Consider the following 55,785-nt stretch of genomic DNA (forward strand, 5'->3'; position numbering starts at 1 on the left):
TGTCAGGATTGTCGCGGTCGTACGCTTTCCAATTGCACAATCGGTGCCGAACACCGCGATGCGGATCGCCTGGACGTCTCCAATACTGCCATCTAACAGGCGCAGGTCGGGATTTGGCCGCGGCTTGCGAATGTCGCGTATCGTGACATCGTGAATTTTGGCAAATCCGGCGAGCTCCTTGTCATCGCTAAGAAATTCATGCAGCCCACTGACGATGTTCATTCCGAGCGTTATCGCATCCACAACAACTTCGCGATCCTCAAGGGACATTCTGCCGCTGGCCGGCGCCATTCCGTAAATAAAAGTGTCGGGGATCGTAGCTTCATTAGCGACGGCGGCATCAAGATCATCGAAGATGGGAACCTGATTTGCGATATTATCAAGCACTTTGCCACTGTCACAACCGCCATACGTGCTGTCGATCACCGAAAGAACGCGATAGGCCTGTGAATGTCGAACGAGACCATTAGCCGTCTTGCCATCGATCTTTGCGAAATTTCCTTCGCAATACACAATTGCAGTCGGTGTATCTGTCACGAGTGTCTTGCGGTGAAGCTCTGGAAAAACTGCTTGTTCAGGCGCCAGCTTTTGCGCATCGCTGGCAATGAACTGCTTGGCATCCGACGCAATGGGTGCGGGTTTCATATTTGTTCCTTTTTAGAGCGTGAAACGCGCGTCCTTGGTAAGGACGGGCAAAAATTGTGAAGTTTGGGAAAGTGGGCTTTCTGTCTGAATTCTCACTGGTTCAGAACACACAGCCCTTCTGATCGATGATAGTTTTTGTGGCATTGCCACCCATTGCCGGATCGGTCGATATGGGCATTTGCCGGTAGCTCGATTGCATTGCAGCGATCACCGGACGCCTCGTAGCCACGTTCGCATTTCCATCCAACTCCATGGATCGCGTCATCGTAGAAAGCATTTTCAGGCACAAAGACGGCATCGCACCGTCCGTCGCGCTCAAAATACCCACGCTCGCACGCCCAGGGACGCCCGCTGGTTGATGCGTTCAGAAAAGCGTTTTCCGGCACTGCTACTGCCACGCATGCTTCTCCGTCGATTTCGTAGCCACGGTTGCAACGCCATGCAGATCCATAAGTGCTGTTCGTCAGGTAAGCATTATCCGGCACGACAATTTTCTGGCAGCTATCGTCTACTCTTATGTACCCTCGCAGGCATCGCCACCTCTCACCTGATGGATCGAGATATCCACCCTCAGGCACAATCACTTCAGTGCATGAGGTGCCGCCAACTTCAACAAAGCCATGCATACATGCCCACCCTGAACCATAGGTTCTGTTTGTGGGGTAGGCATTTCCCGGCACGACAATGGCCACGCATTCTTCGCCTTCCAACCGATAGGACAAATCGCATTCCCAACCGTCGCCATACTTTTTGGGATGCGCGTTATCCGGCATCGAATTTGTTCCGGCCGATGCGGGACTTGATGAGATAAAGGAGCCCGCCAAGCAGCTGAAAACGGCAACAATCAACGCAATCATGAAGTGAGAGCAAAAACAGTGCTGATTTTTTCGTTTTGTCCTAGTGCAAACGGCGTCGTCCGAGAGTTGAGTTGTTGAATTACGATCCATCAAGGTTCAGCCCCTCGATGCAGGCCTGTGCTAGATCTTTATTAGGAGTTTGAGATCCCGGCACCGTTGCCCAGCCAGCCGCCATGACGGCATCCTTCTGCTTGAAAGAAGAAGCCTCTTTGATCGTCGTTATTTTTTCGGCGCGTTGGGCGTCAGTTCTCGCCATGTCGACGCAGACCGGAACCAATGCAGCGATTACATTGTCGCGGGACATGGCGTTGGCCATCTTGTCCGCGTTACTGCCGGTCATCCATCCACCCCAAGAAAATCCAACGACGCCGACAAAAATCCCTCCGATCAGGGCACCGTAGATTCCGGGTTTAAGCCATTCGGGCGTGTTCATAATCTATTCCTCCTGCGGGGAAAGCGCCGCATCGCTGTCATTGTTAGATGTGGCCAAGGTCTGGTCGTGCTTGAGCGCCAGTTCAAAATCCTCTGGGTCAATTGGGCGCATTTCCGTGCGGCCTGGCTTGCTGCCTTTGCCCTGAACTGTCAGGTAGGTTCCGGTTCTGCGATATGCTTCGAAACTCAGGCCCTGTAGTAGTTCTTCTTCAACAACTACTTCATACTCGCCTGCAGGAAGTTCATCCGGGTAGCCGGACAAAGAGAACGGATTTGAAAACGTCACCAAAGAACTGGACGATCTCGTGCTCACCTTGGTCCTCCATATAGTTTGTTGGATCTTCCCCGCGCAGTCTGCCGCGGTACACGCTCGTAAGCGCCGCGGTAGTACTGGCGTTGTAATTTAGAATAATGTGCAAATGGCAGACGCGCGCTGATCGATGTTAGTCTGCGGCCAATGACCTGAGATTTTATTGGAATCTCAAATGCATTTGGTGCCCGAGGATCAGGTACTGCCAAAAATTGACTAACCTGCGTCAGTGCAACGATGTTTGGATTCCGGCAACGTGATGTGTGTTGGCGGGATATTTGCTGGCGTGTTCTTAACGAGTATTTGAGAAGCGCAGGAAATCCAGTACCGCAATCGGACTGTATTTATCTTGCGCTTCTTTTTCAGTGAAATCCCAAATCTGCCGAAGCGACTTCCGTCTTCAACCAGGCAACTATCATCAAAATCCCGGCATCTCTGAAGGGGTGAACCTATTGCTTCAACAGTGGCCCGGCCTGATCCAGATAAGTGGAGTCAAAACCGGCCAACGTCACCAGTCCGTCATAATCATCAAATGCCACTTGCCCGGATTGAAAAGTAACCAGCCCCTTCTCCCGCAGTTGCCGTAGGACACGATTAACATGCACGGCACTCAGTCCCAGCGCATCGGCAAGGTGGTATTGTGTCAGGGGGCAAGTGTATCCCGTCTTGTTTGCCATCCCGACCTGAGTCAGCCTAACACCAAGTTCCAAAAGAAAATGCGCCATGCGCTCACCCGCATCTCGCCGTCCTATGTTGACCAGGTGCTCAACCACCATCGCTTCATCTCGAGATACCGCCCAAAGAATTGCTGTCGCCAGCCGGGGAGTTTGCGCAAATGCTTCCAGGAGATCATCCACTACTACTTCAATGGCTTGGATTTCCATGATTGGTTCTATGCTGTGATCCGAGGTGTGCAGCAGAACGCTTCGCAAGCCCAGAAAGTCACCCGGTATTTGGAAATCGACGATCTGACGCGACCCGTCAGTCTGGGTTTTGTAGGAACAAACCCAGCCCGATGCCAGAATGTAGGCCGCCTGCTCTGATTGCCCTTGATGCACAAGGTCACGTCCGGCTTCAAAGGTTCTGCGACGCTTGTGCATGCGTGCCAATACCGCAAGTTCAACCTCAGTCAGAGCGACGAAGTTTGAAAGCTTTCGGGTGAGTGGACTATTTTTGATAGTGCGCAAGTGTTCTTCCTTCATCGATGAGCAGTCCGCGAAACTATCCGACGCCAAGACTGCTTTCGATCAGTTAAGTATACAGCAATCTATGCCAGTATGATGCAATTCATCGTGGCGCTTCCTTGCTTGAACGCCTGTTAAAAGAGGACGTCTACCATGGCTGACCGGCAAGACCACTCAGGAATGGCCGCACTCTCAATCTGCGAAGCGCTTTTGCTTGCAATTAAAGATCGTGAGCTCCTGCCCGAACATGAGATTGTGGGAGTTCTGCGTGACGCAGCTGCTGCCCACGAAACTGCGGTCGGCAATAACGATGAAAAGGACATGCACCAGGCCGCCGCAGTTCTGATAAACAAGATCATTGCTTCCGGCTATCGCGTTCGGCAGTAACGTTAATTTCCTGTCAGAAAAACAAGATTACGCTCGTCAAAAAAGCATAACAACAAATAGAAGCACTATTGGTGCCTCGTTCCTGATCAATTCAAACACGAAGCAGGAACCAAAGTTCCAATCTCTGCAATATCTCGACTTTATGAAAAATTCCACGACCGCGACATACTCCCTCTTCCTCGCCACCTGCATGAGCCATAACGAGAATTTGCTTACTGGCTGAAGGCCCGCATGGCCTGTCCTGCTGCACTGCCAGCGACAACGCAAACGTTGGCTTTGTTCGGCGTCTAAGCTGCTGATCCTATGTGCCGCGAAACTAGAGTTTGATAGTATCGCATCATCATAGCTTTGAATGACCGGTCTGGAGACAACAGCTGCAACGCAGCGATGAATGTGCTGCGACAGCAAATCAATGCTGCGTCAGCAATTGCCGCAATCGCACAAGTCCGGTTTGTCCGCAGTGCGGTTACTCACCACAATTCGACGAACGACCGCACCGAGCCCAAAGTGGACTTTCGTCTTAAGAAGCTCCTGCACCTGAACCAATTTTTGGTCGGGTCGCGGTTTCTATAGGGGTTTCGCCGAAGAATTGGTGGTAGGCAACTGATGTCCGGCCTAGGTGACTAAAACCTGCCTCGCCGATGAGCTTCGAAACGACACCTTTCTCATAGGTGCTTTCCTTCAGAAGCGACCTTAGTCGATGCAGTTGGACGATCGATTGGAACTTGCTTGGGCCAACACCAAGCTGTTTTTCAAAGGCCAGAAAGAGTGAACGCCTGGATACCCCGAGTTCGCGACACAGTTCTTGAACCGTTAGTTTTGTGCCAGCCGGGTTTTTTGAAAAAAACTCTTCTGCCGCCAAAACGATCTTCCACTGACTATGGCTCGCTTTTTCTGCGGGCATTTGTGGTTCGGCACAGTAAAGAAATTCACCTGCCAAGTTTTCGAGGTTCTCGAGAACGTCATTCAACATCCAAGCATCTTCCGCATCCACGGTAGTTTGTTTGTGGCAAAGACACATTTCAATGCGCTGAACAAAAGCATTCAGACGGCCAGATCTAGTAATGCGGATGGGTGTTTCAAATGTTGCCCATCCACGCTTCTCGACCTGTAGCCACGGAACTTCCAGCAGGTATATCTGAGTGCCAGCTTCGGCCACGTAGTCATACTCTGTTGGCTTTTGCCCTTGCCAGAACACAAGAAACGGATCCTCATATAGAGTTCCCTGAAATCGAACCGGTTCGCCGTTGGGCAAGACTAAACCGAGGAAGACTGTGTCGCCGTGTTGAACTTCTTGGAAACGAATACGCGAAAAATATTCCTCGCAAAAAAGGCTAAAACCATTGTGTTGGGCCACGCGCCAATTCAGCTTCGGACCCTGTGGAGAGAGAGCGAGCGCTTCGAGTTGGACGCCAGTGTAATCAGGCAGGTGATCCACTGAACGTATTTTCTTGGACAGTAACATAGCGCCTCAGTTAACCCTTACTGCGACCGGCTCTGGCAGCAGCACATTGAAATTCAATTATTCATAATAGTTTGCACGATTCGGATAGCCAGTCACAAACTCAGGTTACACTATCGATCTCGAACACAGAAAACCTGTCAATGTCCTCGGAGTGCCTTATGAAGAAGCCAACACTTTCCATTGCTGCGCTATTGGTATCATCAACGTCTCTCTATGCGCAGGCCGCCGATCTGGTCTTTACCAACGCTTCCGTCCTTACCATGAACGACGATGTGCCGACCGCGCAGGCCGTTGCGGTCACGGGTAACCAGATAAGCTATGTTGGCGATGTCGCGGGGGCAGAGGCGCTGGTTGGCGAAAACACCGAAGTTTTGGACTTGGGCGGGGATACCCTGCTGCCGGGCTTTGTGTCAGGCCACGATCACATCGTTGCATCGGGCTGGACGTCGCGCGGTGTAAGTTTGTTTGGAATTGAAACGCTTGAGGAGGCCTTGGCGGCCATCAAGGAATATGCCGATGCAAACCCCGACGAAGAGTTGATCCTCGGCTATGGGTTCAATCAGGTAGCTTATGGCGGGTGGCCCACAAAAGAAGATCTGGATTCGGTGGTTTCTGACCGTCCGGCCTTTATCCTCGACTTCACAATTCATGACGTTTGGATGAACTCCAAAGCGTTTGAAGCGGGTCAAGTCAGTCCTGACGAAGAGGATCAGGTGCCGGGCGTTATGTTCTGGCAGCGTGACGCGGAAGGCAACCAGACCGGAATCGGAATTGAGTTCCAGTGGGCTGCGGCATTTCGAAATGCAGGCGCTTGGGACCCGGCAGGTGAAATTCCTGATATCCAGAAAAACCTCTACGATCAGGCGGTCAAAACCGGAATCACAGCAGTGCACGTGCCTTTGATGGCTATGCCGACAGTTACCGATCTGTCGCTTGTGAAAGATGATGAGAAACTCGCACTGGCCCATCTGCACGAACTGGAAAAGAACGGTGAGTTGACGATCCGCACTTTTGTTGCGACGGGGTTCAAGGACCCGACCGCCACTGCTGACGAAATCGTGGAACACACACTCGAATTACGCGAGCAGTACGACAGCGACATGCTGCGCATCTGGGGCATCAAAATCCATCCAGAAGGGAACTGGAGTTCAAAGACTGCCTGGATGCTGGACGACTACGCGGACGGGTCCGCGACGCGCGGTGCGGCTGCCATTGAAGGCCCAATGATAACTTCGGTCTACCTGCAGGCCAATCAGAACGGACTTCCGGTGGGCACTCACGTCGATGGGTCACAAACAGTGCGCAACACGGTTAACGCGATCATGACGGCGCGAGGCGCGGGGTACGATGTTCCGAATAACCTTTTGCACCACTATTTCTGGGTATCTGATCAGGACCACGAGACTGTTATCGAAAACGAGATCATGGTGAACACGACCCCGCTTTTCCATGTCGATTGGGAAGCTCAGGACGTAAACGCTTTGGACCTGTTGGGGCGCGCAAAGGTCGAAGCGATTTTTGCCCGCTATTCGTCGCTGATGGCATTGGGGCACAACGTTTCGATTTCTTCGGATGTGCCATCCGCGCCGATTGATCTGATCGGTCCGCTCCTGAACGTTGAAATTGCGATGACTTTGCAGGACCCACTAAATCCGGACAGCAAACCGTTCCCATTGTCGCGCAAACCGGCCTCATTGGAAGAGTCGCTGAAAGCGGTCACGATCTATCCTGCCGCGCAGCAGGCAATGGAGGACAAGATAGGGTCCATCGAAGTGGGCAAATATGCCGACCTTGTTGTTCTCGATCAGGACATTACTGCAGTCGAACCGCGCGAAATCTCGAACATCAAGGTGTTGGGCACGCTAATGGATGGGCGGTTCACGCATCGGGACGGCATTTGACGGCTGGGGCGTACAACGCCCTTGGCCGTCTCGTGCAAACTCCGGATAGGAGGCCAAAATTGAAACAACTGGTTCGTTGTACAGCTTTTTGGGTGGCTGCAAGTTTTTCAATGGTGACTCATGCTCACGCGGAAGAGGTCGCATTCATTGCCATACTGAGCGTTCCGGCTGAAAACGCACAGGATTTCGATGCTTTGGCCAGAGACATGGTTGAGGCATCTGCCACCGATGACGGGCTTTTAGTTTACGAGTTCGCCCGAGTTGGCGAGACGGTGTACGGCTACGAACGTTATGTGGATGCCGCTGCCCATGCCCGGCACGAAGCGTTGATCGAGCCCTTCATTCCACAGTTGGTTGAGTTGGCGAAGTTCGAAAAGATTGTCACCCTTTCGCAGCTTACGAATGACCATCAGGAACTGTTCCGAAGCATTGGGGCAGAGATTGGCCAACCAATTGCAGCTGCAGCGCAAGGGCCATCCAAATGAATGCGCGATGGCAAAGTAGGTTCAGAAAAAGTCTACAGAAAAATCTAAGCGGTACTCGGGAGCAAATGATGAAATGCCGACTTTGCACTTGTGCTGTCTTCTTCGCTGGGCTGATGAGTGTTCAAGCCAATGAAGCCCAAGCCTGCGATGCCGCTTGTCAGGCTGCGCGAAAGGCCGCGAACCCGCTTGCGGACACAAAAGCGCTGATCACCGACAACACGATCGCCTTCAGAACCGGGACGAATGACGACGACAGCTACAATTTTCAGCTACAGCCCGTCTATTCAGTTCCATTGACGGACGCCACCTTAGTGCTTCGGGGAATTGTGCCGATTCAAGGTGTCCAGCCCGGAGCCGTGTTGCCGCCTGGAATTGTCGACCCCTCGGAAGAAGACGATTTGACCTGGGGTATCGGCGATTCAACTGTGCAGGCATTCTATTCTCCTACGCCGGGAGAAAGCGGAATCGCACTGGGCTACGGCCTGCAAGTTTCCCTGCCAACGCACACGAATGACGCCTTGCAAGGCGCAGGTTGGGGTGCTGGCCCTGCCTTTGTCATGTTTGGGCAAACAGGTGATCTGTCGTGGGGTGGCGTCATTGCCCATATGTGGGGCGAGAACGATTTCAACGTGACCATCCTGCAACCTATTTTGAACTATGGTTTGGGAGAGGGCTGGTACATCGGGTACAATAACGTCGTTTCGTACAATTGGAACTCCGCCAGCAATGACGAAGCTTGGGCGATTCCACTGGGTTTGACCGCTGGTAAGACCTCGATCATCAATGAGGCAAAAGGCACCGCTATGGATGTCAGTGTGGGATACTACACTCTAGAGCGCAGACCTGACGGCGGACCGGACAGACAACTAAAACTGGGTTTGTCGTTCTTTTTTTGATTGGCGGTTTAGAAGCATGATCCAGGAGACTGCTTTCAGCGAATGGGGACAACAAAAACACGAGAGAGAACGATCCTTTGCATATTGGACCCCGGCCGAAAACTGGAATCCGTCGCAACTATGAGGAACAAGTGGACCACTGAAATGACAACCAACCTGATCGCTCTAGTAATTTTAGTTCTTGCGTTCGCACACATTCAAGCTGCTCAGGCGGAGATTGCCCAAAGCCCACAAAAACCTGCTGCCCAATCTTCTCCTTCAGGGGCAAAGCGTTTTGACATGTCTGAGCGCTTACTTGATTTGGCCATTGCCTCACGCTCCTCATCGCTAGACGAGTCTATTCAGGAACATGTTGCAATTAGCTGGCGCGATTTGAAGCCGGCCCTAAAGTCTCTGGAAACCCCATTTGAAAAGCTGCCATATCCGTTGTTGAACGCTATGCGAACGCAAGTTCGTTGGCGAACATCCAGTACCAGCGAGCGCTCTAATCCTGATCTAATTAAAGAATACAAGGCGGCCAATGGTGTTCTGTCCGCCCATGATGTCGACGTAGAAAGGCTCATGCAAGAGCGCCGAAAAATCATTGCGCAAAACAACTCAATCGGGCGCGGCCCAAATTTAGAAATTCTGGGGACCACAATCAGGCTGCCGGGGTACATAGTGCCACTGACAATCGATGGGGCAGTTGTAACCGAATTCCTGTTTGTTCCGGTTGCAGGTTCTTGCGTTCATACACCTTCGCCGCCACCGAACCAGATCATTCATGTAGTTTACCCTAAGGGCATCGAGTTCAAATCGATTTTCGATGCATATTGGATCGAAGGCGAACTGCTAGCTGAACGCCGAGTCAGCGACGTTACATTCTACGACGGCGCTACAAACGTGGAATCCATTTATGAACTCAACGCGCATATTGTTGAAGCATTCACCTAGTGATTTCGAAGAAGCTCATCCGCCAAAAAGCCGAGAGTTAATGTCGCGCTTCATTCGTTTCGCCTATTTGGATGGCAATACACTCAGGACGCGCTAGACGGCGTAACAAAGGCTCACATCAGCGCAGAGTGCAGCCAATTCGTTCAGAGTTAAGAACGGCGGCTTTGTCCGCAAAAGGGTCATTCTCGGTGCAGTGCATTAATGACGACTCTGCGGACAAACTTGCCGTTCGTTTCCTGAGCCACGAGGCCCGCTTTGGAATGAATACGGCCCCTCGGCAGCGTCTAGCGAAACAACGCTCCATATACCACTCTTTCCGGTCTCAAGAACGGCACTTCCCCTGGCTATTCAGTCTCTTACCGGCAACCATATCAGTTTCGATATGTTGGCTATATTGGCAGACCTATGGAGCCTCACAATGGTGGCGGAACTGAGCCTCCCGGAACAGATTTCCAGTTCGTTGAGTGCAATCCTAGCCAGGACCGGGATAAAACCACTTACACCTGTTTCCGCAGTTTATCTGTCTTTGAATATTGGTTGAGTTGTCTTGGACGGTTTGCGATTGGTGCCAAATTAGTATTCGAAACCAAGGGTGGGCCAACCTCCGCGTGTTGGAAACGCTAATGCGGCGCTGGGTCGTGCGGAAATTGGCAGATTAGGACGTTGCTTGAAGATCTGTATTTCGGCAGTGAAGCTCAAAGCGCTCAAATGAACCCTGTCGCTTCTTCGGACATATCCCACAGTTTTGTCATGACTGTCTTTTCATTAGCGTAGGAATGCATCATGCCTGCGCAAGTGCCCCAACGAAGTCCAATATTCCGGTAGGACCATATAGCGCTCGCGCTCGTGATCTATTTTGTCGTCGGCTTCATTCTGATCGATACGTCTCAGGTTTCGTTAGAGCTTATTCACGCAATCACGACCGCGCTGGATGATGCGTTCCGGCTGTTCTGGTCATTATACTGGCCGTCATGAAACAACCTCCAATCTCGTCGCTGTTTGCTGGACTGTTGCGGGCGGCTCCATGGCCATTTTTTTCAGGCGGCCGGACTGCTTGAAGCGTTCACTTTCGGCAAGAACGGCTATTTTATCAATGCCGGGTTTCCTGAGATTGATCTCCTTTTGAACCGCAGCGGCATTCAGTCGATGATGTGGACAATCTCATTGGTGCTGTTGGCCCTGGGTTTCGGCAGAGCGCTTGAACGCGTGAGTTGCCTTAAAGCCATCATCAAAGTGGTCCTTTCAAAGGAAAAGACCTTCGCCGGTGTTCCGACCTCGGCGGTCCTGAGATCCGTTGCCACCAATACCGTTACGGGTGATCCATATTTGTCAATCGCACTGCCGGGGCGAATGTATGCGCCGGTCTGTCGCGCCATGGGCTGTTCCCCGTTGAACTTGTAACGTGGCCTTGAGGAAGGTGGACATTGGTTTCTCCGCTGATCCCTTTGAATGCGGGCGGTGCGTTCGTTAGCGCGGCGCTTGGCTTGGGTATCGCAGACAGCAATTTAGTAAACCTGCTGTATATTCCGCTCGCATTTGCTTGCTTGCTGGCCGTCGCCAGTCATTGGTATCATTTACGCCATGACGGGCTCTTCTGACCCAGAGCGAGCAACGATGGGATACGGTCCTGGGAGGAAAGCGGTGAACCTGTTGCGCAGATGAGCACCTGACCGTCCTGCACCAAAACTCAATGCGTATTGGTGCCTTCCATCCGTCCTGATCCAAGCTGGGAGCAGCGAAAATGAACCCAAGAAACTTTGTCCCAAAGGGCGCCGCCAGCTATCGTATAGAGTATGATGGGTCGGCCAGAGAAATCTATTTCCTGCTGCTGCCAAAGCTGACCATGCTGGCCTTTAGCGCTGCGGTGGAACCCCTGAGGATCGCCAATCAGGTTACAAACAAGGAACTGTATAGGTGGTTTCTGATCACGGAGGACGGAAGACCGGTTTCTTGTTCGAACGGGATAGAGATTACGCCGGACTCTGCGTTGCACAATTTACCGAGATCCTCGCGACTGCTTGTTTGTTCAGGAATTGAACCGGCGGAAAGTACGAACCCGAAAGTCCTGTCGTGGATCAGGCGTCAGAGAACCTTTGGGTGTAATTTGGGTGGTATTTGCACAGGAGCTTTTGCCCTTGCAAAGGCCGGAGTTCTCACAGGCAGACGGTTCACATTGCATTGGGAGAACCATCCTGCATTTGTCGAACATTTTAATGATTTGGAACCGTCGGCAAACCTGTACGAGATCGACGATGAGCTTATGACATGTGGTGGTGGCAATGCCGCTACCGACATGATGCTGGACATGATCGAATCCGATTTTGGAAACGAACTGGCGGTCATCGTGTCAGACATGTGCATCCACTTTCGGTCCAACAATAGTAAAACGCTTCAGAAATCAGCCTTCTCGGTGGCATTGGGCAGTCGCAACCAGCACCTGATCAACGCCATGCAGATCATGCAGGCAAACCTGGAAGATCCGTTGGATGTCTCTGAAATAGCCGAAGCCGTGCAGATATCTCGTCGCCAGCTTGAGCGTCTTTTCCAAAAATATGTCGAAACTTCACCTGTTCAGTTTTACATCGAACTGCGCGTTTCGCGGGCTTACGCATTGCTCAGCGAAACTGAGATGACGGTTGCCGAAATCGCGGCCGCGACAGGTTTTGGCAGCGCGACACAGCTTACGGTGCGGTTCAAAAAACGCTACGGCGAGGCGCCAACGTCATTCAGAAGGGGGTGGTCGCACAGGCGTGCATGATTGGCGTCTGGCCGGGGTTTGAATTCTTGGCTTCTGGATTTTGACACAGATTCGGTACGGCCAGCCAGGGTCCGCTTTGGGTCCGCGCATTGAAACAACGGACGCATAGCCTTGGTTTACAGTGTTTAAAGTCGATCAGTGAGGCATTGTTGAACAGCCCCGGCCTCAGCTTGGTTCACCGGCCAGCTCCTGGGCGAAGGGCTGGACATCCCCGATATGTGCTTTGACCCAATCTGGATCGTAATACGTATCCAGATACCGATCTCCGCTGTCGCACAGCAGGGTGACGATCGAGCCGTTCCGGCCGGCGTCCATCATCTCGTTTGCAATCTGCAACGCACCCCAAAGGTTGGTTCCCGTCGACGCGCCGGCGCGTCGTCCGATCCGCTTTTCCAGCCAGAGCATCGTGGCGACACTTGCTGCGTCCGGCACTTTGATCATGCGGTCGATGATATCTGATTGAAATGAGCGCTCGACTTTGGGTCGACCAATGCCCTCGATCCGGCTGGAGGTTTCAGACGTCAGGCTTCGGTCTCCCGTCAGGTAGCTGTCGTAGAACACAGAGTTCTCCGGATCGACGACGGTCAGGGCGGTATCATACCCTTTATAGCGAATGAAACGACCAAGCGTGGCCGACGTCCCGCCGGTGCCCGCGCTCATCACCAGCATCGCAGGCACTGGATGAGGTTCACATTCCATCTGACGGTAGATGCTTTCCGCTATGTTGTTGTTGCCGCGCCAATCGGTGGCCCGTTCTGCATAAGTGAACTGATCCATGAAGTAGCCGCCAATGGAGTTGGCAAGTTCAACCGATGCGCCGTGCATTTCCGGTGCAGAGTCTACGAAATGCGTTTGGCCCCCAAAAAACTCGATCATTCTGATCTTGCTATGCGCGGTGCTTCTCGGGATTACAGCGATGAAGGGAACGCCGATCATGCGCGCGAAGTAGGCCTCGGACACCGCCGTGCTGCCGGATGACGCCTCGACGATCGTTGTGCCTTCTTTGATTTTGCCGTTGCACAAGGCGTAGAGGAACAGGGATCGGGCCAGCCGATGTTTGAGACTGCCCGTCGGATGTGTGCTTTCGTCCTTCAGGTAGATATCCACGCCTTCCAGATGCGGAACCGGCAGTTTGAACAGGTGTGTATCCGCCGACCTGTGTGCATCTGCATTGATCTTTGCGATAGCGTCCGCGACCCAACTGTTCATTTCACCCTCATGTCCGCAGTTTTATCCTGTCCAATTATGCGTCTGCCCATTTGCAGATGGCAAATGGGCAGGATCCGACGCGTCATGTTATCCGCAGCACGCACCCGATTTGGTTTGTGTTGGTTCGCAAGGGACTTCGTTCGGATTGGCCCCACGTCCCAGCCATGTCCGTTCGGCCAGATAGAAGTCAGAAAACCTCTGGTGAAAGTCTTCAGGCACAGATTTCGAAGGAACTCCGCTAGTCAAAAGCGCTTGCTGCCAGGCCTTTACTTTCGGGAAATCCGAGAGCATGTCGTAACCGCTGTGCTCCTCAACAATTGCCGCGCGATGCAGCAGAGGGAGCCAGGCGATATCCACGTTCCCAATCGTGTCGCCCGAGAAATACTGTCTTTGACCCAACTGGCGCTCGGCCTTTTCGAAGGATTTTCTGAGTTTCGCCATGCGTTCGTCCAAAACCTCTTTGTTGGCGCTTTGCATCGTGCTGCATTGAACCAGATAATGTTTGGTTGCCTGATAGCTCCAGGCCCGATTGGTCGCGCGCTGCTCGGGCGTCAAGTTCTCCTGGAGTGGTGGCGTGATCTCGTCGATGTACTCGACGATTGCATCGGACTCGAACAATGACTGGCCGTTTTCGGTGATCAATACAGGAACCTGGCCGGTGGGTGAGATATCGAGAAACCACGCGGGCTTGTTCTTCAGGTCAATGTACTCAATATCATAGGGAACCTGCTTCGCTACGAGCATCGCGGTGACGCGCTGAACGAACGGGCAGATCTTGAAACTGACGATCTTGATCATGGGTGAAGTCCTTTCTGGTTGATCCGACCTGTAAGACGACCAGCGATGCAAAAAGACGAATCTATTGGGAAAAAACCTTCCAACAAGTTGATCTTGAGGGATATGTTTTGGCAGTGATGGGGTGGCCGCGAATGGCGCAAGCGAAACCAGATATCGAACGTGTTTGGTCGGAATACCGGGCCAGCCTGTTTGCCTTCCTTCGCTCAAAAGTATCGAACGAGGCAGATGCAGAGGATTTGCTTCAAGTGATCCTGCTGAAAGCGCACCAGGGCATGAGCGGTCCAAATGAGGTCAAAAGCCTGAAAGCGTGGCTGTTTCAGATTGCGAGCAACACGATCACGGACTTTTATCGAAGCAGAGGTCGGCAAAGGACTGTTCATCCGGATGACCTTTGGTACGGCGATCTGGATGAAAATGACCAGCATGTGCTGGAGAATTGTGTTGCACCATTCATAGATGCTCTGCCGCCTGAAATGGGCGAGCTGCTGCGCAGGATAGACTTGCAGGGCGTATCGCAAAAAGATCAAGCGGCCGAACTCGGTGTTTGCTACTCAACATTGAAGTCCCAGGTGCAGGCCACCCGTCGTCAACTGCGCAAACTTTTCGAGAATTGCTGTGATTTCTCTCTGGATCAAAAGGGCAACATTGTTGGCTATGAACGCAAAGTGGGAAACTGTGGCCCGTGTTGAACCATCACCGCGAAGCGTCCTTGAAGAGGAATAAGTGCACGAAATGCTGCGCATGTTTCGAAGTCTGGCAGGAGCCCAAATAGATCAGACCCTTAAGATCGACCAATGTTCGGACACAGGAAAAACTGACCACCGCCAAGCGATCTTATTTATGTATCAGCGCATTTTCCCATTCTGAAAGAAACTTGTTTCGCTTCAGGGTATCCAGAAATGTCATCAAGGCTGGTTCAAGCGCAATGGTTGCGTGTTCCGTGCCGTTCTTTCTTTCCTGAAGCGGCGGCAGAGTATGCGCTCCGTCCGTGGGGTTGGATTGATACTTCAGAACAAACTCGATGAACCGCCGGGCTGTTGCCGGTTCACCGGATGCCCTTGAAACCAACGCTGTCCGCATCATTGTTGTCGGGTAGTCAGAGGGCAGCACAATTTCAAGGATGTCCTGGCTTTCGGCACGCGCTTCGGCGTAGCTGCCAAGCACATTGTAGGCGACCGCAATTTTTCCGTTGGTAAGGTCGTCGATCATCTCGCCCGAACAACAATAAAGCCGGGCATGAAGCCAGCCCATCACTTCCATCAACCTCCAGAACGTTTCGGACGCCCGCGCGTCCTGCGTCGCAAAAAGATAGCCCAAACCGGACTGGCGGACGTCGTAGGTTCCAATCCGGCCTCTGAATACGTCTGGGTGCGCACGCAGCGTCTCGATCAGCTCCTGCCGGGATTGCGGGATTGGGAGCCCTTTGAAGGCGGCGCGGTTGATGACAATGGCCGCTGGTTCAGAGGTGAAGGCAAATAGGCTTTGCCGCCATTGCGCCCAGGCCGGATGTGAAAGGTCCTCCAGAGCTAGGGCGTAGCCATCGTTTGTGAGTTTCAACTGCAAATCCATGGCGCTGGAAATGGCAATATCGAAAGCCCCGGGCTCCTCACGAAAACGCCGGTCGATATCGGCTGTTCCGGTGACCAGGTATTCGATGGCCACGTCCGGATTGCTGGCGACGAAGGCTTCGATCAGTGGCGCGAACAAGTCCGTGTCTGTGCTTGAGATTACACGCAGGGACGTGGTCGCCTGGGTTTCGTTGAAGATCTGCCGATCTTCCCAGTCCTGCGCCCATCCGACTTGGCACAGCCAGATCAAACCTAGAGCGATAAGGTTACGCACGCGCCACCCTCCGGTCGGTTTTTCAGAATTAGCTGGCCGCCATGGACCGATGCGACATCCCGCGCGATCGTCAGTCCTAGTCCTGAGCCGATGGTATTCGAGGCATTTGCTCCACGCTGAAAACGCGTGGTCAGAGTTTCGATTTCATGAGATGGAAAACCGGGCCCGTGGTCGCACACCGTGATCCGGGGGGTCGGTTTGCTCCAAACCGTGATCTCGATCTCACTTTCGACAGGTCCGTATTTCATCGCATTGTCAATTAAGTTTCGCACAGCGCTTTGGATCAAAATCGCGTCCCCGGCATAACGAACGTGCGCGTCCCCTGCCAAAGAAAGAGAAAGATCTTTCATTTCCACGATGGGCGTCAGGCGCAAAACCAGATCGCGCACAAGTTCGACAAGGTCGATCTCGTGCCGTTCCAGATGATCGGCCCGGAATGTGATCATCGCATGATCCAGAAGCTGACCTGCCGCACGAGAACTTTCGTCGATGGCCTTCACCATCGACCGCATGGCTTCGCGATTTTCCTCTTTTTCAACACGCTGCAACGTGGCTTCCGCGTAGGAACGGACGGTTGCAAGTGGCGTGCGGACTCGGTGCGCAGCCTCTGCGATGAAGTCCTCGGACTGGCTTAGGGACTGGTCCAGCCGTCCCATCAGCGAGTTGAGCGACTTGACCAGTGGCGCCATTTCCCGTGGCACTGGTTTGGCGAACGGGCTCAGGTCCTGCGGCCCCCGTCGCGCGACGGATGTCGTCAGCTTGCCAAGCTGGCCAATTGTGGTCGACGTCGCCCAAAATGAAAGTCCAGCAGCTAGCGCAAAAAAGCCGATACCGAGAAGGGCAGCATTTCGTGAAATCTGGTCGAGTGTTTCGGAAAGAGCGTCTTGCGTTTGCGCAAGGACAATCTGGATTTCTGTTCGTCGGTTCGCCCCGATCAAGGTGCGGCTTGCGCTGATTTTCCGGACGTCTGAACCGCGAATATTGTCGGATTGAAATGTCTGATCATCGGCAAATGTCAGGTCCTCGTAGCCCGACAGGAATTGGCCGTCCTGCAGGATTGCATAAAACACGCGGTCGTCGGCCGGGGTGCTTAGCATCGAAAACGCCGAGTAGGGCAGGTCAAGCTCAACCGTGCCATCCCGAATTGTGGCGGCGTCCAGCATCGACGTGACCGAAGCGTCAAGGATGTTGTCCTGACCCTGTTGCGCCACCTGCACCGCAAAGTTTCGGACGGCGAAGAACAAGACCAGTGCGAGAACCGCGGCGCCTCCGATCAGGATCAGTACCAACCGATTTCTGAGCGATCCTGATACCGCAACGCTATCCATCTTGGTCCAATCGGTAGCCAAGGCCACGCAATGTCGTGATCCTCAACTTCGAGGCTGACAAATGTTTGCGAAGGCGTCCAATGTAAACCTCGATCGCGTTTTCCGAAACGTCCTCATCGTAGGAAAACAACCGATCGGACAGCTTGTTCTTGGAAAAGATCTGGCCGGGTGCGTTGAGAAACAGTTCAAGAAGGCGCAGTTCGCGATTGCGCATTGTAACGGCCTCACCCCCGACAGTCAGGTGGCCTGCGACCGGGTCGAAAACGACGCCACCGATCTCGATCTTGGTTCTTGCATTGCCGGACCTGCGACGCAGGACGGCGCGGATACGGGCCTCCAGTTCGGCGTGATCAAAGGGTTTGGTGACATAATCATCAGCACCCAGATCAAGCGAACCGATTCGATCCGACACCTGGCTTCGGGCGGTCAGGACGATCACCGGAGTGTCCAAATCACTGGCGCGATGCTTCTCAAGGAACGTGCGGCCATCGCCATCCGGCAACATGATATCGAGCAGGATAAGATCGTATTCCCCGGTCGCAACAAAGGCCGAGGCGTCTTCAAGTTTCTCTGCATGATCAATGACATGACCATCTATTCGCATGCGTGATGCGATGGCATTGGCAAGGTCAAGATTGTCTTCGACAAGAAGGAACTTCATTGCGCTCTGGAACGATTTTTTCTGCGTGACAGGTCTGTGTCAGGTTGGTGTGCATTCTCCAACATCAACTGATCCGTAGTGCGGACGGTTGTCAATTGGGAGGACATTATGTCGAATTTCGAACTGGGCCGTCGGGCCCTTCTTGCGGCTGTTGCGGCGTTTGGTCTTGTCGGCTCGGCGGCTGCTGATGGTCACCAGGTCGTGGACAGCATCCACTTTCTGATCCCTGGCGGTGCCGGCGGCGGCTGGGATGGCACGGCGCGCGGAACTGGTGAAGCGCTGACCAAGTCGGGTCTTGTTGGAACTGCCAGCTACGAGAACATGTCAGGTGGCGGTGGTGGCAAAGCCATCGGTTATCTGATCGAAAACGCGGCCAGCAATCACGGCACGCTGATGGTGAACTCAACGCCTATCGTGATCCGTTCATTGACTGGTGTCTTCCCGCAAAGCTTCCGCGATCTGACACTGGTTGCCGGAACTATCGGTGACTACGCGGCGCTGGTTGTTCCTGCGGACAGCGACATTCAAGACGTCAATGGCTTGATTGAGGCGTTCAACGCCGATCCCGCGGGCGTTGCCGTAGGTGGTGGTTCGGTCCCGGGCGGGATGGATCATCTGGTTGCCGCGATGGTGTTCCAGGCGGCGGGCGCCGACCCGGTCGCGATGAAGTATGTCCCATATGACGGCGGCGGTGCGACGATGGCGGGTTTGCTGTCTGGCGAAGTACAGGCGGTTTCAACCGGCTTTTCCGAAGCCGTGGAACTGGCCAAGGCCGGAGAGGTCCGTATCATCGGAGTGACGTCCTCGGATCGCGTGGATGCGTACCCGGATGCACCGACCATGGTCGAGCAAGGCAACGACACAACCTTTGTCAACTGGCGTGGGTTCTTCGCGGCACCGGGTCTGCCCGCCGAACAGTTGGCGGCCTATCAGGAGGCCATCGCCAAAATGTACGACACGCCCGAATGGGAAGAAGTTCGTTCGCGCAACGGTTGGGTGAACATTCACAACCCCGGCGACGATTTCCAAACCTTCCTGGAAAATCAAGAGAAGGTTATCGGCGATCTGATGCGGCAGCTTGGCTTCCTCTGATCACGCTAATTCGCTTCCAAACACAAATGCGCCCGGGACTGCCCGGGCGTGGTACCGATAAAAGAGGGAGAGGTCGATGGTGATTGATCGCTGGATAGCGCTTGTCATCCTGATGCTATGTCTTGCCTATGGCTACGCGGCTTATTTCACAATGGACGATCTGCTGCCGCCGATCATGAAACAGCGGCCGCTCTGGCCGTCGACATTTCCCAAGGTTCTTGCCGCAGGTGGAATATTGCTGTCACTGGCTATTCTGCTCGGCTTCGAGAAAGCCCCGGCGAAAGAGGAAGCCGCGGATATCAACCTGTCCCGATTGGGCGAGTACAAGGTTGGGCAAGCGCTGTCTCTATTAGGCCTCATGGTTGCATATGCTTTTTTGCTCCGCCCGCTTGGGTTCCTGGCGGCCACGTTCCTGTTTCTTACTTGCGGTAACTTCATTTTGGGGGAACGCCGCTATGTCCTGATGGCTGTGGTAGCGGCCATCGCGGCCGGCAGTATCTGGTATCTGGTTGATGTGGTCCTGGGCATTTTCCTCAGCCCGATGCCATCACTTCTGAACGGAGTTTGAGATGCTCGAAGGATTAATGACGGGCCTTTCAACGGCTTTTACATTCACCAACATTCTAATGGTTGTCGGCGGTTGCCTGATCGGAACATTCATCGGCATGTTGCCGGGCCTGGGCCCGATGTCGATCATCGCAATCATGATCCCGGTCGCAATCACCATCGGTGATCCCTCGGCGGCACTGATCCTGCTGGCCGGTGTCTATTATGGCGCGGTATTCGGGGGCTCGACCTCATCGATACTGATCAATGCGCCCGGGGTTGCCTCAACCGTGGCCACGAGCTTTGACGGCTACCCCATGACGCGCCAGGGCAAAGCTGGCAAAGCGTTAACGGTCGCCGCAATTTCAAGCTTTGCGGGCGGTACGATTGGCGCGGTCCTGTTGATGATCTTCGCCCCTGCGCTGGCTTCAGTCGCGCTTCTGTTCCACTCATCCGAATACTTCGCCCTGATGGTTGTGGGGCTTTCGGCCATCGCGGCTTTTGCCGGAACCGGGCAGGTCAGCAAGGCGCTGTTGATGACGTTTCTCGGCCTGATCATGGCCACTGTCGGAGAGGGCGTCTTGTTCAATTCGCCGCGTTTCACGATGGGCATCATGGATTTGCAGTCGGGCTTTGGCTTCATAACTCTGGCCATGGCGATGTTCGCGTTGCCCGAGGCGATCTATCTGGTGCTTGATCCGAACCGATCCAAGACGGGTGATGGCGAAAAGGCCGGCGAGATCAAGGACCTTAGGATCACACGCGACGAGGCGCGCAGGATTACCCCGGTCATCGGACGTCAATCCCTTCAGGGGTTCTTCATCGGAGTACTACCCGGAGCCGGGGCGACGATCGCCTCTTTCCTGGGTTACGCCGTCGAGCGCAATATCGCGTCCAAAGAAGAGCAGGAGCAATTTGGCAAAGGTTCCGTCAAGGGGATCGCCGCACCCGAAAGTGCCAACAACGCCGCGTGTACGGGGTCGTTTGTTCCGCTCCTGACGCTCGGCATTCCCGGGTCTGGTACGACGGCGATCCTTCTCGGTGCGTTGATTGCCCTGAACGTGTCGCCCGGTCCGCGCCTCATGGTTGACGAACCGCAGATCTTTTGGGCGGTCATTATCTCAATGTATCTGGGCAATCTGGTTCTGTTGATCCTGAACCTTCCGCTTATTCCCTACATCGCCAAGATTCTGGCCGTACCGCGCAACTTCCTTATACCGTTCATTCTGTTCTTCACCCTCATGGGTGCCTATATCGGGCAGAACAACGCGACCGAACTGCTTATTCTGGTCGGTTTTGGTGTTTGCGCCACGTTGCTGAGGTTTGCCGACTACCCGCTTGCACCCCTGCTGATCGGGTTCATCCTTGGCCCGCTGCTGGAGAACAACTTCTCGCGCGCGATGCAACTGTATGACGGAGTAAGCTTTATCTGGGAACGTCCAATGACTTTGGGACTGCTGGTGCTGGCCGTCGTATTGGTCGTCCTTCCCAGCTATCGCCAGCGCCGAGCGCTTGCACGGGCAGAAGGCGTCGCCGATGGTGACTGATTGTTTTTGTCGATGAAGGTTCAAGAGACTGGATGAACAGACCGTTGTGCTTTCAGTTGCCAAACAGCGAAAGCTGATGTTCCTGGGGTTCGGTGAAAAGGTCGCAAAGTCCATATGTCAGTCCCTGAGGGGCTGCTGGCAAGCGTCCGCGTGTCCGAAGCGGCCATTCATTTTCACGCTTCAAACATTTGGAAAGCGCTGATGGCAGAAGTTTGCTGCGCGCGCGTTGCTGGCCTCACTTATACATAGACTTTCGCTCAATTCTTGCAAAAGCCTTTGGAATTGCTGCGCTGTTCAAAGCCAGCCTTGAGAACGGGTCGACCGCTCATCTGAATACATGAGCGAAGCAACTTTGCTGTTTCCTGTACCTGCGTTTTCAGGCACGCATCCCCAAGAAAAAAATTTGGTATACCAAATTCCAAATACCTGATACGAAATCCGGGCGAGATTGCGAATCGGATCTGAGGAGGCCCGGTTCGAGAACTTAGGAGGATCGATAAATGATGAAGTTTCTTGCCACCGTTTCGGTTGCAGCCATGACCCTGACCGGGACCATCGCCGCCGCTGATGAGTACCCATCCAAAACCATCGAGGTCGTGACCCATGCCGGAAACGGTGGTGGTACGGACGTCACCACTCGGATGATGATGCTGCGTGCCCGTCGCGAATTGGGTACCGACATGGTTGTCGTAAACAAGAAAGGTGGCGGCGGTGCAGTCGCCATGGACCACTACCTGACCGTCCCGGCGGATGGTTACACGATCCTGACCTTCACCATCGGTCACGCGGCGACAGTTGCAAAAGGCAAGACCAAGATGTCTCTGGACGATATCCGCCCGATCGCCCGCGGTACCGATGACCCGCAGATCCTGATGGTACGTTGCGGTGCATATGAGGATGCCGAAGCCTTTGTTGCAGCTCAGAAAGAAGCACCAATCAGTTATGGCACCACCCACCTGGGCAACATTGACGACGTATCGGCGTTCATGTTCACCAAGAAAGGCGGCATGCAGACCCCGAAAATTGTTCCCTTCGAAGGCGGTGGTGAACTGGCGACCCAACTGGTTGCAGGTGCGGTTGACGCGGCTGTTCTGAACCTGGCCGAAGCCGGATCTCAGATCGATGCAGGCGACGTTTGCCCCATCGTTGTTTTGGCCAACGAGCGTATGGCAGGTCTGCCAGATGTGAAAACCGCCAAGGAGATGGGCATTGATGTCAGTTTCTCGACCGTTCGCGGCTTTGTTGTTCACGCCGACACGCCCGATGATGTTGCTGTCAAGATTGAGGATTCCCTGCTGAAGTCCATGAACCATGGCGTATACCAAGGCTTCCTGGAATCCGTCGGGTTGGACAGCACTTCGGTCGTGGGTTCCGATGAGTGGGGCAACCAGATCACCACTATGGTCACCGATATGGAATCCGCTCTGAAAGAATTGGGCTTTATCGAGTAATCTGAACCATTTAGCGCGGCCGGTCAGGTGCTTGCCGCGCTAACTTTTCCAGCGGACGGGTACAAAGAATGCAAAAGTCCAATGACAATACCGGACATGGTCCAAAGGGTGGCTTCGCGCAGTTTGCTGTCCCGCTGGGGATCTTGGTGTTTTGCGCCTGGGCCTTCTGGCTTTCGACGCAATTCGAGCGCGTCCCGCCGATCCTGAAACGCGGCATGCAGCCCTCTGATTTCCCTCAGTTGGTTATCGGCCTGATCGTTCTACTGTCAGTCTGGTTGCTTTTTAAGGACCGTGATGAGGCACCTGCCAGGCTCTCGCGACTTGTGCAGTCCACAATCGGGTTGCTGATCGGTTTCCTGCTGATCGCCGAGATTGATCTCTTTCTGGGGCTGGGCCTGTTTGCCGTGTCGCTCGCGGCCCTGTGGGGTGAGCGGCGTGTCTGGGCACTTGTACTGGTCGGCATCATTGCGCCGCTGGCGGTGTTCTTCCTGTTCAACGGCATATTCGAGGTCCGCTTCCCGCGCGGGATCCTCACCAACCTCTGGTACGGGTAAAGACAATGGATGCTGCTCTGAACGGCCTTTTGGCTCTTGCTGATCCCAACCTGCTGGCGTTGATATTTGCAGCGACACTGGGCGGGGTGTTGGTCGGCGCTCTCCCGGGATTGAATGCGACAACAGGTGTTGCGCTGCTTCTTCCCTTTACGATCACGATGGAGCCCATTCCGGCCATTGCGATCCTGACGACAATTTATTGCGCGGCGACTTTTGCCGGAGCGATCACCGCAATTCTCATCAATACGCCCGGGACGTCGGCCAGTGCCACCACTTGCTTGGACGGCTATCCCTTGGCGCAAAGGGGAGAGGCAGGCCGCGCGCTGGGGATGGCCGCTGTCTCCTCGACCATTGGTGGAATTATCTCGGTCGTGTGCCTGATGGCCGCTGCCCCATTGATGGCGCGGGCTGCGTATAACTTTGCACCGCCTGAATACTTTGCGCTGACAGTTTTCGGTCTGTCGATGCTGGCAACAATTGGAGATGGATCGCCGGTCAAGAACATCCTGTCCGGCGCGTTTGGCGTGCTGATCGCAACTGTCGGCATCGATCTGCTGACCTCGATCGAGCGTTTCACCTTCGGCCTGAACGAGCTGAGCGAAGGTATTCCATTCGTACCCGTCATGATAGGTGTGTTCGGCATCTCAGAAATGCTGGTCCAGGCCGATAACCTGCATGTAGAGCGCAAGCGCGTCATCATGAAGGCCATCCGCTTGCCATCGCGCGAAGACTATTCGCGGGTTTGGAAAACCATTTTGCGGTCGTCCGGTATTGGCACGTTTATCGGCATTCTGCCAGCTGAAGGTGCGACGGTAGCCTCGATGATCGGCTATAATGAGGCCAAGCGCTGGTCGAAGAGGCCTGAAGAGTTTGGCAACGGCTCTCTTGAAGGTATCGCTGGGTCCGAGGCCGCAAACAACTCGGCCACGGGTGGGGCGATGGTTCCGACTCTTGCGCTGGGGATTCCAGGCAGCCCGACGGCTGCTGTGATCCTCGCCGGTCTGATGGTGCATGGCCTGCGACCCGGCCCGACGATGTTTACCGAACAGGCCGACTTTGCCTTCGCAATCTTCTGGTCGATGATGCTGGTGAACATCTTGTTCTTCTTCATCGGACTGTGGGGTGCCAAGATCTTTGCCCGCGTCACGCTGATCCCGATCCAGATCTTGTGGCCTTGTGTCTTCATCTTCTCGATCGTGGGTGCCTATGCGCTGGAACAATCCATGCTGGATGTCTGGATCGCCATCGGCTCGGGGATACTGGGCTTCTTCATGCGCCGTTACGGTTTTTCCGTGGTGCCCATGGCCATCGGCCTGATCCTGGGCGGTATGCTGGAAACACGCCTCGGTCAGTCGATGGTGATGCTGGACGAAAAATGGTGGCTCATGCTGACCCGTCCGCTGACGCTCTTCTTCTTTGTTCTTACGGTCCTGGCTCTGTTTGGCCCGCTGCTGTGGGGACGCCTTTTCAAACAACGCTCGCCGCTTAAGTCGACCGGAGAATAACAATGACCAAGATCAAATTCGTCCGCACCCGTGTCTGGAATTGGAAAGGCAAGACCGTTCCACCGCAGGGTAATTTCTGCACCAACGCCAGCGACTTGTTGTGGGAAAAGGGCGATGCGATGTCATCTTTCCGGTTTCACCAGTGGCTGACCTGCGAGATTGAAACCGAAGACGGCACAGTCGGCATCGGCAACGCGGCGCTTGCCCCGGGTGTGGTGAAAAAGGCCATCGACGAATGGTTCGCGCCCATGGTGATCGGCGAGGACCCATTCGACTATGCCTACCTTTGGGAAAAGATGTACCGCCGCTCGCATGCTTGGGGCCGCAAAGGTATCGGAATGACCGCGATTTCTGCTGTCGACATCGCCATCTGGGACCTAATGGGCAAACTGGCGGGCAAGCCTGTGTTCAAGTTGCTGGGCGGTCGCACCAAGGAAAAGATTCCGGTCTACTATTCTAAGCTCTATTCGGGGCCCATCGAAGCGATGCAGGCCGAGGCGGAAGAGGCCAGGAAGAACAAATATCAAGGCTACAAGATGCGGTTTGGCTGGGGCCCCAAGGACGGCATGACCGGCATGCGGGAAAACCTCAAACGCGTGGAAGCGGTGCGTGAAGTTATTGGCTATGATGTAGACCTGATGCTGGAATGCTATCAGGGCTGGAACGTCGATTACACCAAGCGGATGCTGCCCAAGCTTGCGAAGTACGAACCGCGCTGGCTGGAAGAACCGGTGATTGCCGACGATGTGGAAGGATACCGTGAACTGAATGCTATGAATATCGTGCCCATCTCGGGCGGGGAGCATGAATTTTCGCTCATCGGCTGCAAGGATCTGATCCAAAAGAAAGCCGTCAGTGTGCTGCAATATGACACGAACCGCGTGGGTGGCATCACGGCCGCGCAAAAGATCAACGCCGTCGCCGAAGCTTTCCAGGTTCCGGTCATCCCGCATGCAGGTCAGATGCACAATTATCACCTGACTATGGCCAATGCGAATTGCATGATCAGCGAATACTTCCCGGTCTTCGACGTCGAGGTCGGAAACGAGCTGTTCTATTACATCTTCGAAGGCGACCCGGATGCCGTGGATGGCTATCTGGATCTGGACGACAACAAGCCCGGCCTCGGGATCGAGATCTCGGACAAGCACCTGCATGACTTCGAGGTGACGGAATGAACCGGAAATACGCAGGTATCTGGCCGGTTGCGCCAACACCGTTCAATGATGACGGGACGCTTGATCTCGAAGGTATGAAACGGGTGCTCGACTGCCTGATTGATCAAGGAGCGGATGGAATCTGCATTCTGGCCAACTTTTCGGAGCAGTTTCTGATTTCGGATGCCGAACGCGAAGTGCTGGCGCGGCTTTCGGTCGAACATATCGCGGGACGGGTTCCGGTCATCGTAACGATCAGCCACTATGCCACGCAGATTGCCATTGAGCGCGCGCAATTCGCCAAGGATTTGGGGGCTGACATCGTAATGATGATGCCGCCATATCATGGTGCACTTCTGAAAGGCACACCCGAACAGAGCTTCGAGCAGTTCGCATCTGTTGGCGAGGTCGGCATTCCGATCATGGTGCAGGATGCACCACTTTCCGGCGTGGATCTGCCTGTGCCACTGCTGGTGCGCATGGCACAAGAGATTGAGGAAGTGAAGCTGTTCAAGATCGAATGTCCCCGTGCCGCCAACAAAATCCGTTCGCTGATAGAACAGGGTGGCGACGCAATCGAAGCGCCTTTTGATGGCGAAGAGGCCATCACCCTTCTGGCGGATTTGGATGCCGGTGCAACAGGTTCGATGACCTCGGGCATGATCGTGGATCAGATCAAACCGGTGCTGACCCACCACCATGCCGGACGCATCGACGAAGCGACCGCCGCCTATGGTCGGGTAGCCATGGCAATTAATCACGAAAACCGTCAATGCGGCTGGCAATCGTGCAAGGCCGCGATGGTCGAAGGCGGCGTAATCAAATCAGAATTTTGCCGCCACCCAATTCCGCCGTTGCATCCCGCCATCCGCTCGCGTCTGATCGACCTGCTGCGGCCGTTGGATCCTATGGTTTTGAGCTGGGGGAAGTGATTTGAGCGAGAGCTGGATTGATAGCCTGAAAGAAGAAGGTGGTGTAAAGCCACGCAAGACACTTGCCGAAGAAGCCGCCGACAACCTGCGCGAGTTTATTCTGCTGGGTAAGCTTGCCCCCGGTACGGCAATTCCCGAACGTGATCTGGCCGAGGCGCTCGGCGTATCCCGTACGCCTTTGCGCGAAGCCTTGCGGTTGCTCGAAATTGAAGGGTTGGTGGAGTACTCGGCCACACGGCGCCCGCACGTTGCCGACCCTTCTCTGCACGAGTTGACGCAGTATATTTCGGTCCTGGGCGCTCTCGAAGCGTTGGCGGGTGAAATCGCCTGCGTCGAAGCAACGATGGCTGAAATAGCCGAAATTGTTCGCCTAGGTGTTCGTATGTCCAAAGGTTCCGGAAAGCTCGAACCGCTGGAGTTCTTTCAACTCGACATGCAGTTTCACGCGGCCATCGTTGAAGCCAGCCGGAATGAGCCCCTTATCGAAACGCACCGGCAATATAACGCCCGCCTTTGGCGTGCACGTTTCTTGTCGTCGCAACAGGTTGATCGCCGTGACAATACTCTGTCCGAACACTCGCGGATCACTGACGCCCTGCAAAAGCGTGACGCAGCCGCGACGCGGCGGGCGCTGCGCGATCACCTGAATAGTACAATCGAGAATATTGAACGCCTTCACGCCCAAAGCAGTGGAGCAAAGTCCGAGGACTGAAAGATGAAGCCCAGAATTGGTATTATCCCCGGTGATCCAAGCGGCATCGGGCCGGAACTGATCGCACGGTTGCTGACTTCGGAGGGCGTTTCCGAGGCGGCGGACATTCTGCTGATCGGCGACAGGCATGTGTTTGAAACGGGACAGACCGTCGCCGGTGAAACTTATGACCTGACCCCCGTTGACGTGTCGGGCGACTGGACCCAAGCCCCTGCGTTCGCCCTACACGAGATGGAGACGATTGCGCCTGACGAAGTGAGGGTTGCCGAAGTGACCGAAGCTGGCGGAGCATCGGTTCTGCGAACGCTGGATTCCGCTCTGGAACTGACGCGCTCCGGTGTGATTGACGCCATCGTATTTGGACCGTTCAACAAGGCTGCGATGCACTTGGCGGGGCTGGGTCATGATGACGAGCTTCACTACATGGCCGAAAAGCTGGGCGTGACGAACTACATCTCGGAACTCAACACGCTTGACGGCATGTGGACCAGCCGCGTGACCAGTCATGTCGCCCTGCGTGACGTGGCCGACATGATCAGCGAAGAACGCGTTGCCGAAGCGGTGCATCTGATCCACAACACACTGCGCCGTTCTGGTCTAAATCGCCCTCGGATTTCAGTGGCCGCGATCAATCCGCATGCCGGTGACGGTGGAAATTTCGGCACCGAGGAGATCGACATCCTCGAACCGGCAGTCCGCAAACTGGCGCGGGGGCAGATGTCAGTTGATGGTCCGTGGCCGTCCGACACCGTGTTCCTCAAGGCGGTTGCCAAGGAAATCGACGCGGTTGTGACGATGTATCACGATCAGGGTCAGATAGCGCTGAAACTGCTTGGCTTTGACCGTGGTGTGACGGTGCAGGGTGGGCTGCCATTCCCCGTGTCCACTCCGGCCCACGGAACGGCGTTTGATATCGCAGGCCAGGGCTGTGCGGATGTCAGCGCAACCCGCGCTGCTTTTGACATCGCATGTGACATGGTCACGCATTGGGACAACTGAAACATGACTTTCAAGCCGCACGGAAAACACCTGATTGCAGGTGAATGGATCGCTGGAGACGTGAAATTTTCATCTTCCCCGGCGCGTGGGGACGCACATGAATTTTCATCCGGAACCGCCGCCCATATCGACGCATCGGTCCAAGCCGCCGAAGAAGCATTCTGGAGCTTTGGGTATTCCACCCGCGAAGACCGCGCGGCCCTGCTGAATGCGATTGCTGATGAGATCGACGCGCGCGGCGATCTCATTACCCAAATTGGCACGCAGGAAACCGGCCTTCCCGAAGCTCGGATTCAGGGAGAGCGGGGTCGTACCGTAGGCCAGTTGCGCCTGTTCGCCTCTCATATCCTGTCATGTGACTATCTGGACCGCCGCCATGACAAAGCGTTGCCGGATCGAGCCCCTTTGCCGCGTCCTGATCTGAAAATGGTACAGCGCCCTATCGGGCCGGTTGCCGTTTTCGGGGCATCAAACTTCCCGCTTGCGTTCTCAACCGCTGGCGGCGACACCGCTTCGGCGCTGGCCGCCGGTTGCCCTGTTGTGGTCAAAGGCCATCCCGCGCATCCGGGGACCGGAGAGGTTGTTGCAGACGCCATCAAGGGCGCAATCGACAAGACGGGCACGCATCCTGGCGCTTTCTCATTCGTACACGGTGACACGATGGCGGCAGGGCAGGCACTGGTAACACACCCGCTGATCCGAGCGGTAGGGTTTACCGGCTCTTTGACCGGTGGCCGGGCACTGTTCGATCTTTGTGCGCAGCGTCCTGAACCCATTCCGTTCTTTGGTGAGCTAGGCTCAATCAACCCGATGTTCATCCTGCCGGCAGCCGCTGCGACACGGGGCGCTGAGATTGGTGCCGGCTGGGCCGGTTCGCTTACGATGGGTGCGGGCCAGTTCTGCACTAACCCAGGCATTGCAGTCGTCTTGAAGGACCACGCCGAAGAAATCGCCAAGGCAGCAGTCGAAGGCTTGAAGAGCACCGCCCCACAAACCATGCTGACAGACGGCATTGCGGCGGCATACCGTAGCGGTCAGTCGATGATTGCTGCAGAACCGTCTGTTACCGAATTGCTGGCAACAGCGTGCGACGGGCGCACGGCAACCCCTTTCCTTTATCAGGTCTCGGCAAAGGGTTGGCTGGGCAATGAAACACTGGGACACGAGGTTTTCGGGCCATTGGGGCTCCTGTTAGTCGCAGAAAACATCGGCCAGATGCGGGAAGTGTCTATGTCCCTGCAGGGGCAGCTCACATGCACGCTGCACGTGGATTCAGATGACGCGGAAATTGCGCAAACGTTGTTGCCAGTTCTTGAACGCAAGGCTGGCCGGATTCTTGTAAATGGTTTCCCGACTGGTGTGGAAGTCAGCGACACGATGGTACACGGAGGTCCATACCCGGCTTCCACGAACTTTGGAGCAACATCCGTAGGCACACTGGCCATCCGCCGCTTTTTGAGGCCTGTTTGTTTCCAGAACGTACCGGCAGCAATGTTGCCAGAGCAGTTCTAGCCTTGTCTGACGTTTCCGGGAGAGGCAAATGAAATCGGAATCGGCCGGGTTCGTCACAGTTCATCATCAGCCTTCAGATGTGTCGATCCGGAAGCGCCGGTTGCGCTGACTTTGCTGCAGCAACTGTGCGGCGGCGCGGGGCGTAAAACAAACCATCGTCGGCCGATGACATTGCTCTTGTCACGAAAGGTTAGCTCGGCGAGTCGCTCCACAGTGATTGGTGCGAGTGTTCAAGGTCGACACCGAGCCCATGACTGACGTGTGCTGTTCCATTTCGGAATAGCATTATTGACGTGCTTCCTGATCGCTGAGCAACGCTCGCATGATGGCACGAATACGACGTTGATTGTCCGCGTCTAACGCAAAGTACAGTGCATTTGCCTGGGGGTCGCTTTGCTGGGGGCTGATGAGGTCTCCCGGATCAGCGTGAAGCACATTCGCTATTCGAACCAGAGTTGCGACGTTCGGCGTACGCGCCCTGCCGCTCAGCAGGTCTCTGACCGACGTCACGCCAAGCCCCGCCGCTTTCGCTACAGCACCAGGGTTGGTGCCTTGTTCTTCGATGAGGTCCGCGATTTTTTTTGCAATTCGCTTTCCGAGTTCGACGTCGCTCTCAACCTGCATGATTTTCCATCGGTAAATAATGTTCTGTCATTCCTTGGGTTAATGGCGATCTACACATCAGTCAACGGTACCGACAAAGGTGGCATTGCAAAAACAGAATACCGGAAATGCGCGCAAAATCATTGCGCATAGATGATTCAACGTCTATATCGGCCTCACAGAGATGATTAATCCCACTAGATAGACGGAGAAACGACAATGACCCTCTTTTCAAAAGTAATGATGGCAACCCTCATGGCCTCGACCGCATTGGCGTCATCAGCGGACGCCTGCTCGCGGCTTGCCAAGCAATCAGACCACGGTGTCGCCTATGTTCGCTCAGTAGATTGGGGCACAAAAACCGGAATGGATCTTGTGACTTTCGGCGTTGGCGATGACGTCACATCTTACGAAGCCGATGGATACTCGCGCCAATCAGACGAACCGGCGAAGAACTTCACTGTAGCTTGGGTAGAGAACGAGTCTTTCCACGGTGTTCAGGCACAGGCCTTCAACGACAAGGGAATGGTTGCGGATACGCTCTATATGTCCCCCAGTGCAGACTACATTGGTGATTACAAGGACAATGGCGCCCCGGCCGTGAACTTGGCCGACGCGCCGGGTTATCTGGTCGCAATGTACGACACCGCCCCCGAAATCGCCGAGGCGTATAACTCGGGTGAGTTCCAGTTCGCCTGGTCAGCAGATTTGGGTCATGCGGGTCAGCACGGAGTGCATGTTTCGGCCGTGGACGCAAATGGTGATGTCGTTCTGTTCCAAGTGAACGAGGGCGGTGAGGTTCTGGTTTACTCCGGCAATGTTGAAGGTTCGGACCTTGGGGTAAAAGCGAACGCGCCATTGTTGCAGTACCACCGCGAGAACATTGCAGCGTTCAATGCGGAAGATGGAAAGACTGCAGAGAACGTTCCGGCGGACATTTCCTCGGCAAGCCGACACCTGCGTCTGACCTGGCTTAACCAGAACATTTCTCTGGGTGGTATGTCCAAGCCGGAAGCTTTGGGAACGGTACAGAACATGTATGACAGCGGTGCCAGTGTCCCGCAGCAGGTGATCGACCCAACCATCGGAGCGACTTATACCACCAGACAGACCAGCAGAACGATCCTGGGAGACGACGTCATCACAGTGCGGGATTTCGCGACCGCTGCGGAAATTTCGTACTCGATCACAGATGCCAAAATCGCCCACGATCTTAACGGTGGTCAGGTCTGTGCGGATGCCATGGATCAAGCCAACGAAGGTGGGCGGATGATCGAGTTCCGCCCGTGCCCGAAACCCGAAGCAGGCTCCTGATGCAACTCCTATGAAACTCAAAAACAGCCCCCGTTACCCGACGGGGGCTTTTCTTATATTGAAATGCCCCGCTGCCAATATCCCCGTCAACTTTGTTGCGCACTGCCAATCTCTGGCGGCGACAGGATATTGCCTTTGAACCGAAGTACGGTCTGACAGGTCGCCACGCAGCAATGCGACAATCCGACGAACGGTAAGAAAGGGGCGATTGCAATAGCCTTCGGCAACCTGTTGAAAGGATGCTGGAACCTCTCCGTTGGCGATAGAGTGCTCCGAGCAGATTTTAAAGTGCGGAGGCCGGCCAGGACCGCGATCCGGTGTCGGCGCCGAAAAAACTCAGAACCCAACTACCAAAATATGAAATTCAACCGACTTATTGCCGCCGTGCCATTACGTGATCCATAACCAAATTGAGCACCTCGATATCATCCTGGTTAAACGTCAGATAGCGGAACCGTACCGTTCCCCGGTCCGGCTTCGAGCGCGACGGTGTGAGCACCTCAACCGTAACACGAGCACGAAGTGTGTCTCCCGGGAACACCGGAGCGAGCCATCGTACCTCGTCCATGCCATGGCCGCCCAGGTTGGTGCCAGTAAGTACGCCGGTATCACGAAACAGCCGGAAGGTGAGCGCTATGGTTTGAAAGCCGCTGGCAATGATCCCGCCGAAAATCGACTCCTTCGCCGCCACTTTATTCACGTGGAAGGGCTGCGGATCGTGCGTAAGTGCAAAATCAATTATTGCGCCTTCGGTGAGCGTAATCCCACCAGTCTCGAAGGTGTCTCCGACTGACAGATCGTCAAAAAACTTGCCGCTGATCATTCCAAGAGCATAGAAAAACGCGCAGTTGTCCGTCAACGACAACCAAACGCCTGCCGATCAGACGTAAGTGGCAAACGCGACGTATACATGTTTGAACCTGAAACTGACCTCAGTAAAGGTGAATGCCGCCTTCAATAATCACTTTTCGTCGCGAGACCGATGGACTGCTGCAATAAGTCAGAACCTCTTGGACGATGTGATCGATGGATGTCGTTGCACCTACTACGTGGCGCACCTGAATGACCGGGACGCTCTGGCGGGGATCCCTGATCATTCGTCAGGCCGGCGGTCTTGTACATGCAAGCTCAATCCCGGACATGCTGGAACATGGCAGCGCCATTCTGGCCATTACGCCGAAATTGGAACACTTGACGCTGAGCGACATCGTCCCTCAGGTCCGCCGGACGGATTCAGTGGCCCCGAGAACGAGCTAGTGGGAAAGCCAAATCTTCATCACTGGCAGCATACGTATCGGCCTCTGATTAGATCACCGGCTTCCAGAGTCCACCAAGCTCGCGACGTGCCACGTGTGTTGCAATGAGAACGGCAATCATCCACCCGGTTATGACCGCTGCGGCCGTTCCGATCCACACGCCGATTTCGTTGAAACTCAGCAGGCCGACAAATATCCAGACGAAGAAAGCAACCCCAAAACCCTGCCGATACAGGCTGATCCAGACGGTCCAGATCGGCCTTTTCAGTGCCTGCAAAAGCGAGTTGATCGAAAACAGCATCATGTAGAACGGCAGGATCAGGCTGTCGACGCGTAGGTAGCTTAGTCCCACGCGGATCACTTCGGGATCGTCGGTAAACAGGCCCAGAACCGGACCGCCGAAAATCCACAGGACGGGTGCGGCGATGGCGGTCATGATGAACCCAACCTTCCAGCAATAGAACAAGGCTTCGCGCACTCTCGCACCGTCGCGGGCTCCGAAATTCTGGGAGGCTATGGGCAGAAGGGCGCCGGTGACGCCCAACACGGGCAACAGCAGGATTTGCTCCAGACGAATGGCCACGCCGTACCCTGCGATTGCGTGTTCGCCAAAAATCTTAAGCGCAAACTGCATCACGAACCCGGACAGCAACATCACCATGAACGACGTGGCTGTGGGCAACACCTGTACCGAGATTTCAGTGAATTTTTCCAGGCGCGGAACAAAATTCCGCGCCCGCATCCGTTGCATCCTGCGCCGTCTGAGCACCTGACGTATCAGGAAGAGCATGACCCCTGTCTGACTGATCACGGTTGAAACTGCCAAACCATCAAACCCGATGCCGGGAACCAGGCCCGGAACCCCGTAGATCAGCAATGGATTCAGTCCGATATTGGCGAAAAATGCGACAATCAGCGCCCGCTGCATGGAAACGGCATCGCCATGTGCCTGAAGGATACCGTTACAGCCAAAGGCCAGCAGAAAACCTGGAAGAGCAAGGAGCAACCAAAAGAAATACCGCAGACCTGCATCGCGGTAATCCCCGGGCTCGGACACCAAACGGATCAGTGCAGGACCATACCACAGACCAGCCAGCGCAAGGACGCACGCGGCTAGGAAGCCATAGCTCATGCCTTGTGCTGCCAGTCTGCGTGCCTTTCGATGATCACCCGCGCCCAGTGCGTTGCCGACGAGTGCACTCATTGCAGCGCCAAGCCCAACGCCTATTGAGATCGCAACAAAAAACGCCTGAAACCCAAGTGCGAGCCCGGCCTGAGCACTTGTGGACAAGAGCCCTGCGAAGAACATGTCGACAACATTGTAGAGCGTGTTGAACAGCATCCCGATGGCGCCGGGAATGGCCAAGGTGCGAAAATGCACCGAGATCGGCCCTCGCGTCAGATCAAGATCGGCAGGAATGGCCATTTCAGCATTTCTTTACGGGCGCTCGGCCTGAACGGTCAGAAAAACGAACTCTGGCGTCAAAACCTCTTCGAACCCATGGTTCAGTTCGGCGTCGACGCTGATGCTGTCCCCGGCTGACAGGGTGAATCGCGCCTCGCCGTAACGATAGACAGCCTGACCCTCCAGCGCCTGAACAAAGACGACACCGTGGCCGACATAAGTCGGCGGGCGCACTTCATCGCGCAGAAGAGTGACCCGCCGCGCCTGAAATCGCAGGTCCTTGCGGGAATGCAGGGCCAGATTGACGTATTCATGGGAATGCCCGCCGGCAAGACGGGTAGACTTCAGCCCCTGTCCGTGGCGAACCAGGGTATAGTCGGTGTGATCTGTCCGCGCTTCGCGAAACAGCGAGACGATAGGCACTTCAAGTGCCTCGGCCAATGCGGCCAATGTATCGATCGAAGGTGACACAAGCCCGTTTTCAATGCGGCTGACCATCGCCGCTGAAATGCCCGATTGCTCGGCCAGACGACGGGCCGATTGTTTCCGGCTTTGGCGCAGCTCCTTCAGCGATGCACCGATCGCGCGGTCAATCTGTCTTCCCGGAGTGTCATCCTGCATGGTACATCCCGTCACTCGTCGGTGTAGTAACCCACGACATCTCCCTCTGTGGTCACGCCGAGACCGTTCAGCAACCTGTTCACGTAGTTGAAGTACCCAACAATCTGGTTGATTTCGAGGATCTCTCCGTCGTCCCATCCGGCTTTCTTCAGGGCCGAGACGTCAGACTCGGCCATCGCGGCGGGCGATTGGGTAAGTTTCCCGGCATAGATCATCGCTGCCAGCTGTGCGCCGTCAAATGCGTCCTCGGGGCGGTTGGCCTTCAACGCCGCTTCAATCCTGTCGGCGCGTGCATCATCCCCGATCAGATGCCGGGCATTGGCCCAGTGATTGGCATAGGAATAGGGGCAGCCGTTCAGGGTGGACACATAGGAACTTATGACTTCCTGAAACCACATGGGCACGGTGTTGACGTCATCGTGCAGACAGGCCCGGTACAAAATAACGTGCCCATTCATCGTATTGGGCCGCAGCGAATGCACGCGCATGACATTGTCGACGGTTCCGTGCGGCGTACGGGCCAGGTCCAATGCGGCCTTTAGCTGATCGTCGGCATCCTCGTCAGAAATCATCCGAATCCAGGCAGACATTCATGCTCCTTCCGTTGGCCGTCAGCTCAAATTTCAGGCAGTCAGAAACTACCCGCTGAGTTTTTTATTGACGAATATTGCATATTAAGCAACCATATTAATCATTGCGCAACAGAATTGAGGATTCCATGGCCTTACCAGATTGCCCCACTCAATCGTATCGCCAAGTCGATGGCACTGCTTGGGCCGATCCAGAATTGCGCCGAAACAAGTGTTCCGCGCGCAGGTTTTTCCGAAGGCGACCGCTCTTGCCACAGGCTTCCTGAACTCACAACGCCCTCAATATGCGATCCCGAATTAGAACAGGTCAGGCATGAACCAACCCACTCCGATGATCGAGGTAAGCAATCTGGACAAGTTCTATGGTGGCTTTCACGCGCTGAAGAACATCGATCTGACCGTTCACCAGGGTGAAAAGGTTGTCATCTGTGGTCCCTCAGGTTCCGGGAAGTCGACCCTGATCCGTTGTTTCAACGGGCTGGAGTGGCATAATTCTGGGCGCCTCGTGATTGATGGGATCGAGGTTTTTGAAGGGGCCAAGGAGATCCGGGAATTGCGTCAGGAAGTCGGTATGGTCTTCCAGCAGTTCAATCTGTTTCCACATCTGACTGTGCTGGAAAACTTGATGATCGGCCCCATGAAGGTACGTAAGGTTCCAAAGGCGAAGGCCGAAGAAACCGCGCGCAACTATCTTGACCGTGTCCACATTCCGGAACAGGCCGACAAATACCCGGCGCAGCTGTCGGGCGGTCAACAACAGCGCGTGGCTATTGCCCGGTCTCTTTGCATGGAGACCAGGATCATGCTGTTTGACGAACCGACTTCCGCACTTGACCCTGAAATGATCAATGAAGTGCTTGATGTGATGGTCGAGCTTGCCGACACAGGCATGACGATGGTTGTCGTCACGCATGAAATGGGTTTTGCCCGCAAAGTCGCTGACACGATGGTTTTCATGGAAGCCGGTCAGATCGTCGAAGTTTCGCCGCCGGAACAGTTCTTTACCAACCCATCCAGCGAACGATGCCGGTTGTTCCTGAACCAGATACTGGAACACTGACATGAGCGATCTGGGCATATCTGCACCAAAGGGCCAGCCGTTGCCCAAGCCGCCGCTCTACAAGCGCTTTTTCGGCTCGGTCCCCGTTTCCGTCGTCATGTATGCGATCATCGTGGGGCTGATTGCCTATGGCTCGTACGTTGGCGCGCAGGGCATGGGATATAACTGGCAATGGTACAGGGTGCCGCAATTTCTGTACCGCAACACCGAACTGGGGTTCGAATGGGGTGAAATCCCGATCGGGCTGGTGGCCACAATCAAGCTATCGGTTACCGCGTTTCTGCTGGCAACCGTTATTGGATTGTTCGTGGCGCTGCTGCGCCTGTCCGGTCTGGTCGTTGGGTCGGCAGTCGCCGTGGGTTATCTGGAGCTGATCCGAAACATCCCGCTGCTGGTCCTGCTCTATTTGTTCTATTACGTTCTGGGGCCGATTTTCGGGTTTGATCGCTATACCGCCAGCATCCTGACGCTGGCCGTGTTCCATTCCGCCCTGATATCGGAAATCCTGCGGGCCGGGATTAACGCGGTTCCGACCGGTCAGTGGGAGGCCGCCAAATCCATCGGGATGAGCCCTGCCCAGACGTATCGCTATATCATCCTCCCCCAATCCGTCCGTTTCATGCTGCCGCCGATGACCGGCGAGGTCGTGCACCTCATCAAGTCCTCAGCGATTGTCAGCGTGATTGCGGTGGCCGAATTGACCACCTTCGGACGCAACATCATTTCAGACACGTATATGAGTTTCGAAATCTGGTTCACCATCGCACTGGTCTATCTGGTGGTGACCCTGATCCTGTCGATAGGCGTAAGCCATCTGGAGAAGAAATATGCCGTCGACCAATAGAACTGAAACAATTGTCGGACAACAAGGAGAACCAAGATGAAGCTTTCTCGCAGAATGCTCGGGGCAGCCCTGGGCGCGGTCGTGGCGACTGGTGTGGCGACGTCGGGCTGGGCGCAAAGCGCGACCCAGGAACTGTCCAGCGAAAGTGTTATTGAAACCATCAAACAGGACGGGGTGATCCGGATCGGCCTGTCGCTGTTTGTGCCATGGTCGATGCGCGACAAGAACGGCGATCTGATCGGCTTTGAACTGGATGTCGGCCGAAAACTGGCCGAGGACATGGGCGTCGAGGTCGAGTTTGTGCCCACCGCCTGGGATGGCATCATTCCAGCGCTGGTATCTGGCAATTTTGACGTGATCATCTCGGGCATGTCCGTGACGGCACAGCGTAACCTGACAATCAATTTCACAGACCCATATGCATTTTCGGGCCTTGCAATCCTGGCGAACAAGGAGTTGACGGCAGGCATGGCGCGCGAAGATCTGAATTCGTCGGAGGTAACTTTCGCGGCCCGTCGCGGCGCGACCCCGGCGACCGTGATCGCCAAGGCATTTCCCGAAGCCAACCTGTTGCTTTTTGATGAAGACGGCGCGTCCACTCAGGAAGTTCTGAACGGGAATGCCCATGCCACGATGGCGTCGCAACCGACCCCCAACCGTGAGGCAGGTCGCAACCCCGAGACATTGGTTGTTCTCGAGGGCGAACTTTTCGACCCGCGCGGTGAAGCATTTGGCATGCGCAAGGGCGACCCTGACGCCATGAACTTCTTCAACAACTGGATTGCCCAGCAATGGCGGTCCGGCTGGCTGGAAGAGCGTCACAACTACTGGTTCGCCACCGAAGAGTGGGCTGATCAGGTTGCACAGTAACAAATCCGACTGGGGGCGGGCACACCGCCCCCGGAACTAAGGCGGAGCGGACCCGGTGCAGAACTTCCTCAAGAAACTCAGATGGCCTGATTACCTGATCATGGCGATTTTGCTCGCCTTCTTCGGGTATATCTGGGTGTCAATTGAAGGCACGCTGAACTACAAGTGGCGCTGGGAACTGATCCCCGGATATATCGTTGGCTGGCATACAGGTCGTGAGGAGTATTTTGCCAACCTGCTGTTGCAGGGTCTGGCGGCCACCATTCGCATCAGCATTTATTCGGGCATTCTGGCTTTGCTGCTGGGCACGATACTGGGTGTCGCGCGCTGTTCGGCCAACCTGACGATCCGGATGCTGGCGCGCACCTATCTGGAATTCCTGCGTAATGTCCCGCCCGTTGTTGTTGTTTTTATCTTCTTCTTTTTCCTGTCCCAGCAACTGATCGATGCGTTGAACCTAGAACGCTGGGCCCGCGGAATTGCACGACAGGAAGACAACCAGATCTGGACGTTTTTCTTCGGCGAAATGCGACGTTTCCCATCGCTGGTTTCCGGCGTCATCGTTCTGGCCCTGTTCGAAAGCGCGTTTGTGGGGGAAATTGTCCGGGCCGGGATTCAGTCCATCCCAAAAGGCCAGCGCGAAGCTGCTCGTTCGATCGGGATGAGCCGTTTTCAGGAGCTGCGCTACATCGTGCTGCCTCAGGCGATGAAAAAAGTGGTCCCGCCACTGGCAAACCAGTTCATATCCTTGATCAAGGACAGCTCGATCCTGTCACTTATTTCGGTTCAGGAACTCACTTACAAGACAGTTGAACTTGTCGCTTCATCTAGGATGATATTCGAGGCGTGGATCACGACCGCAGCGTTTTACTTTGTCGTATGTTTCGGTCTCAGCCGTCTTTTTGCACGCCTCGAAAAACGATCAGACAAAAGATGAGTTTGTTATCCGTCTGAACGTTCAGCGCGGTTGTCAGAAACGGGCCTGAACCATCCCGTTTTCAACCCGCGTCTCGAACACCCGCATAGGACGCGTGGCCGGGGAAGACACAGGCTTGCCGTCCCGCACGTCGAACGCACCCTGATGCAGCGGACACTCGATCACGTGGCCATCAAAATAGCCGTCGCAAAGATCGGCCCCGCCATGGTTGCACAACGCCAGCGATGCGTAGATGCCGGTTGGCGTATCGTAGATCGCGATCATGCGCGGGCCGATTTCGACCCGCGTGACCCAGTTTTTCTCAAGTTTGGACACCGCGATCACATCGCGCCAGGTTTTTTCGGCCGTCATCGTTCAAACCTCTGCCGCATGTTCGCGTTTGCGCCGCAAGATCTGCCGCAGAATGTCGCGATGGGCGGCCAGATACCCGCCATTTTCAACGAAAATATGGTCTTTCAGCTTTTCATGCAGACGGGGCAATGCATGAAACGGCACAGAGGCGACATAGTGATGTTCTGCGTGATAGTTCATGTTCCAACACAAAAATGCCATCGGTGCCGATACCAGGTTGGTCCGGGTGTTTTCCGACATCTTGGCAACAGTGGGCCGCCCGACATGTTCGGTCATGCGCACAAACCGCATGACCGGTTCGCCCAGAAACAACGGAATGATCCAGTACCAGATCAAACCCCACCACCCGGTCAGCGCCATGGCCAAGACCAGTGCGGCATAGATACCCAGCATCATACGTGCGTCCCGAAATACAGCCTTGTGTTCGACCTTCGGGATAAATCGAAGCTCTGCCTCGCTCAGGCGGCCGGATGCATGGCGAAACACCTCTGTGAACTTGGCGCGCCAGTAGGGCAGAGCGGAAAGGTACAGAAAGTACTGCCCCAAGGACTTGGGCAGCGGAATCAGTTCAGGGTCTTCTCCGGTCAGCTGTGTGTACGTGTGATGATCGCAATGCTCGTACCTGAAAAAGCGGTGCGGCAGTATGATGATCAGCCCGCAGATCTGTCCCACCAGATCATTCAGCCGGCGCGTTCGAAATACCGTGTAGTGCACACATTCGTGCTGCAGCGAGAAATGGTGCACCAGAACGACGCCTTGCAGGAACATGGCAGGCCAAATCAGCCAGCTATCCCAGGCAAGAGTAATGAGTGTTGATGTAAAGGCAAGTAACAGGACCCAAAGCGCCAGGTGGCGTAATCCCGGTCCGTTCGAACGTTGCATGAAGCTTCTGAGCTCTTCGCGCGTGAGTTTTCCTTCGGCCAGGGCCTGAGTCAGCGGCGTGACGATTGGTTTTGGCATGTGATTTCCACAATTTTTGCCGGTGTGGGGGTCGCGCCCTCTGCACATGATCCGGCACCGGAGACGGGAGTGCTCCGCACCATAAGGCCAACTCGGTCAGGCCTTATTAACAATGGATTATCTAACCAGAGCGTGATTCGATCAAGCCGGGATAGGTCAGACAGCCACGCGCAGCCCGATATCCGGATCGGGATTTGCAAACAAATCAGCGGCGCAGGAATGCCGGGCGAGTATCGACGGACCGTTGGGCAACCTCTCCGCGTGGAAAACACCGTGATCCCAATACGTCGCCCCATCAATCACGATTGTCGGATCAATCACGTTCCAACTGATCTCGCCCGGGGCATATGCTCCGCATGTGTGGAAATGCAGAATGCGAGGATTGCCGAAAGCGGCACCTCCCCAGCGCTCGAAATTTTCCCGCATGTCCCATGGGTATCCGCAGCCGGGATGAATGCCCGCGTGCCAGGAATGTACAAAATTCCGGTCGATGCCGAACTGTCCGGCGACCCGATCATAGTGTGCCTCGGCCCTGGCGGCATTTTCGGGGTCACCGTCAAACCGCGTCAGGCGACCGTTCTCCATCATGGCGAAGACCGGCCTGTCAAATTCCAGTGTATAGTCGTCATAATACTTCGATCCTGTGCCCGTCAGGAAGCTGATGGCCACACGACCGGAAAAACTGTACGCGGGAACCGGTGTGAATACGGACATCGGAAACCGCAAAATGGATGTGTCGCCGGTGGGTTTCAAATCCATGATTGGACGCCCACGCACGTCCGATCCCAGAGGGCAGGTGATCCGCACGTCATCCGCCCTGTCCAGAACCGCGTTGACGTCGGCCTTGAGTTCCATGAACGCGTCGTGGTGTCCGTTGGAAAACCCTGAACCCAGAAGCTCCTGATTCACGGCAAAGCTGACGATGATCTTCTTGCCTTGCGGCATGTCCGAAAACCGCAACTGATCCCCCAGACGCGCCAGAAACAAAATGATGTCCGCAGCCTGAAAACGGGCCAGAAGATCATGCGAAAGATGTGGGTTGTCAGGGTTGAAACCGACATCGACCGCGTCAACGACCAACCCCAGCTGCTGGGCGGCATTTCTGACCACCTTGACGCAGTCGGCATCAAAATACCCAAACTCCGGGGGTTCATACGCGATCAGCAGCCGGTCGCCTGTGGATGCACGCGCACAGTTCACCAGCAGATTTCGCGCTCCTCGCTCGGGCGTCGTGTCGGACATCAATAACCCCTAATACCTGACTTTAATGAATTTAATGGACGCACGCGGTTCTAATCCATTTGAAAGAAATAATGGCTGACATTAGGGTGACTAATATGATCCTGAACCTACCATACTCGGCGCTTCGCGCATTTGAAGCCGTGGTGCGCCATTCGGGCTTTTCGCCCGCAGCAGAAGAACTGGGTGTCAGTCAAAGCGCCGTAAGTCAGCACGTCAGATCTCTGGAAGAATGGCTTGGCAGAGAATTGCTGGTCCGTGGAGCGCGCCAGTCCCGTCCCACGCGCGAGGGTGAGCAACTGGCCCTGGCAATCTCCGATGGGTTAGGGCGCATTTCGGATGTTTGCACGCAATTGCGGGACAAAACCCGTAGTGACCGGACAATCGTTATTTCGTGCTTGCCGGGTTTCGCCTTTAACTGGTTGTTTCCAAGGCTTATTCACTTTGACCTGGCCCACCCGGATCTTTCGATTTCGATTGCCACCGACACCGGGCAACACCCTTTTTCACGCGTCGATGCAGATATCGGGATTCGATATGGACTGGGCGAATACCCTGGGTTTCAGGTCGATTTGTTGATGAAGGAACAGTTGTTTCCTGTATGTGCGCCCGGCCTTCTGCCAAGGCTTCAGAGTATCGAGGATCTGTCCCTTCATACGCTTTTGGTGGATGAAAACCTGCACCATGGCACGGCCAGTCCGACATGGGATTTCTGGGCGCGGCAATGTGATTTAAGTTTGCCTGCCGCACTACGCACGCGCAGGTTGGGGCAGTCGAATATGGTTGTGCAGGCCGCAATCGAAGGGTTGGGTGTGGCGCTTGGTCGTGAGCCTCTGGTTATTGATGCGCTCTGCGATGGTCGCCTGGTGCGTCCTTTTCCCCAGCTGACGCAATCGCCCCTGTCTTACTGGCTTGTGCGCCGACCCGAAACCAAGGACAGCCAGAAGGTAAGCGAGTTCCTGAACTGGATTCAGGCAGAGGCTCGGGCGCAACCGGACATACCCGCTCCTGCGCCGGTTTCAAATTAGTCTACCTTATATGTCGCATTACCAATCCGGCATGGCGAAACGCGGGTAAACTGCCCCATACTGCCGCAAAGCCAACAAACCAAACGGAGATCCGGATCATGTATCTGAAGAACTGCTGGTATGTCGCCGCGTGGAGCAAGGATATCAGCCGCGACCTGAGGGCCGAGACGTTTCTGGGCGAGAATATCGTGCTGTACCGGCAGCAAGATGGAACTCCGGTCGCGTTGGAAGACGCGTGTCCCCATCGCAAGCTGCCGCTCTCGAAAGGCAACCTTAAGGGCGATCTGGTCGAGTGCGGTTATCACGGTTTGACCTTCGACTGTTCCGGCACATGTATCGACAGCCCCACACAACGTGGCATGACGCCCCGGCGCGCGGTTGTGAAATCCTATCCGGTGGTTGATCGGTATCGGCTGCTTTGGATCTGGATGGGCGATCCGGCGCTGGCCGATCCCGACACAATATTCCCGGTGGAGAACTTCGACGATCCAAGCTGGGGTCTGACCGATGGTGGCGTGATGGACATCGACTGCCACTACCTTTGGGTCTGCGACAACCTGCTGGATCCCAGCCATGTGGCCTGGGTGCACGTTACGTCCTTTGCAGGAGCGGGCACCGACGAAGAACCCCTGAATGTCGAGAAGACGGACCGTGGCGTGATCGTATCTCGGTGGATCGAGAAGAAGCCGCCGTCTCCGTACTATGCGAAATTGGTGTCCTTCGACGGCGATTGTGACCGGTTACAGCATTACGAGATGTGTATGCCGGCAATCGGACTGAACAAATCCATCTACACACCCGTTGGTACAGGTGGATATGACAAGGACCCGGTTGATGAGACATTCATTAATATCTCGTACAACTTCATGACCCCGATTGATGAGGACCGGACGCGGTATTTCTGGTTCCAGCACCGCAACTCCTATCCGGACAATGCCGAAGTTTCGAAATTCATGAATGATGGGGCTCGAATGGCGTTTCTTGAGGACAAAGACGTGCTGGAAGAAGTTCACAAGGGAATGAAATACGCCAAAACGCCCCACATAGATCTTGGCCTGGATGCCGGGGCAAAACAGTTCCGCCGTGTGCTTGACCGCGCGATCGAGGCGGAAAGCGCCGCAACGGAAAACGTCGCGAAATCTGCCTGAGGTCGCGGTGAAGGGCCGGAACACCGGCCCTTGCCACATTCAGCTTACGCAGTTTCGTAGATAACCGGGAAACGTCCGCCTGCGAACGGAGCGCCGGGTTGCAGACTTTCATCATGCAGCCATTCGGTCACCGCATCGCGCGGTTCATAGGTTGCCCCTTTGACTGCAAACCGTATTGCATAGCCGCGTCTTCGGCGGGTCGTGGTTCTGTTGCCCATCGCCGAATGCACGGTCATCCCGTCAAAGGCCAAAGCGTCACCGGGCTCCATATGGTCATAGTGAAAGATGTCATAATCTGTGCGGTTGGCCTCAAAGTTCGGCATGTCGATGTATTCCGGGTTGTCCTGCTCAAGATAATGCAAGAAACCACCCAGTTGATCGGTTTTGAACGGTCGGTATTTGGCGCCCCAGGCATGTGATCCTCGCACAAATTCCAGTGCGCCATTGTCAGGATCGACTGGGTCAAGCGCGATCCACATCGTCATGATCGGGCCGGACACCGGCCAATAGGGTTGATCCGTGTGCCACCCGGTCTGGGTCTGTGTGCCGGGCTCTTTCACGAAAATCTGGTCATATATCAACGATGTCCAGGGGCTGCCGGCCACCTCTGCCACACGTTGGCCTATGTCCGAGGTCAGGCAATAATCCTGAAACACGCCCGGCATTTCACGCATGTTTTTGTAGGCAAAATACCGATCGCCTTTTTGGACTTCGGTGTCCACAGCTTGGCGCAGTTTGGCCAACCACTCCTCGGACAGGATATTCTTCAGCAACACGACACCATCGCGTGCATAGGCTTCCTGAACGGCCTTTGTGTCAATTGTATATGTCATTGCATTTCCATCCACTAAATCCGCCCGAATTGCAGGACGGTTGAAAATGGGCGCGACGCGCCCGGGCTTTCATGGATTCAGGAAGCCGGTGAACTGCGGCAATTGATTATGAAACAGGGCCATTTCGACCGGGCCGACCACTTGCCGGCAAGGCTTCGATGAAACTGTTCAACGCGGCGTATCATGGCGACATCCTAGCCAAACTGGTGTGAATAGCCAGAAAATACGGAAGCAACCCGAGTGGTCCGCCAAAACAACGGTTCGGTTCAGAGGTTCTGGACGCGAAATTTTGGTTGCTTCCTGGTAAATTTGTTTATTGACGTGTTTTGATTATTAATAAATATTATTACCATCATGCAAAAGTATTCCATATTCTCGCTCGCTCGGAATGCGTTGTCCGGACACCACAACTGGCCTCTGGCTTGGCGCAGCCCACCATTGAAAGACAGGTATGAGGTCGTTGTGATCGGGGCAGGGGGGCACGGTCTGGCTGCGGCCTACTATCTGGCGAAAGAATTCGGCATCACAAATGTCGCAGTTCTGGAACGCGGTTGGCTGGGCGGTGGAAATATCGCGCGCAACACGGTGACGATCCGGTCGAACTATATGCGTGATGAGTCGATCCCTTTCTATGTCAAATCTGTTGCGATGTACGAAGGCCTCACGCACGAGCTTAACTTCAACATGATGCATTCAAAACGCACCATGGTTGATGTTGTGCAGACCTGGCCCAAACTGCGGGAGCTGCGGCGGCGCCAACTGGTCATGGATATCTATGGCTCGACCTATGAACAGATCACGACGGAAGAGCTGCGTCGTCGCATTCCGGCGCTGACCGGCGGAGGGCCGGATGCGCGCCTGCCGGTCATTTGCGGCATGGTTCATACCGATGCAGGCGTGAACCGACATGATGCTGTGGCCTGGGGGTATGCACGTGCGGCTGACGCCATGGGTGTGGAAATCCATCAAAAGACCGCCGTGCAGTCGTTGATCCGCAGCTCGGATGGTAAGATTGCCGGTGTCGAAACCAATCGGGGAACAATACACGCGGATAAGGTTGTCGTGGCGGTGTCGGGCCATACCACGACGCTGACGGAAACCGCAGGGCTAAAACTGCCGTTGCGGACGATGAACCTGACGGCTTTTGTGTCGGAACCTGTCAAACCGCTGGTCGACGTCATAGTGAATTGCCCGGATAGCGGCTTCTATTTCAGCCAGTCCGACAAAGGCGAAATGGTGATCGGCGGCGCACCGGATATGGGGCAGAGTTTTCGTCGGGACATCAAGCAAAACGTCTTTGAAGACACGGTTGCTTCGATGCTTTCCCTGTTCCCGTCCTTCAAAAAACTCAAACTGATGCGCCAATGGGGCGGGCATCTGGACATTGCGCATGATGCATCCCCCATCATGGACCAGACCGAAGTGCCCGGACTGTTCGTCACGGCGGGTTGGTGGGGCGGATACAAGGCAATCCCGGCGGGCGGTCTGACGTTGGCGCATCTGGTCGCCAAAGGAGAACCGCACCCGCTGATGGCATCCTTCACCCTCGACCGGTTCCGTCATCTTGAATTCGTGATGGAAGCCGGCACCACCACGGCGCGATGAAAAGGACAGGACCATGATGCTGATACCCTGCCCATATTGCGGCAAACGAAACGAAAGCGAATTCATCTTTGGCGGTCCGGTCGGGGCGGATCGGCCCGACCCGAATGCTGTCAGTGACGCGGAGTGGGTCGAATACCTGACTGTTGTGCCAAACCCATTGGGACCTGTGCAGGAAAAATGGTGGCACGCGCGCGGATGCGGTGAATGGCTGACAATCTGGCGCGATACCCGGACACACGAGATTGTGGAGGCGCCCCATGGCACAGCGTAACCGCCTCGCGTCCGGGGGGCGCATAGACCGCAATCGACCTTTGCAGTTTCGGTTCAACGGCAAACGCTACGAAGGTTACGAGGGCGACACTCTGGCTTCGGCCTTGCTGGCCAATGGCGTTCGTGTGACAGCCCGCAGTTTCAAGTACCACCGCCCGCGCGGCATTGTCGGTCATGGCCCCGAGGAACCGTCGACTCTGGTAGAACTGGATGGCGAGGACGCATCGGGCAACCGCCCCGCAACCACCGTACCCCTTCGGGATGGGCTGAGCGCCCGTTCCGTCAATTGCTGGCCTTCGCCCGATTTCGATTTGGGCGGGGTGAACCAACTGCTTGGTCGCTTCATCCCGGCCGGGTTTTACTACAAGACCTTCAAATGGCCGGATTGGCACTTGTTTGAACCCACAATCCGCAAGGCTGCGGGACTCGCCGCAGCACCCTCTCGGCCCCCCTCTGCGGGCCGGTTCGAGGCGCGGCACGCCCATGCTGACGTTCTGATCGCCGGAGCAGGCCCCGCCGGCCTGCAGGCCGCACTTGAGGCAGGTCGCGCAGGAAAGCGGGTGTTCATCGCGGATGAGGGACCCGAGGCAGGAGGAAGCCTGCTCAACCGGACGCTGACCATCAATGGGCGACCAGCAATGGAATGGGTGGCCGAAGCAGTTCGGGAATTGCGCAAGATGGACAATGTCACCCATCTGCAAAACGCAACTGTCTGGGCTTATCGCGAACACAATCTGCTGATCGTGAACGAACGGGAGCCGGAACAGAACAGCATCCTGGAGCGCAGCTGGCGGGTGCGCGCAGTTGAAGTGATCATTGCCACCGGCGCCACGGAGCGTGCAATGGTCTTTGCCGACAATGATCGTCCCGGTGTCATGCTGGCCTCATCGATACAGGCCTATGTGAACCGCTGGGGCGTTGTTCCCGGGCACCGCGTGGCCTTGTTCACCAACAACAACAGCGTCTACGCGGTCGCCGCTGATCTGTTGGCGGCGGGTTTGGCAGTTGTTGCAATTCTCGATAGCCGCAAAAAGGTGCCTCAGGCTGCGCTGGACAAGGTGCCGGGTATCTCGGTTCATCCGGGGACCGTGGCTGCGGGTGTACGCGGGCACAAACGTCTGCGCGCCGTCCGCGCTGTCGCCGTCGACAGCGGCGCTGAAACATGGATTGACTGCGATGTACTGGGTCATTCCGGGGGCTGGAACCCGACTGTGCATCTGTGGTCGCAATCCCGCAGCTCGCTGCGGTTCGATGACAATCTGGCCGCATTTGTTCCCGAAACAGCGGCCCAGGCTTGCCGGGCCACGGGTGCTGCGGCTGGGGAAATGAACCTGGATCGGATCATCGACGGCGGCGAAGATCTGACATACGACATCGAACCGCTCTGGCGTGTCGATGTGCCGGGGCAACGCGGCAAGGCGTTTCTGGACATCCAGAACGATGTCTCGGTCAGCGATGTGCATCTGGCCTTGCGCGAAGGCTATGACAATGTCGAGCACGTCAAGCGCTACACGACTGGTGGCATGGGCATCGATCAGGGGAAAACCGGAAATATCAACATCATCGGCACCGTGGCAATGCAAAAGGGCGTACCCTTGCAGGAGGTCGGTACGACAACGTTCCGGTCCCCGTACTCTCCGGTCTCCTTCGGCGCGATCGGAGGGCTGCGAGAGGACAGCGTTCTGTTTCCCTATCGTCACACTCCGGTGACGCAATGGAACAAAAACAACGGCGCGGTGATGTACGAGGCTGGCGCACGCTGGCGACGCCCCGGCTATTTCCCAAAACCCGGTGAGGGATTGCAGGAGGCCGTTAACCGTGAATGCCGGGCAGTCAGGGAAGGCGTTGGTGTCTATGACGGCTCGCCGCTTGGAACGTTCGAACTGAAGGGCCGCGACGTACCGTGCTTTCTCGATTTTCTGTACACGAACGTCATGTCCAGTCTGAAACCTGGCGAGGGGCGGTACGGGCTGATGCTGTCGGATGACGGGTTGATCATGGATGACGGGGTGGCGTTTCGGCTGGACGCGCATCGCTGGCTGATCTCGACTTCGACGGGCCATGCGGATGCGATTAACCAGCATATGGAGAAACTTCTGCAGACCGAGTTTCCGGACTGGCAGGTGATGATCACCACAGTCACGAGCCAGTGGAACAACGCCACAATCTGCGGGCCGCGCGCCCGGGATGTTCTGCAGGCACTGTGTACGGACATTGATCTGTCAACTGACGCGTTCCCCTTCATGTCTTTCCGGGATGGCACCGTTGCCGGGTTTCCGGCCTGTGTCGTTCGCGTTAGTTTTACCGGAGAGCTGTCCTTTGAAGTCAATGTTGCCCCGCGTCATATGGCCGAACTGTGGGACAAAGTGATGGAGGCGGGTGCCCCATTTGGGATTCTGCCGGTCGGTTCGGAATCCAGCCATGTTCTGCGGGTCGAAAAGGGGTTTCTTTCGCTGGGTCACGAAGTCGACGGCACCGTCGACGCATATGATCTGGGGATGGGCTGGGTCATGTCCAAAAAGAAGCCTGACTATCTTGGCAAACGCTCGGTCTTGCTGCGACGCGAAAGCGGGTGCGTTCGCCGCGAACTGGTTGGCATTCTGCCCGAAGACTCCAACCAGCAGGTTCCGGAAGGCGCGCCACTGACCCCCGGCGGCCGAAAGGAGGCGACCGAAGGCTTGGTTACGGCCTGCGTCTGGAGCGTGGTAAACGACCGCTGGGTCGGGTTGGCCTTGCTGGAAAACGGACATGCCCGGCACGGTGAAACCGCGTATGTCCGTCTTCGGGACAAGGTCATCCCGGTCACAATCACCAGACCGGTGTTTCACGACCCCGACGGCAAACTTCTGAGGTCCTGAGATGAGCTATGACGTACAATTTGCACGCCAGAGCCTGAGCGCACTTTTCGATCTTAAGGGGCAACCCGAGGCAATCGAAAGCTGGGTCAAGGACCTGTTGCCGAGCTTGCCAAAACAACCCAATACCCGGATCGGGCAAGGGGGGGCCGAACTGTACCATGTCGGCCGAAATCACTGGATCGTTCGGACTGGGCCAAATCGTGAGCAGGAATATGAGGAAAGGCTCAAACCGGCGGATTGCCCGGAAGATATCAGCATCGTACGAATTTCGGACATGCTGACGTTTTTCCGCGTTGCCGGACCCGAGGCGGCGGACGTGATGGCCATTGCCTGTCCGCTGGATCTGAACGAAACCATATTCGGCCCGGATGACGTGACCTATTCCGAGGTGTTTGGCCTGAAGGCGCTCGTGACAAGGTGTGATGGCGGTTTCGAATTCGCAGTCGAACAGAGTTTTGGCGATATGATTGAGGATTATCTGGCCCGGGCGACCGCCTGAAGAAACGGCGGTTCACAGCTTGGGCCTTTGTTCTTGCACCTTAGATAGGGCCACTTAGCGGACCAATTTCCGGAATTCACGAGAATAAAGATCCTGACTTGAAGTCAGAGCGAAACCATCGGTTGAATTGCAATTTCCGGCATGAAAAGGTCCGCTCAATAAGCGCCTTTCGAATTGCTGATTGCCATGCTGACAACGCTGACCTCTATTCTGCCGATCTTTCTGATTATTGCCCTTGGGCTGGCCCTTCGGAAAGGTGGCATTCCCAGCACGGACTTCTGGAACCTGAACGACAAACTTGTCTACTGGGTATTGATGCCATGCCTGCTATTCAGCAAGATCTCAATGTCGCCTTTGGACAAATCAGCGCTTGGGCTTTATTCGGCCACGATCCTGGGCGGGTTTGTTGCTGCACTGATCTTTGCGGTTGTCAGTACGCGCCTGATGGGTTTCGCACCGCCACAGGGGACATCTATTTTGCAGGGCAGTGCCCGGCACAATTCCTTCATAGGACTTGCTCTGGCGGCAAACCTTTTCGGTCCGGCAGGGTTTGACATCGCCATTCTGGCGACGGCGATCCTTGTTCCGATCACCAATATCGTCATGGTGATCATGCTGGTCGGTTCTTTGAAAAGCGACAGAACCACGAGTCTGCCGCTGGCCATTCTGCGGGAACTGGCCCGCAACCCCTATGTCATTTCAATCCTGTTGGCAGTGGGTGCCAACCAGCTGATCGGAGACCGGATTCCGGTGGTTCACGATGTGGCGGATGTTCTGGGTGCGGGGGCGCTGCCTATTACTCTGCTGGCCGTTGGCGCAAACCTGAGAGTCCGCGCAATGGCTGCCAGCACAATACCCCTGATCCTTGCGTTCACGGGCAAGATGGTGGTTTTCCCTGTCGCGGTTCTGGTAATCGGACTGGCCGTCGGACTGCCGCAGAACGTGCTGCAGATCGCCGTGGTTTATTCCGTTGTTCCGACGGGTGCGTCCTCTTACACGTTGTCAAAACAACTGGGCGGAGATGCGCCTTTGATGGCGGCGATCGTCACGCTACAGACCCTGATTGCTGCGGTCAGTATACCACTTTCGTTGGCGATACTGCTTCCGATGGCCGGGTAATACAGTTCCAAGCGACCCTCGCTGAAGAATCCCGAACAGCCGTTTGCCCTTTGGGCTGCCGTTTCATGCCTGTCAATTCCAACGCGATGCCGCAGGTATCCGGGCAAACAAGCGTCGCGCTGCTTTCATCCAAGCAGGCTCACTTAAATCATAATATTTTTGAAAGTGAGTTGCTAAATAGTGAGTATTGTATGATAAAAGTAAGCGCCACCTACCCGGCCAGTGACTGCTGGAGGACAAGAATGACTTTAGCCTTGGCGAAATCAGGAATTTCGCGCATCAAACCCCACATGGTCGCAGGGGCGATTGATGCATCACCTCCACCGTCTGTCCTGCTCAACTCCAACGAAAGCGCGTTTGGTCCCAGCCGTTTGGCCCGGGCCGCCGCGCAGGCAGCAACAAGTTCAATCGAACGGTATCTGGAAAACCCCGATCTAACTCTCGCCCCGGCCATCGCTGAACATTTCGGCCTCGATGCCGCGCGGATCACAACCGGGCAGGGATCGGACGACCTGCTTGCACGGCTTGCCCGCGCTTATCTGGGTTCGGGTACCGAATTGATCCGCAGCGCGAACGGGTACCTGAAAGTCCCGAACTATGCGCACGCCAACGATGCAGGCGTCGTGTCGGTTGCGGACGATGGTTTCAAACCCTCTGTCGACCGCATGATCGAAGCCGTGACCGAACGGACCCGTATCGTCTATCTGGCCAACCCGGAAAACCCCGCAGGCACGTATCTGAACGGCTCTGAAATTCGCCGCCTGCACGCCGCCTTGCCAGACAATGTACTGCTGATAATCGACGCGGCGTATGAAGAATACATCGATGCCGAAGATTACGAGCCAGCGCATATTCTGGTTGATGAGGCCCAAAACGTAGTCATGTGCCGTACATTCTCAAAAATCTACGGTCTGGCAGGCGCGCGCGTGGGCTGGTTGTATGGGCCTGACGACATCGTCGATGTTGTTCGCAGGATCGGGCTGACCTTTCCGGTTGCATCGCCTTCGGCAATGGCTGCGATCGCCGCATTGGAGGACGCAGCCCACACTCAGTATGTTCGCGATGCCAACCGCTTGGGCAGGAATTGGATCACCGCCGAGATGCAGGGGTTGGGACTGGACGTCATCCCCAGTCAGGCAAATTTCGTTCTTGTTCACTTCCCGGATGGCAACAAGTCAGCAGAAGCTGCAACACGCGCGCTTTTGCAGCACGGCATTGCCGTGCGGCGGTTCGCATCGCCAGCGTACAAGGACTATCTGCGCATTACAGTCGGGCATATGCATGAATTGAAAATTGCACGGGACGGAATTGCCAAATTCCTGAACGGTGGCGTGTAATGGGTATGTCTTCCGGGATTACAGTGGACGCGCCAAAGGTTGCATACCCGTCGGGGCGCGCGATCATTGCGCAGCTCAAGGCCGCACAGGTTCAGGAAATCGTCGCCCTTCCGGATATCGTCACCAGCGACGGTCTGTTGTGGCCCATTTCCAAGGATCCCGATTTTCGACTGACGCGGATCTGCAAAGAGGATGAAGGTGTCAGTATTTGCGGCGCCATGTCCTACAATGGAACCCGGGCCGTTCTGATGATGCAGCAGACAGGGTTGATGGACTCCCTGAATGCAATTCGTGCGATCGGGATGGATTATGAATTGCCCGTTGTGATGATGGTTGGTTTGCAGGGCAAGGAACCACATGTGCACCCGGATCAATCTTCCTCCTACGGTGTTCGGATAATCCGCCCTGTCCTTGACGCGATGGAGGTATCGCATTCGCTGATCGAAGAACCCGGCGACGAAGCCCACATACCGCAGGCCATCGCAATGGCCTATGCATCCTCGCAGCCTCATATCTTTCTGATCGGCAGACCTCCGGAGGTGTCATGACGATGCGTCGCGACGAGGCGCTGCGGGCGCTGATCCCCCACATTCATGACAGTGACATTGTAGTTGCAGTCTATCAAAGCTGCTTTGACTGGCTGGCCCTGAACCCGCGAGACCTGAACTATGTCGCCGTTGGCGCGATGGGTCAGGCATCGTCCCACGGGCTGGGATTGGCACTGGCCAATCCGGACCGGCGCGTAATTGTTTTTGATGGCGACGGCAGCCTGCTGATGAACCTCGGGTCACTGGTGACGATCGCCGGCGCTGGCGTATCGAACCTCTATCACTTTCTTTCGGCCAATCGGGTTTACGAGGTGAACGGAGCGCATCCGTTGCCCGGCGCTGAAAAGGTCGACTTTGCTGCAATGGCCTGGGCGGCTGGCTATGACGGGGTTCAGCGATTCACCAATGTTGACAGGTTCGCCGAAGCCGCGCCGCAGATCCTGTCTCTGGCAGGCCCTCAGTTTGTTTCGATGGAGGTCACGGCAGGAACCTCCTATCCCAGAGACTACGCCTACATTCACAGTGCAGAGGCGCGTTCGACTTTTCGCGCAGCGCTCAATCGCCGATAGCTGCAAGGCTCGGCCTCACAGGCCGAAGCTTGGCAGCGCCCTATTGCGGGCGGGTTGAGACCGTAATGAACTCGACAGCATCAGACAGGATTTCACTGAAGCCGTGCGGAAGCTTGGCATCAAAACTCAGTGTATCGCCCGCCGACATCCGGAAATTCTCTCCTCCGCAACGGTAGGTGGCCTGACCTTCGATCATGTAGATGAACACATGACCTTCGTGCTGATAGCTGGGCAAGTTGCCGGATTGCTCTTTTGAAATGCGAATTCGCGCAGACTGAAAAATCCCCCCGGGTGCCGAGTGCTTGCCCAATAGGAGATAATCATGCGCATGCCCCTGCGTGATGCGCCGCGCGGGCAGGCCATCGCCAACGCGCGCGTGATGAACATCTGCAGCGATATCCGACCGGGCAAACAGCGCCATCAGCGGCACATCCAGAGCATCCGCCAAAGATTGCAGTGTTGACAGCGAAGGCGAGACGTTGGCGTTTTCGATCCGGCTGATCATCGCAGTGGATACTTGTGCCCGAGCCGCAAGATCGCCCAGCGTCAGTTCCCGTTCATGCCGCAACCGCTGAAGCGTCTGACCGACTTCACTTTCAGTGTCGTTTTTCTTTTCCACTTTCAACGCTGCCGATCAGGTTATCCGGGGCACGAGATTGGCACAGCATCGACATCCTTACCAGTGCAGGATTCACAAAAAAGCTTTGTCGCGAGGCTTATTAGTCATCCGTTGCTTCGATTGGATTTTTGCAATCACATCACGGTGATTCTTTTCACTTTCGGCGGAACAAAACCGGTCTCTCGCAGGTTTGAGCATCCACAAATGAAGCTTAATGATGTTATCAATCTTTATCATTCGCCCGCGTATTGGACATGATGGTTTTCGGATGCTCAATTCGTTTACCGAAAAACCCGGCACCACCCCCATCTGTCGATGACAACAGAATTACGTTCACACGGCAGACCTTTGTTCTGTAATGCAATCTTGAACGTAGGTCGTCGTCTTGGGACGTGGCGCACGGCAATCGTTTTTGTCGACGGAAAACTGGCTGAAAGTCTCTTGGGTCGGTTTCCGGCGCCTCATGGCGGCGCAACTCAAAGCCAAAAATCCACCCCCAGCCAAGCGCGGCTCATTCGGACGTCAGAAGATTTTTCTTTTTGATTTGGCGTATTTGTTGCAAATTAGTGAACAAATCGTTTCCCATTTCTCTCTTTTTTCAGTTTTTGACCCCGCATGGATTGGACGGAAACATGGCCGAGAAAGACTTTATCGCAAATGCAGCACCAACCTATCTGATTAACCAGGTCAACAGCGGCGACACCTACAGCCTGTGGCGGCTGAACATGGATCTGCCTGAGCTGTTCGAACAGATCCTGTTGTCGCCCGGATCAAACTTTCCATCCAGCACAAAGCTGTGTCCGATCGGCGGGTATATGCTCTCCTATGATCTGTCGCAGCTTCAGGATCCAAAAGATCCCCATGTTCCTTATGATCTGTTTGAATTTGACCCGACCAACCCCGACCCGCTGAGCGTTCAGCCTTTGCAATCGGGGAAATGGAAGCAGCACAAATTCTGGCAGTATTTCGATCACTACACCTGGGATGCAACCGAAACGGATATCGTGCAGCTTGTGCCCGTGACGGGATATGTCATGGCCTATATGCCGACAGCTGCACGCGGGACATATATGCTGTGGAATTTCGATCCCGCACCCAGCCCGATGTCGCCGCCCGACCCGCTGCCTACCTCGATGGGGCCGCAGGATGCCTTTGCCGAGATCACCGGCGGTAGCGCGTTGCTGCCCATGGGCAACTATGTGCT

Annotated in this window: 60 protein-coding genes (2 of these 60 running past the window's edge); 39 read left to right on the plus strand and 21 right to left on the minus strand. The window is 55.4% G+C overall.

Annotated features, from left to right (window positions below; all coding sequences use genetic code 11):
• The 5 genes from ACR3EQ_RS23175 to ACR3EQ_RS23195 all read right to left on the minus strand — a co-directional run.
• A protein-coding gene (locus ACR3EQ_RS23175; RefSeq protein WP_480492270.1) for an N-acetyltransferase DgcN family protein crosses the window boundary here: on the minus strand, positions 1-645 show its 5' portion. Its footprint begins 555 nt before the window's first position; only the first 645 of its 1,200 coding nucleotides appear in the window; the start codon lies at positions 643-645; the stop codon falls past the left edge of the window.
• A gap of 92 nt (positions 646-737) precedes the next feature.
• Positions 738-1,592: a hypothetical protein gene (locus ACR3EQ_RS23180; protein ID WP_480492414.1), complete on the minus strand. Its 855-nt coding sequence runs from the start codon at positions 1,590-1,592 to the stop codon at positions 738-740.
• Positions 1,582-1,935, minus strand: a complete 354-nt coding sequence (locus ACR3EQ_RS23185) for a hypothetical protein (protein ID WP_480492272.1) — start codon at positions 1,933-1,935, stop codon at positions 1,582-1,584. Before ACR3EQ_RS23185 ends, ACR3EQ_RS23180 begins: the two co-directional genes overlap by 11 nt.
• A gap of 3 nt (positions 1,936-1,938) precedes the next feature.
• Entirely contained in the window at positions 1,939-2,247 is a 309-nt protein-coding gene (locus ACR3EQ_RS23190; RefSeq protein WP_170336653.1) for a hypothetical protein, read from the minus strand.
• A gap of 446 nt (positions 2,248-2,693) precedes the next feature.
• Positions 2,694-3,446 (minus strand): Crp/Fnr family transcriptional regulator, encoded by a 753-nt coding sequence (locus ACR3EQ_RS23195; RefSeq protein ID WP_480492274.1) that lies wholly within the window; start codon positions 3,444-3,446, stop codon positions 2,694-2,696.
• Positions 3,447-3,581: 135 nt separating this feature from the next.
• Between ACR3EQ_RS23195 and ACR3EQ_RS23200 the strand changes: the two genes are divergently transcribed.
• Positions 3,582-3,815 carry a hypothetical protein gene (locus tag ACR3EQ_RS23200; RefSeq protein WP_480492275.1) on the plus strand — a complete coding sequence of 78 codons (234 nt, stop codon included), beginning with the start codon at positions 3,582-3,584 and terminating at the stop codon, positions 3,813-3,815.
• A gap of 520 nt (positions 3,816-4,335) precedes the next feature.
• Here ACR3EQ_RS23200 and ACR3EQ_RS23205 read toward each other — a convergent pair.
• A complete protein-coding gene (locus ACR3EQ_RS23205; RefSeq protein ID WP_480492277.1) occupies positions 4,336-5,280 on the minus strand; it encodes a helix-turn-helix domain-containing protein in 945 nt (314 codons plus the stop codon).
• A 158-nt stretch (positions 5,281-5,438) separates the two neighbouring features.
• Here ACR3EQ_RS23205 and ACR3EQ_RS23210 point away from each other — a divergent pair, with 158 nt between their 5' ends.
• The 8 genes from ACR3EQ_RS23210 to ACR3EQ_RS23245 all read left to right on the plus strand — a co-directional run bounded on the left by ACR3EQ_RS23210 (position 5,439) and on the right by ACR3EQ_RS23245 (position 12,253).
• Positions 5,439-7,181, plus strand: coding sequence for an amidohydrolase (locus tag ACR3EQ_RS23210; RefSeq protein WP_480492279.1), 1,743 nt, complete (start codon positions 5,439-5,441; stop codon positions 7,179-7,181).
• Between the two features lie 59 nt (positions 7,182-7,240).
• Positions 7,241-7,666, plus strand: coding sequence for an antibiotic biosynthesis monooxygenase (locus ACR3EQ_RS23215; protein ID WP_170816077.1), 426 nt, complete (start codon positions 7,241-7,243; stop codon positions 7,664-7,666).
• On the plus strand, positions 7,663-8,562 hold the full coding sequence (locus ACR3EQ_RS23220; protein ID WP_170613823.1) for a hypothetical protein: 900 nt from the start codon (positions 7,663-7,665) through the stop codon (positions 8,560-8,562). Before ACR3EQ_RS23215 ends, ACR3EQ_RS23220 begins: the two co-directional genes overlap by 4 nt.
• Before the next feature lie 144 nt (positions 8,563-8,706).
• Positions 8,707-9,495 carry a DUF3299 domain-containing protein gene (locus ACR3EQ_RS23225; RefSeq protein ID WP_170613821.1) on the plus strand — a complete coding sequence of 263 codons (789 nt, stop codon included), beginning with the start codon at positions 8,707-8,709 and terminating at the stop codon, positions 9,493-9,495.
• Between the two features lie 846 nt (positions 9,496-10,341).
• Positions 10,342-10,470: a hypothetical protein gene (locus ACR3EQ_RS23230; protein WP_480492280.1), complete on the plus strand. Its 129-nt coding sequence runs from the start codon at positions 10,342-10,344 to the stop codon at positions 10,468-10,470.
• Between the two features lie 174 nt (positions 10,471-10,644).
• The gene (locus ACR3EQ_RS23235) at positions 10,645-10,896 is read left to right on the plus strand and encodes a Na+/H+ antiporter NhaC family protein (protein WP_480442045.1); all 252 of its coding nucleotides are present in this window, start codon (positions 10,645-10,647) and stop codon (positions 10,894-10,896) included.
• A 23-nt stretch (positions 10,897-10,919) separates the two neighbouring features.
• Entirely contained in the window at positions 10,920-11,093 is a 174-nt protein-coding gene (locus tag ACR3EQ_RS23240; protein WP_480442011.1) for a hypothetical protein, read from the plus strand.
• Positions 11,094-11,236: 143 nt separating this feature from the next.
• On the plus strand, positions 11,237-12,253 hold the full coding sequence (locus tag ACR3EQ_RS23245; RefSeq protein WP_170613880.1) for a GlxA family transcriptional regulator: 1,017 nt from the start codon (positions 11,237-11,239) through the stop codon (positions 12,251-12,253).
• Between the two features lie 165 nt (positions 12,254-12,418).
• Here the strand turns inward: ACR3EQ_RS23245 and ACR3EQ_RS23250 are convergent, their stop codons facing one another.
• A complete protein-coding gene (locus ACR3EQ_RS23250; RefSeq protein ID WP_170613881.1) occupies positions 12,419-13,462 on the minus strand; it encodes a PLP-dependent cysteine synthase family protein in 1,044 nt (347 codons plus the stop codon).
• Positions 13,463-13,549: 87 nt separating this feature from the next.
• Positions 13,550-14,260 carry a glutathione S-transferase family protein gene (locus ACR3EQ_RS23255; protein ID WP_170613882.1) on the minus strand — a complete coding sequence of 237 codons (711 nt, stop codon included), beginning with the start codon at positions 14,258-14,260 and terminating at the stop codon, positions 13,550-13,552.
• Positions 14,261-14,262: 2 nt separating this feature from the next.
• On the opposite strand from ACR3EQ_RS23255, the gene sigZ reads away from it, so the two are divergent.
• Positions 14,263-14,949 (plus strand): RNA polymerase sigma factor SigZ, encoded by a 687-nt coding sequence (gene sigZ / locus ACR3EQ_RS23260; protein WP_480442013.1) that lies wholly within the window; start codon positions 14,263-14,265, stop codon positions 14,947-14,949.
• A 145-nt stretch (positions 14,950-15,094) separates the two neighbouring features.
• Here sigZ and ACR3EQ_RS23265 read toward each other — a convergent pair whose 3' ends face one another.
• The 3 genes from ACR3EQ_RS23265 to ACR3EQ_RS23275 are packed head-to-tail and all read right to left on the minus strand — an operon-like array spanning position 15,095 to position 18,091.
• Entirely contained in the window at positions 15,095-16,102 is a 1,008-nt protein-coding gene (locus tag ACR3EQ_RS23265) for an ABC transporter substrate-binding protein (protein WP_480492283.1), read from the minus strand.
• The gene (locus ACR3EQ_RS23270) at positions 16,081-17,430 is read right to left on the minus strand and encodes a sensor histidine kinase (RefSeq protein ID WP_170614107.1); all 1,350 of its coding nucleotides are present in this window, start codon (positions 17,428-17,430) and stop codon (positions 16,081-16,083) included. Before ACR3EQ_RS23270 ends, ACR3EQ_RS23265 begins: the two co-directional genes overlap by 22 nt.
• Positions 17,423-18,091: a response regulator transcription factor gene (locus ACR3EQ_RS23275; protein WP_170613884.1), complete on the minus strand. Its 669-nt coding sequence runs from the start codon at positions 18,089-18,091 to the stop codon at positions 17,423-17,425. The genes ACR3EQ_RS23270 and ACR3EQ_RS23275 overlap by 8 nt, the downstream gene beginning before the upstream one ends.
• 108 nt (positions 18,092-18,199) lie before the next feature.
• On the opposite strand from ACR3EQ_RS23275, the gene ACR3EQ_RS23280 reads away from it, so the two are divergent.
• From ACR3EQ_RS23280 to ACR3EQ_RS23330, 11 genes are all read left to right on the plus strand, one after another.
• A complete protein-coding gene (locus tag ACR3EQ_RS23280; RefSeq protein ID WP_170613885.1) occupies positions 18,200-19,183 on the plus strand; it encodes a tripartite tricarboxylate transporter substrate-binding protein in 984 nt (327 codons plus the stop codon).
• Positions 19,184-19,259: 76 nt separating this feature from the next.
• Positions 19,260-19,751, plus strand: a complete 492-nt coding sequence (locus ACR3EQ_RS23285) for a tripartite tricarboxylate transporter TctB family protein (protein ID WP_170613886.1) — start codon at positions 19,260-19,262, stop codon at positions 19,749-19,751.
• A 1-nt stretch (position 19,752) separates the two neighbouring features.
• Positions 19,753-21,276 carry a tripartite tricarboxylate transporter permease gene (locus ACR3EQ_RS23290; RefSeq protein ID WP_170613887.1) on the plus strand — a complete coding sequence of 508 codons (1,524 nt, stop codon included), beginning with the start codon at positions 19,753-19,755 and terminating at the stop codon, positions 21,274-21,276.
• Between the two features lie 500 nt (positions 21,277-21,776).
• Positions 21,777-22,727 carry a tripartite tricarboxylate transporter substrate binding protein gene (locus ACR3EQ_RS23295; RefSeq protein WP_170613888.1) on the plus strand — a complete coding sequence of 317 codons (951 nt, stop codon included), beginning with the start codon at positions 21,777-21,779 and terminating at the stop codon, positions 22,725-22,727.
• A 68-nt stretch (positions 22,728-22,795) separates the two neighbouring features.
• Positions 22,796-23,281: a tripartite tricarboxylate transporter TctB family protein gene (locus tag ACR3EQ_RS23300; protein WP_170613889.1), complete on the plus strand. Its 486-nt coding sequence runs from the start codon at positions 22,796-22,798 to the stop codon at positions 23,279-23,281.
• A gap of 5 nt (positions 23,282-23,286) precedes the next feature.
• Positions 23,287-24,786, plus strand: coding sequence for a tripartite tricarboxylate transporter permease (locus tag ACR3EQ_RS23305; protein WP_170619767.1), 1,500 nt, complete (start codon positions 23,287-23,289; stop codon positions 24,784-24,786).
• Between the two features lie 2 nt (positions 24,787-24,788).
• Entirely contained in the window at positions 24,789-25,964 is a 1,176-nt protein-coding gene (locus ACR3EQ_RS23310; protein WP_480492286.1) for an L-rhamnonate dehydratase, read from the plus strand.
• Entirely contained in the window at positions 25,961-26,875 is a 915-nt protein-coding gene (locus ACR3EQ_RS23315; RefSeq protein ID WP_480492287.1) for a dihydrodipicolinate synthase family protein, read from the plus strand. The genes ACR3EQ_RS23310 and ACR3EQ_RS23315 overlap by 4 nt, the downstream gene beginning before the upstream one ends.
• A gap of 1 nt (position 26,876) precedes the next feature.
• The gene (locus ACR3EQ_RS23320; protein WP_480492289.1) at positions 26,877-27,587 is read left to right on the plus strand and encodes a GntR family transcriptional regulator; all 711 of its coding nucleotides are present in this window, start codon (positions 26,877-26,879) and stop codon (positions 27,585-27,587) included.
• Positions 27,588-27,590: 3 nt separating this feature from the next.
• Positions 27,591-28,586: a 4-hydroxythreonine-4-phosphate dehydrogenase PdxA gene (locus tag ACR3EQ_RS23325; protein WP_480492291.1), complete on the plus strand. Its 996-nt coding sequence runs from the start codon at positions 27,591-27,593 to the stop codon at positions 28,584-28,586.
• A 3-nt stretch (positions 28,587-28,589) separates the two neighbouring features.
• Positions 28,590-30,098: an aldehyde dehydrogenase (NADP(+)) gene (locus tag ACR3EQ_RS23330; RefSeq protein WP_480492292.1), complete on the plus strand. Its 1,509-nt coding sequence runs from the start codon at positions 28,590-28,592 to the stop codon at positions 30,096-30,098.
• A 285-nt stretch (positions 30,099-30,383) separates the two neighbouring features.
• On the opposite strand, the gene ACR3EQ_RS23335 is transcribed toward ACR3EQ_RS23330, so the two are convergent.
• Positions 30,384-30,722 (minus strand): helix-turn-helix domain-containing protein, encoded by a 339-nt coding sequence (locus tag ACR3EQ_RS23335; RefSeq protein WP_170613896.1) that lies wholly within the window; start codon positions 30,720-30,722, stop codon positions 30,384-30,386.
• Positions 30,723-30,920: 198 nt separating this feature from the next.
• Here ACR3EQ_RS23335 and ACR3EQ_RS23340 point away from each other — a divergent pair, with 198 nt between their 5' ends.
• Complete coding sequence (locus ACR3EQ_RS23340) at positions 30,921-32,015, plus strand: Ntn hydrolase family protein (protein WP_170613897.1); 1,095 nt, start codon at positions 30,921-30,923, stop codon at positions 32,013-32,015.
• Between the two features lie 373 nt (positions 32,016-32,388).
• On the opposite strand, the gene ACR3EQ_RS23345 is transcribed toward ACR3EQ_RS23340, so the two are convergent.
• Positions 32,389-32,880 carry a MaoC family dehydratase gene (locus tag ACR3EQ_RS23345; RefSeq protein ID WP_480492294.1) on the minus strand — a complete coding sequence of 164 codons (492 nt, stop codon included), beginning with the start codon at positions 32,878-32,880 and terminating at the stop codon, positions 32,389-32,391.
• A gap of 197 nt (positions 32,881-33,077) precedes the next feature.
• Between ACR3EQ_RS23345 and ACR3EQ_RS23350 the strand changes: the two genes are divergently transcribed.
• Positions 33,078-33,272: a hypothetical protein gene (locus ACR3EQ_RS23350; RefSeq protein WP_170613898.1), complete on the plus strand. Its 195-nt coding sequence runs from the start codon at positions 33,078-33,080 to the stop codon at positions 33,270-33,272.
• A 48-nt stretch (positions 33,273-33,320) separates the two neighbouring features.
• Here ACR3EQ_RS23350 and ACR3EQ_RS23355 read toward each other — a convergent pair whose 3' ends face one another.
• The 3 genes from ACR3EQ_RS23355 to ACR3EQ_RS23365 are packed head-to-tail and all read right to left on the minus strand — an operon-like array spanning position 33,321 to position 35,887.
• Positions 33,321-34,697, minus strand: coding sequence for an MATE family efflux transporter (locus ACR3EQ_RS23355; RefSeq protein WP_170613899.1), 1,377 nt, complete (start codon positions 34,695-34,697; stop codon positions 33,321-33,323).
• Between the two features lie 12 nt (positions 34,698-34,709).
• Positions 34,710-35,297 carry a helix-turn-helix domain-containing protein gene (locus tag ACR3EQ_RS23360; RefSeq protein ID WP_480492297.1) on the minus strand — a complete coding sequence of 196 codons (588 nt, stop codon included), beginning with the start codon at positions 35,295-35,297 and terminating at the stop codon, positions 34,710-34,712.
• An 11-nt stretch (positions 35,298-35,308) separates the two neighbouring features.
• A complete protein-coding gene (locus ACR3EQ_RS23365) occupies positions 35,309-35,887 on the minus strand; it encodes a peroxidase-related enzyme (RefSeq protein WP_170613901.1) in 579 nt (192 codons plus the stop codon).
• Between the two features lie 313 nt (positions 35,888-36,200).
• Here ACR3EQ_RS23365 and ACR3EQ_RS23370 point away from each other — a divergent pair, with 313 nt between their 5' ends.
• The 4 genes from ACR3EQ_RS23370 to ACR3EQ_RS23385 are packed head-to-tail and all read left to right on the plus strand — an operon-like array spanning position 36,201 to position 39,598.
• Complete coding sequence (locus tag ACR3EQ_RS23370) at positions 36,201-36,947, plus strand: amino acid ABC transporter ATP-binding protein (RefSeq protein ID WP_480492299.1); 747 nt, start codon at positions 36,201-36,203, stop codon at positions 36,945-36,947.
• A 1-nt stretch (position 36,948) separates the two neighbouring features.
• Complete coding sequence (locus ACR3EQ_RS23375) at positions 36,949-37,791, plus strand: amino acid ABC transporter permease (protein ID WP_170613902.1); 843 nt, start codon at positions 36,949-36,951, stop codon at positions 37,789-37,791.
• Positions 37,792-37,827: 36 nt separating this feature from the next.
• A complete protein-coding gene (locus ACR3EQ_RS23380) occupies positions 37,828-38,661 on the plus strand; it encodes a transporter substrate-binding domain-containing protein (RefSeq protein WP_480492301.1) in 834 nt (277 codons plus the stop codon).
• 55 nt (positions 38,662-38,716) lie between these two features.
• Positions 38,717-39,598, plus strand: a complete 882-nt coding sequence (locus ACR3EQ_RS23385; protein ID WP_170613904.1) for an amino acid ABC transporter permease — start codon at positions 38,717-38,719, stop codon at positions 39,596-39,598.
• 33 nt (positions 39,599-39,631) lie between these two features.
• Here the strand turns inward: ACR3EQ_RS23385 and ACR3EQ_RS23390 are convergent, their stop codons facing one another.
• The 3 genes from ACR3EQ_RS23390 to ACR3EQ_RS23400 form a co-directional block, all read right to left on the minus strand.
• Positions 39,632-39,949 carry a non-heme iron oxygenase ferredoxin subunit gene (locus tag ACR3EQ_RS23390; RefSeq protein ID WP_170613905.1) on the minus strand — a complete coding sequence of 106 codons (318 nt, stop codon included), beginning with the start codon at positions 39,947-39,949 and terminating at the stop codon, positions 39,632-39,634.
• A gap of 3 nt (positions 39,950-39,952) precedes the next feature.
• On the minus strand, positions 39,953-40,909 hold the full coding sequence (locus tag ACR3EQ_RS23395) for a fatty acid desaturase family protein (protein WP_170613906.1): 957 nt from the start codon (positions 40,907-40,909) through the stop codon (positions 39,953-39,955).
• A gap of 156 nt (positions 40,910-41,065) precedes the next feature.
• A complete protein-coding gene (locus ACR3EQ_RS23400) occupies positions 41,066-42,151 on the minus strand; it encodes a hypothetical protein (protein WP_170619769.1) in 1,086 nt (361 codons plus the stop codon).
• Between the two features lie 95 nt (positions 42,152-42,246).
• Between ACR3EQ_RS23400 and ACR3EQ_RS23405 the strand changes: the two genes are divergently transcribed.
• Together ACR3EQ_RS23405 and ACR3EQ_RS23410 are read left to right on the plus strand one after the other, a co-directional pair.
• Positions 42,247-43,176: a LysR substrate-binding domain-containing protein gene (locus ACR3EQ_RS23405; protein ID WP_170613908.1), complete on the plus strand. Its 930-nt coding sequence runs from the start codon at positions 42,247-42,249 to the stop codon at positions 43,174-43,176.
• A gap of 98 nt (positions 43,177-43,274) precedes the next feature.
• The gene (locus tag ACR3EQ_RS23410) at positions 43,275-44,324 is read left to right on the plus strand and encodes an aromatic ring-hydroxylating oxygenase subunit alpha (RefSeq protein WP_170613909.1); all 1,050 of its coding nucleotides are present in this window, start codon (positions 43,275-43,277) and stop codon (positions 44,322-44,324) included.
• Between the two features lie 44 nt (positions 44,325-44,368).
• On the opposite strand, the gene ACR3EQ_RS23415 is transcribed toward ACR3EQ_RS23410, so the two are convergent.
• Positions 44,369-45,157 (minus strand): phytanoyl-CoA dioxygenase family protein, encoded by a 789-nt coding sequence (locus ACR3EQ_RS23415; RefSeq protein ID WP_170613910.1) that lies wholly within the window; start codon positions 45,155-45,157, stop codon positions 44,369-44,371.
• 438 nt (positions 45,158-45,595) lie between these two features.
• On the opposite strand from ACR3EQ_RS23415, the gene ACR3EQ_RS23420 reads away from it, so the two are divergent.
• The 8 genes from ACR3EQ_RS23420 to ACR3EQ_RS23455 all read left to right on the plus strand — a co-directional run bounded on the left by ACR3EQ_RS23420 (position 45,596) and on the right by ACR3EQ_RS23455 (position 53,962).
• Entirely contained in the window at positions 45,596-46,762 is a 1,167-nt protein-coding gene (locus ACR3EQ_RS23420; RefSeq protein WP_480492303.1) for an FAD-dependent oxidoreductase, read from the plus strand.
• A 13-nt stretch (positions 46,763-46,775) separates the two neighbouring features.
• Complete coding sequence (locus ACR3EQ_RS23425; protein ID WP_170613912.1) at positions 46,776-47,033, plus strand: sarcosine oxidase subunit delta; 258 nt, start codon at positions 46,776-46,778, stop codon at positions 47,031-47,033.
• Complete coding sequence (locus tag ACR3EQ_RS23430; protein ID WP_480492305.1) at positions 47,020-49,890, plus strand: 2Fe-2S iron-sulfur cluster-binding protein; 2,871 nt, start codon at positions 47,020-47,022, stop codon at positions 49,888-49,890. The genes ACR3EQ_RS23425 and ACR3EQ_RS23430 overlap by 14 nt, the downstream gene beginning before the upstream one ends.
• A gap of 1 nt (position 49,891) precedes the next feature.
• The gene (locus ACR3EQ_RS23435) at positions 49,892-50,389 is read left to right on the plus strand and encodes an aminomethyltransferase family protein (RefSeq protein ID WP_170613914.1); all 498 of its coding nucleotides are present in this window, start codon (positions 49,892-49,894) and stop codon (positions 50,387-50,389) included.
• A 186-nt stretch (positions 50,390-50,575) separates the two neighbouring features.
• Positions 50,576-51,508 (plus strand): AEC family transporter, encoded by a 933-nt coding sequence (locus ACR3EQ_RS23440; protein ID WP_170613915.1) that lies wholly within the window; start codon positions 50,576-50,578, stop codon positions 51,506-51,508.
• Between the two features lie 242 nt (positions 51,509-51,750).
• Positions 51,751-52,845, plus strand: coding sequence for an aminotransferase class I/II-fold pyridoxal phosphate-dependent enzyme (locus tag ACR3EQ_RS23445; protein WP_170619772.1), 1,095 nt, complete (start codon positions 51,751-51,753; stop codon positions 52,843-52,845).
• Entirely contained in the window at positions 52,845-53,393 is a 549-nt protein-coding gene (locus ACR3EQ_RS23450; protein WP_170613917.1) for a decarboxylase, read from the plus strand. Before ACR3EQ_RS23445 ends, ACR3EQ_RS23450 begins: the two co-directional genes overlap by 1 nt.
• On the plus strand, positions 53,390-53,962 hold the full coding sequence (locus ACR3EQ_RS23455; protein WP_170613918.1) for a thiamine pyrophosphate-dependent enzyme: 573 nt from the start codon (positions 53,390-53,392) through the stop codon (positions 53,960-53,962). The genes ACR3EQ_RS23450 and ACR3EQ_RS23455 overlap by 4 nt, the downstream gene beginning before the upstream one ends.
• 40 nt (positions 53,963-54,002) lie before the next feature.
• Here the strand turns inward: ACR3EQ_RS23455 and ACR3EQ_RS23460 are convergent, their stop codons facing one another.
• Complete coding sequence (locus tag ACR3EQ_RS23460; protein WP_170613919.1) at positions 54,003-54,581, minus strand: XRE family transcriptional regulator; 579 nt, start codon at positions 54,579-54,581, stop codon at positions 54,003-54,005.
• A gap of 385 nt (positions 54,582-54,966) precedes the next feature.
• On the opposite strand from ACR3EQ_RS23460, the gene ACR3EQ_RS23465 reads away from it, so the two are divergent.
• Both ACR3EQ_RS23465 and ACR3EQ_RS23470 read left to right on the plus strand, forming a co-directional pair.
• Entirely contained in the window at positions 54,967-55,263 is a 297-nt protein-coding gene (locus ACR3EQ_RS23465) for a hypothetical protein (protein WP_170613920.1), read from the plus strand.
• Positions 55,214-55,785, plus strand: partial view of an alkaline phosphatase family protein gene (locus tag ACR3EQ_RS23470; RefSeq protein WP_170613921.1) — the start only. Its footprint extends 1,627 nt past the window's final position; the window shows 572 of its 2,199 coding nt (coding positions 1-572); it begins with the start codon at positions 55,214-55,216; its stop codon lies beyond the right edge, outside the window. The genes ACR3EQ_RS23465 and ACR3EQ_RS23470 overlap by 50 nt, the downstream gene beginning before the upstream one ends.

It is taken from the genome of Ruegeria sp. AN11, from assembly GCF_056536005.1.

Bases quoted from the DNA above. Each gene is read 5' to 3' on its own strand.
- ACR3EQ_RS23180 (WP_480492414.1), bottom strand. From the start codon at position 1,592: ATGGATCGTAATTCAACAACTCAACTCTCGGACGACGCCGTTTGCACT.
- ACR3EQ_RS23185 (WP_480492272.1), bottom strand. From the start codon at position 1,935: ATGAACACGCCCGAATGGCTTAAACCCGGAATCTACGGTGCCCTGATC.
- ACR3EQ_RS23195 (WP_480492274.1), bottom strand. From the start codon at position 3,446: ATGAAGGAAGAACACTTGCGCACTATCAAAAATAGTCCACTCACCCGA.
- ACR3EQ_RS23200 (WP_480492275.1), top strand. From the start codon at position 3,582: ATGGCTGACCGGCAAGACCACTCAGGAATGGCCGCACTCTCAATCTGC.
- ACR3EQ_RS23205 (WP_480492277.1), bottom strand. From the start codon at position 5,280: ATGTTACTGTCCAAGAAAATACGTTCAGTGGATCACCTGCCTGATTAC.
- ACR3EQ_RS23210 (WP_480492279.1), top strand. From the start codon at position 5,439: ATGAAGAAGCCAACACTTTCCATTGCTGCGCTATTGGTATCATCAACG.
- ACR3EQ_RS23220 (WP_170613823.1), top strand. From the start codon at position 7,663: ATGAATGCGCGATGGCAAAGTAGGTTCAGAAAAAGTCTACAGAAAAAT.
- ACR3EQ_RS23225 (WP_170613821.1), top strand. From the start codon at position 8,707: ATGACAACCAACCTGATCGCTCTAGTAATTTTAGTTCTTGCGTTCGCA.
- ACR3EQ_RS23235 (WP_480442045.1), top strand. From the start codon at position 10,645: ATGTGGACAATCTCATTGGTGCTGTTGGCCCTGGGTTTCGGCAGAGCG.
- ACR3EQ_RS23245 (WP_170613880.1), top strand. From the start codon at position 11,237: ATGAACCCAAGAAACTTTGTCCCAAAGGGCGCCGCCAGCTATCGTATA.
- ACR3EQ_RS23250 (WP_170613881.1), bottom strand. From the start codon at position 13,462: ATGAACAGTTGGGTCGCGGACGCTATCGCAAAGATCAATGCAGATGCA.
- ACR3EQ_RS23255 (WP_170613882.1), bottom strand. From the start codon at position 14,260: ATGATCAAGATCGTCAGTTTCAAGATCTGCCCGTTCGTTCAGCGCGTC.
- ACR3EQ_RS23270 (WP_170614107.1), bottom strand. From the start codon at position 17,430: ATGGATAGCGTTGCGGTATCAGGATCGCTCAGAAATCGGTTGGTACTG.
- ACR3EQ_RS23275 (WP_170613884.1), bottom strand. From the start codon at position 18,091: ATGAAGTTCCTTCTTGTCGAAGACAATCTTGACCTTGCCAATGCCATC.
- ACR3EQ_RS23280 (WP_170613885.1), top strand. From the start codon at position 18,200: ATGTCGAATTTCGAACTGGGCCGTCGGGCCCTTCTTGCGGCTGTTGCG.
- ACR3EQ_RS23285 (WP_170613886.1), top strand. From the start codon at position 19,260: ATGGTGATTGATCGCTGGATAGCGCTTGTCATCCTGATGCTATGTCTT.
- ACR3EQ_RS23290 (WP_170613887.1), top strand. From the start codon at position 19,753: ATGCTCGAAGGATTAATGACGGGCCTTTCAACGGCTTTTACATTCACC.
- ACR3EQ_RS23295 (WP_170613888.1), top strand. From the start codon at position 21,777: ATGATGAAGTTTCTTGCCACCGTTTCGGTTGCAGCCATGACCCTGACC.
- ACR3EQ_RS23300 (WP_170613889.1), top strand. From the start codon at position 22,796: ATGCAAAAGTCCAATGACAATACCGGACATGGTCCAAAGGGTGGCTTC.
- ACR3EQ_RS23305 (WP_170619767.1), top strand. From the start codon at position 23,287: ATGGATGCTGCTCTGAACGGCCTTTTGGCTCTTGCTGATCCCAACCTG.
- ACR3EQ_RS23310 (WP_480492286.1), top strand. From the start codon at position 24,789: ATGACCAAGATCAAATTCGTCCGCACCCGTGTCTGGAATTGGAAAGGC.
- ACR3EQ_RS23315 (WP_480492287.1), top strand. From the start codon at position 25,961: ATGAACCGGAAATACGCAGGTATCTGGCCGGTTGCGCCAACACCGTTC.
- ACR3EQ_RS23325 (WP_480492291.1), top strand. From the start codon at position 27,591: ATGAAGCCCAGAATTGGTATTATCCCCGGTGATCCAAGCGGCATCGGG.
- ACR3EQ_RS23330 (WP_480492292.1), top strand. From the start codon at position 28,590: ATGACTTTCAAGCCGCACGGAAAACACCTGATTGCAGGTGAATGGATC.
- ACR3EQ_RS23335 (WP_170613896.1), bottom strand. From the start codon at position 30,722: ATGCAGGTTGAGAGCGACGTCGAACTCGGAAAGCGAATTGCAAAAAAA.
- ACR3EQ_RS23340 (WP_170613897.1), top strand. From the start codon at position 30,921: ATGACCCTCTTTTCAAAAGTAATGATGGCAACCCTCATGGCCTCGACC.
- ACR3EQ_RS23350 (WP_170613898.1), top strand. From the start codon at position 33,078: ATGACCGGGACGCTCTGGCGGGGATCCCTGATCATTCGTCAGGCCGGC.
- ACR3EQ_RS23355 (WP_170613899.1), bottom strand. From the start codon at position 34,697: ATGGCCATTCCTGCCGATCTTGATCTGACGCGAGGGCCGATCTCGGTG.
- ACR3EQ_RS23360 (WP_480492297.1), bottom strand. From the start codon at position 35,297: ATGCAGGATGACACTCCGGGAAGACAGATTGACCGCGCGATCGGTGCA.
- ACR3EQ_RS23365 (WP_170613901.1), bottom strand. From the start codon at position 35,887: ATGTCTGCCTGGATTCGGATGATTTCTGACGAGGATGCCGACGATCAG.
- ACR3EQ_RS23370 (WP_480492299.1), top strand. From the start codon at position 36,201: ATGAACCAACCCACTCCGATGATCGAGGTAAGCAATCTGGACAAGTTC.
- ACR3EQ_RS23375 (WP_170613902.1), top strand. From the start codon at position 36,949: ATGAGCGATCTGGGCATATCTGCACCAAAGGGCCAGCCGTTGCCCAAG.
- ACR3EQ_RS23380 (WP_480492301.1), top strand. From the start codon at position 37,828: ATGAAGCTTTCTCGCAGAATGCTCGGGGCAGCCCTGGGCGCGGTCGTG.
- ACR3EQ_RS23390 (WP_170613905.1), bottom strand. From the start codon at position 39,949: ATGACGGCCGAAAAAACCTGGCGCGATGTGATCGCGGTGTCCAAACTT.
- ACR3EQ_RS23395 (WP_170613906.1), bottom strand. From the start codon at position 40,909: ATGCCAAAACCAATCGTCACGCCGCTGACTCAGGCCCTGGCCGAAGGA.
- ACR3EQ_RS23400 (WP_170619769.1), bottom strand. From the start codon at position 42,151: ATGTCCGACACGACGCCCGAGCGAGGAGCGCGAAATCTGCTGGTGAAC.
- ACR3EQ_RS23405 (WP_170613908.1), top strand. From the start codon at position 42,247: ATGATCCTGAACCTACCATACTCGGCGCTTCGCGCATTTGAAGCCGTG.
- ACR3EQ_RS23410 (WP_170613909.1), top strand. From the start codon at position 43,275: ATGTATCTGAAGAACTGCTGGTATGTCGCCGCGTGGAGCAAGGATATC.
- ACR3EQ_RS23415 (WP_170613910.1), bottom strand. From the start codon at position 45,157: ATGACATATACAATTGACACAAAGGCCGTTCAGGAAGCCTATGCACGC.
- ACR3EQ_RS23425 (WP_170613912.1), top strand. From the start codon at position 46,776: ATGATGCTGATACCCTGCCCATATTGCGGCAAACGAAACGAAAGCGAA.
- ACR3EQ_RS23430 (WP_480492305.1), top strand. From the start codon at position 47,020: ATGGCACAGCGTAACCGCCTCGCGTCCGGGGGGCGCATAGACCGCAAT.
- ACR3EQ_RS23435 (WP_170613914.1), top strand. From the start codon at position 49,892: ATGAGCTATGACGTACAATTTGCACGCCAGAGCCTGAGCGCACTTTTC.
- ACR3EQ_RS23440 (WP_170613915.1), top strand. From the start codon at position 50,576: ATGCTGACAACGCTGACCTCTATTCTGCCGATCTTTCTGATTATTGCC.
- ACR3EQ_RS23445 (WP_170619772.1), top strand. From the start codon at position 51,751: ATGACTTTAGCCTTGGCGAAATCAGGAATTTCGCGCATCAAACCCCAC.
- ACR3EQ_RS23450 (WP_170613917.1), top strand. From the start codon at position 52,845: ATGGGTATGTCTTCCGGGATTACAGTGGACGCGCCAAAGGTTGCATAC.
- ACR3EQ_RS23455 (WP_170613918.1), top strand. From the start codon at position 53,390: ATGACGATGCGTCGCGACGAGGCGCTGCGGGCGCTGATCCCCCACATT.